Origin of the sequence: Actinoplanes xinjiangensis (assembly GCF_003148685.1) — a bacterium.
GTDB lineage: Bacteria > Actinomycetota > Actinomycetes > Mycobacteriales > Micromonosporaceae > Actinoplanes > Actinoplanes xinjiangensis.
Map to the genome: position 1 here is coordinate 1 of NZ_QGGR01000044.1, position 56,398 is coordinate 56,398.

Annotated in this window: 55 protein-coding genes and 2 riboswitches; of the genes, 21 read left to right on the forward strand and 34 right to left on the reverse strand. The window is 70.5% G+C overall.

Annotated features, from left to right (window positions below; translation table 11 throughout):
- Window positions 1-1,275: 1,275 nt before the first annotated feature.
- Window positions 1,276-1,698 carry an ATP-binding protein gene (locus BC793_RS45575; RefSeq protein WP_109602893.1) on the reverse strand — a complete coding sequence of 141 codons (423 nt, stop codon included), beginning with the start codon at window positions 1,696-1,698 and terminating at the stop codon, window positions 1,276-1,278.
- A 306-nt stretch (window positions 1,699-2,004) separates the two neighbouring features.
- On the opposite strand from BC793_RS45575, the gene BC793_RS45580 reads away from it, so the two are divergent.
- Both BC793_RS45580 and BC793_RS45585 read left to right on the forward strand, forming a co-directional pair.
- The gene (locus BC793_RS45580) at window positions 2,005-2,817 is read left to right on the forward strand and encodes an RNA polymerase sigma factor SigF (RefSeq protein WP_109602894.1); all 813 of its coding nucleotides are present in this window, start codon (window positions 2,005-2,007) and stop codon (window positions 2,815-2,817) included.
- 112 nt (window positions 2,818-2,929) lie between these two features.
- A complete protein-coding gene (locus BC793_RS45585) occupies window positions 2,930-3,640 on the forward strand; it encodes a DedA family protein (protein WP_109602895.1) in 711 nt (236 codons plus the stop codon).
- 68 nt (window positions 3,641-3,708) lie between these two features.
- On the opposite strand, the gene BC793_RS45590 is transcribed toward BC793_RS45585, so the two are convergent.
- The 10 genes from BC793_RS45590 to BC793_RS45635 form a co-directional block, all read right to left on the reverse strand.
- The gene (locus BC793_RS45590) at window positions 3,709-4,692 is read right to left on the reverse strand and encodes a hypothetical protein (RefSeq protein ID WP_109602896.1); all 984 of its coding nucleotides are present in this window, start codon (window positions 4,690-4,692) and stop codon (window positions 3,709-3,711) included.
- 130 nt (window positions 4,693-4,822) lie between these two features.
- Window positions 4,823-5,929: an NHL repeat-containing protein gene (locus tag BC793_RS45595; protein WP_109602897.1), complete on the reverse strand. Its 1,107-nt coding sequence runs from the start codon at window positions 5,927-5,929 to the stop codon at window positions 4,823-4,825.
- Window positions 5,930-5,935: 6 nt separating this feature from the next.
- Window positions 5,936-7,855, reverse strand: coding sequence for an alkaline phosphatase family protein (locus tag BC793_RS45600; RefSeq protein ID WP_239170708.1), 1,920 nt, complete (start codon window positions 7,853-7,855; stop codon window positions 5,936-5,938).
- A 33-nt stretch (window positions 7,856-7,888) separates the two neighbouring features.
- Complete coding sequence (locus BC793_RS45605) at window positions 7,889-8,614, reverse strand: LamG-like jellyroll fold domain-containing protein (RefSeq protein WP_109602899.1); 726 nt, start codon at window positions 8,612-8,614, stop codon at window positions 7,889-7,891.
- 42 nt (window positions 8,615-8,656) lie between these two features.
- The gene (locus BC793_RS45610; RefSeq protein ID WP_109602900.1) at window positions 8,657-9,385 is read right to left on the reverse strand and encodes a tetratricopeptide repeat protein; all 729 of its coding nucleotides are present in this window, start codon (window positions 9,383-9,385) and stop codon (window positions 8,657-8,659) included.
- Between the two features lie 289 nt (window positions 9,386-9,674).
- On the reverse strand, window positions 9,675-10,910 hold the full coding sequence (locus BC793_RS45615) for a tetratricopeptide repeat protein (RefSeq protein ID WP_109602901.1): 1,236 nt from the start codon (window positions 10,908-10,910) through the stop codon (window positions 9,675-9,677).
- Entirely contained in the window at window positions 10,907-11,818 is a 912-nt protein-coding gene (locus BC793_RS45620) for a cyclase family protein (RefSeq protein ID WP_109602902.1), read from the reverse strand. Before BC793_RS45620 ends, BC793_RS45615 begins: the two co-directional genes overlap by 4 nt.
- A gap of 12 nt (window positions 11,819-11,830) precedes the next feature.
- Window positions 11,831-12,418: a TMEM165/GDT1 family protein gene (locus tag BC793_RS45625; protein WP_109602903.1), complete on the reverse strand. Its 588-nt coding sequence runs from the start codon at window positions 12,416-12,418 to the stop codon at window positions 11,831-11,833.
- 244 nt (window positions 12,419-12,662) lie between these two features.
- On the reverse strand, window positions 12,663-14,231 hold the full coding sequence (locus tag BC793_RS45630; RefSeq protein ID WP_109602904.1) for an alpha/beta hydrolase: 1,569 nt from the start codon (window positions 14,229-14,231) through the stop codon (window positions 12,663-12,665).
- A gap of 155 nt (window positions 14,232-14,386) precedes the next feature.
- The gene (locus BC793_RS45635; RefSeq protein WP_239170709.1) at window positions 14,387-14,788 is read right to left on the reverse strand and encodes a MarR family winged helix-turn-helix transcriptional regulator; all 402 of its coding nucleotides are present in this window, start codon (window positions 14,786-14,788) and stop codon (window positions 14,387-14,389) included.
- 95 nt (window positions 14,789-14,883) lie between these two features.
- Here BC793_RS45635 and BC793_RS45640 point away from each other — a divergent pair, with 95 nt between their 5' ends.
- A complete protein-coding gene (locus BC793_RS45640; protein WP_109602906.1) occupies window positions 14,884-15,384 on the forward strand; it encodes a hypothetical protein in 501 nt (166 codons plus the stop codon).
- On the opposite strand, the gene BC793_RS45650 is transcribed toward BC793_RS45640, so the two are convergent.
- Complete coding sequence (locus tag BC793_RS45650) at window positions 15,356-17,098, reverse strand: APC family permease (protein ID WP_203896636.1); 1,743 nt, start codon at window positions 17,096-17,098, stop codon at window positions 15,356-15,358. The two genes, BC793_RS45640 and BC793_RS45650, sit on opposite strands and share 29 nt — an antisense overlap.
- 139 nt (window positions 17,099-17,237) lie before the next feature.
- On the opposite strand from BC793_RS45650, the gene BC793_RS45655 reads away from it, so the two are divergent.
- The 4 genes from BC793_RS45655 to pseI are packed head-to-tail and all read left to right on the forward strand — an operon-like array spanning window position 17,238 to window position 22,079.
- Window positions 17,238-19,490, forward strand: coding sequence for a putative bifunctional diguanylate cyclase/phosphodiesterase (locus BC793_RS45655; protein WP_239170710.1), 2,253 nt, complete (start codon window positions 17,238-17,240; stop codon window positions 19,488-19,490).
- A gap of 60 nt (window positions 19,491-19,550) precedes the next feature.
- Window positions 19,551-20,612: a glycosyltransferase family 2 protein gene (locus tag BC793_RS45660; RefSeq protein WP_109602909.1), complete on the forward strand. Its 1,062-nt coding sequence runs from the start codon at window positions 19,551-19,553 to the stop codon at window positions 20,610-20,612.
- 4 nt (window positions 20,613-20,616) lie between these two features.
- Window positions 20,617-21,066 (forward strand): GNAT family N-acetyltransferase, encoded by a 450-nt coding sequence (locus BC793_RS45665; protein WP_109602910.1) that lies wholly within the window; start codon window positions 20,617-20,619, stop codon window positions 21,064-21,066.
- The gene (pseI, locus tag BC793_RS45670; RefSeq protein ID WP_109602911.1) at window positions 21,063-22,079 is read left to right on the forward strand and encodes a pseudaminic acid synthase; all 1,017 of its coding nucleotides are present in this window, start codon (window positions 21,063-21,065) and stop codon (window positions 22,077-22,079) included. The genes BC793_RS45665 and pseI overlap by 4 nt, the downstream gene beginning before the upstream one ends.
- 8 nt (window positions 22,080-22,087) lie before the next feature.
- On the opposite strand, the gene BC793_RS45675 is transcribed toward pseI, so the two are convergent.
- Both BC793_RS45675 and BC793_RS45680 read right to left on the reverse strand, forming a co-directional pair.
- The gene (locus BC793_RS45675) at window positions 22,088-23,788 is read right to left on the reverse strand and encodes a class I SAM-dependent methyltransferase (RefSeq protein ID WP_109602912.1); all 1,701 of its coding nucleotides are present in this window, start codon (window positions 23,786-23,788) and stop codon (window positions 22,088-22,090) included.
- Window positions 23,788-24,615 (reverse strand): hypothetical protein, encoded by an 828-nt coding sequence (locus BC793_RS45680; RefSeq protein WP_109602942.1) that lies wholly within the window; start codon window positions 24,613-24,615, stop codon window positions 23,788-23,790. The genes BC793_RS45675 and BC793_RS45680 overlap by 1 nt, the downstream gene beginning before the upstream one ends.
- 293 nt (window positions 24,616-24,908) lie before the next feature.
- Between BC793_RS45680 and BC793_RS45685 the strand changes: the two genes are divergently transcribed.
- Both BC793_RS45685 and BC793_RS45690 read left to right on the forward strand, forming a co-directional pair.
- Window positions 24,909-25,253, forward strand: coding sequence for a FluC/FEX family fluoride channel (locus tag BC793_RS45685; protein WP_109602913.1), 345 nt, complete (start codon window positions 24,909-24,911; stop codon window positions 25,251-25,253).
- Window positions 25,250-25,609 (forward strand): fluoride efflux transporter FluC, encoded by a 360-nt coding sequence (locus BC793_RS45690; protein WP_109602914.1) that lies wholly within the window; start codon window positions 25,250-25,252, stop codon window positions 25,607-25,609. Before BC793_RS45685 ends, BC793_RS45690 begins: the two co-directional genes overlap by 4 nt.
- Here BC793_RS45690 and BC793_RS45695 read toward each other — a convergent pair.
- From BC793_RS45695 to BC793_RS45720, 6 genes are all read right to left on the reverse strand, one after another.
- The gene (locus BC793_RS45695) at window positions 25,602-27,803 is read right to left on the reverse strand and encodes an MMPL family transporter (protein ID WP_109602915.1); all 2,202 of its coding nucleotides are present in this window, start codon (window positions 27,801-27,803) and stop codon (window positions 25,602-25,604) included. The two genes, BC793_RS45690 and BC793_RS45695, sit on opposite strands and share 8 nt — an antisense overlap.
- 71 nt (window positions 27,804-27,874) lie before the next feature.
- Complete coding sequence (locus tag BC793_RS45700) at window positions 27,875-28,519, reverse strand: response regulator (protein ID WP_109602916.1); 645 nt, start codon at window positions 28,517-28,519, stop codon at window positions 27,875-27,877.
- Window positions 28,520-28,548: 29 nt separating this feature from the next.
- Window positions 28,549-29,853 carry a sensor histidine kinase gene (locus BC793_RS45705; RefSeq protein ID WP_239170711.1) on the reverse strand — a complete coding sequence of 435 codons (1,305 nt, stop codon included), beginning with the start codon at window positions 29,851-29,853 and terminating at the stop codon, window positions 28,549-28,551.
- A 97-nt stretch (window positions 29,854-29,950) separates the two neighbouring features.
- Window positions 29,951-30,367 carry a GtrA family protein gene (locus BC793_RS45710; protein ID WP_109602918.1) on the reverse strand — a complete coding sequence of 139 codons (417 nt, stop codon included), beginning with the start codon at window positions 30,365-30,367 and terminating at the stop codon, window positions 29,951-29,953.
- Window positions 30,364-31,068 (reverse strand): glycosyltransferase family 2 protein, encoded by a 705-nt coding sequence (locus tag BC793_RS45715; protein WP_109602919.1) that lies wholly within the window; start codon window positions 31,066-31,068, stop codon window positions 30,364-30,366. Before BC793_RS45715 ends, BC793_RS45710 begins: the two co-directional genes overlap by 4 nt.
- Window positions 31,065-31,430, reverse strand: coding sequence for a DUF2304 domain-containing protein (locus tag BC793_RS45720; protein WP_109602920.1), 366 nt, complete (start codon window positions 31,428-31,430; stop codon window positions 31,065-31,067). Before BC793_RS45720 ends, BC793_RS45715 begins: the two co-directional genes overlap by 4 nt.
- Before the next feature lie 229 nt (window positions 31,431-31,659).
- Between BC793_RS45720 and BC793_RS45725 the strand changes: the two genes are divergently transcribed.
- The gene (locus BC793_RS45725; protein WP_109602921.1) at window positions 31,660-33,390 is read left to right on the forward strand and encodes a hypothetical protein; all 1,731 of its coding nucleotides are present in this window, start codon (window positions 31,660-31,662) and stop codon (window positions 33,388-33,390) included.
- 48 nt (window positions 33,391-33,438) lie between these two features.
- Here the strand turns inward: BC793_RS45725 and BC793_RS45730 are convergent, their stop codons facing one another.
- From BC793_RS45730 to BC793_RS45750, 5 genes are read right to left on the reverse strand one after another with little or no spacing between them, the layout of a single operon-like run.
- Window positions 33,439-34,635: an acyl-CoA reductase gene (locus BC793_RS45730; RefSeq protein WP_109602922.1), complete on the reverse strand. Its 1,197-nt coding sequence runs from the start codon at window positions 34,633-34,635 to the stop codon at window positions 33,439-33,441.
- Complete coding sequence (locus BC793_RS45735; protein ID WP_109602923.1) at window positions 34,632-35,669, reverse strand: LuxE/PaaK family acyltransferase; 1,038 nt, start codon at window positions 35,667-35,669, stop codon at window positions 34,632-34,634. The genes BC793_RS45730 and BC793_RS45735 overlap by 4 nt, the downstream gene beginning before the upstream one ends.
- Window positions 35,666-36,880, reverse strand: coding sequence for an AMP-binding protein (locus BC793_RS45740; RefSeq protein ID WP_109602924.1), 1,215 nt, complete (start codon window positions 36,878-36,880; stop codon window positions 35,666-35,668). Before BC793_RS45740 ends, BC793_RS45735 begins: the two co-directional genes overlap by 4 nt.
- Entirely contained in the window at window positions 36,877-37,608 is a 732-nt protein-coding gene (locus BC793_RS45745) for an SDR family NAD(P)-dependent oxidoreductase (protein ID WP_109602925.1), read from the reverse strand. The genes BC793_RS45740 and BC793_RS45745 overlap by 4 nt, the downstream gene beginning before the upstream one ends.
- The gene (locus BC793_RS45750; RefSeq protein WP_109602926.1) at window positions 37,605-37,847 is read right to left on the reverse strand and encodes an acyl carrier protein; all 243 of its coding nucleotides are present in this window, start codon (window positions 37,845-37,847) and stop codon (window positions 37,605-37,607) included. The genes BC793_RS45745 and BC793_RS45750 overlap by 4 nt, the downstream gene beginning before the upstream one ends.
- Before the next feature lie 182 nt (window positions 37,848-38,029).
- Between BC793_RS45750 and pseB the strand changes: the two genes are divergently transcribed.
- From pseB to BC793_RS45780, 6 genes are read left to right on the forward strand one after another with little or no spacing between them, the layout of a single operon-like run.
- Complete coding sequence (gene pseB, locus BC793_RS45755) at window positions 38,030-39,010, forward strand: UDP-N-acetylglucosamine 4,6-dehydratase (inverting) (RefSeq protein ID WP_109602927.1); 981 nt, start codon at window positions 38,030-38,032, stop codon at window positions 39,008-39,010.
- The gene (locus BC793_RS45760; protein ID WP_109602928.1) at window positions 39,010-40,134 is read left to right on the forward strand and encodes a DegT/DnrJ/EryC1/StrS family aminotransferase; all 1,125 of its coding nucleotides are present in this window, start codon (window positions 39,010-39,012) and stop codon (window positions 40,132-40,134) included. The genes pseB and BC793_RS45760 overlap by 1 nt, the downstream gene beginning before the upstream one ends.
- 3 nt (window positions 40,135-40,137) lie before the next feature.
- Entirely contained in the window at window positions 40,138-40,947 is an 810-nt protein-coding gene (locus tag BC793_RS45765; protein ID WP_109602929.1) for a hypothetical protein, read from the forward strand.
- The gene (locus tag BC793_RS50890; protein ID WP_203896639.1) at window positions 40,944-42,527 is read left to right on the forward strand and encodes a class I SAM-dependent methyltransferase; all 1,584 of its coding nucleotides are present in this window, start codon (window positions 40,944-40,946) and stop codon (window positions 42,525-42,527) included. Before BC793_RS45765 ends, BC793_RS50890 begins: the two co-directional genes overlap by 4 nt.
- Window positions 42,521-43,249 carry a cytidylyltransferase domain-containing protein gene (locus BC793_RS45775; RefSeq protein WP_109602943.1) on the forward strand — a complete coding sequence of 243 codons (729 nt, stop codon included), beginning with the start codon at window positions 42,521-42,523 and terminating at the stop codon, window positions 43,247-43,249. The genes BC793_RS50890 and BC793_RS45775 overlap by 7 nt, the downstream gene beginning before the upstream one ends.
- Entirely contained in the window at window positions 43,246-44,244 is a 999-nt protein-coding gene (locus tag BC793_RS45780) for a PseG/SpsG family protein (protein ID WP_109602930.1), read from the forward strand. Before BC793_RS45775 ends, BC793_RS45780 begins: the two co-directional genes overlap by 4 nt.
- Here BC793_RS45780 and BC793_RS45785 read toward each other — a convergent pair.
- Complete coding sequence (locus BC793_RS45785) at window positions 44,231-45,244, reverse strand: NADPH:quinone reductase (RefSeq protein WP_109602931.1); 1,014 nt, start codon at window positions 45,242-45,244, stop codon at window positions 44,231-44,233. The genes BC793_RS45780 and BC793_RS45785 overlap by 14 nt on opposite strands.
- A gap of 105 nt (window positions 45,245-45,349) precedes the next feature.
- Here BC793_RS45785 and BC793_RS45790 point away from each other — a divergent pair, with 105 nt between their 5' ends.
- Entirely contained in the window at window positions 45,350-45,823 is a 474-nt protein-coding gene (locus BC793_RS45790) for a response regulator transcription factor (RefSeq protein WP_109602932.1), read from the forward strand.
- An 11-nt stretch (window positions 45,824-45,834) separates the two neighbouring features.
- On the opposite strand, the gene BC793_RS45795 is transcribed toward BC793_RS45790, so the two are convergent.
- From BC793_RS45795 to BC793_RS45810, 4 genes are all read right to left on the reverse strand, one after another.
- A complete protein-coding gene (locus BC793_RS45795; RefSeq protein WP_109602944.1) occupies window positions 45,835-46,857 on the reverse strand; it encodes a S66 family peptidase in 1,023 nt (340 codons plus the stop codon).
- Window positions 46,858-46,897: 40 nt separating this feature from the next.
- Window positions 46,898-47,623, reverse strand: a complete 726-nt coding sequence (locus BC793_RS45800) for a zf-HC2 domain-containing protein (RefSeq protein ID WP_109602933.1) — start codon at window positions 47,621-47,623, stop codon at window positions 46,898-46,900.
- Entirely contained in the window at window positions 47,620-48,141 is a 522-nt protein-coding gene (locus BC793_RS45805; RefSeq protein ID WP_093620254.1) for a sigma-70 family RNA polymerase sigma factor, read from the reverse strand. Before BC793_RS45805 ends, BC793_RS45800 begins: the two co-directional genes overlap by 4 nt.
- A 148-nt stretch (window positions 48,142-48,289) precedes the next feature.
- On the reverse strand, window positions 48,290-49,390 hold the full coding sequence (locus BC793_RS45810; RefSeq protein WP_239170712.1) for a neprosin family prolyl endopeptidase: 1,101 nt from the start codon (window positions 49,388-49,390) through the stop codon (window positions 48,290-48,292).
- A gap of 344 nt (window positions 49,391-49,734) precedes the next feature.
- On the opposite strand from BC793_RS45810, the gene BC793_RS45815 reads away from it, so the two are divergent.
- Entirely contained in the window at window positions 49,735-50,190 is a 456-nt protein-coding gene (locus tag BC793_RS45815; protein ID WP_109602935.1) for a cysteine dioxygenase, read from the forward strand.
- A gap of 4 nt (window positions 50,191-50,194) precedes the next feature.
- Here the strand turns inward: BC793_RS45815 and BC793_RS45820 are convergent, their stop codons facing one another.
- The 3 genes from BC793_RS45820 to BC793_RS45830 all read right to left on the reverse strand — a co-directional run bounded on the left by BC793_RS45820 (window position 50,195) and on the right by BC793_RS45830 (window position 51,857).
- Entirely contained in the window at window positions 50,195-50,758 is a 564-nt protein-coding gene (locus tag BC793_RS45820; protein WP_109602936.1) for a fibronectin type III domain-containing protein, read from the reverse strand.
- Window positions 50,759-50,809: 51 nt separating this feature from the next.
- Window positions 50,810-51,175: an Atu4866 domain-containing protein gene (locus BC793_RS45825; RefSeq protein ID WP_109602937.1), complete on the reverse strand. Its 366-nt coding sequence runs from the start codon at window positions 51,173-51,175 to the stop codon at window positions 50,810-50,812.
- Between the two features lie 118 nt (window positions 51,176-51,293).
- A complete protein-coding gene (locus tag BC793_RS45830; RefSeq protein WP_109602938.1) occupies window positions 51,294-51,857 on the reverse strand; it encodes a TetR/AcrR family transcriptional regulator in 564 nt (187 codons plus the stop codon).
- A gap of 223 nt (window positions 51,858-52,080) precedes the next feature.
- On the opposite strand from BC793_RS45830, the gene BC793_RS45835 reads away from it, so the two are divergent.
- On the forward strand, window positions 52,081-52,977 hold the full coding sequence (locus tag BC793_RS45835) for an ABC transporter permease (RefSeq protein WP_109602939.1): 897 nt from the start codon (window positions 52,081-52,083) through the stop codon (window positions 52,975-52,977).
- Entirely contained in the window at window positions 52,970-53,740 is a 771-nt protein-coding gene (locus BC793_RS45840) for an ABC transporter ATP-binding protein (protein ID WP_109602940.1), read from the forward strand. The genes BC793_RS45835 and BC793_RS45840 overlap by 8 nt, the downstream gene beginning before the upstream one ends.
- Before the next feature lie 24 nt (window positions 53,741-53,764).
- On the opposite strand, the gene BC793_RS45845 is transcribed toward BC793_RS45840, so the two are convergent.
- Window positions 53,765-54,799, reverse strand: a complete 1,035-nt coding sequence (locus BC793_RS45845; protein WP_109602941.1) for a coiled-coil domain-containing protein — start codon at window positions 54,797-54,799, stop codon at window positions 53,765-53,767.
- A riboswitch (cyclic di-AMP (ydaO/yuaA leader) is annotated at window positions 54,798-54,933 on the reverse strand. Its footprint overlaps the gene before it by 2 nt.
- A 207-nt stretch (window positions 54,934-55,140) precedes the next feature.
- Window positions 55,141-55,272, forward strand: a riboswitch (cyclic di-AMP (ydaO/yuaA leader).
- Window positions 55,273-55,278: 6 nt separating this feature from the next.
- Between BC793_RS45845 and BC793_RS45850 the strand changes: the two genes are divergently transcribed.
- Window positions 55,279-56,307 carry a coiled-coil domain-containing protein gene (locus tag BC793_RS45850; RefSeq protein WP_109602945.1) on the forward strand — a complete coding sequence of 343 codons (1,029 nt, stop codon included), beginning with the start codon at window positions 55,279-55,281 and terminating at the stop codon, window positions 56,305-56,307.
- The last annotated feature ends 91 nt before the right edge of the window (window positions 56,308-56,398 follow it).

Below are 56,398 nucleotides of genomic sequence, written 5' to 3' on the forward strand. Positions count from 1 at the left end.
GTTCGTCCTGAGCCAGGATCAAACTCTCCAACAAAATCTTTGGAAAAGCGTCCCGGCAACAAACAAATGTTGCCAAAGGAATCTCCAACCCATCCAATAAAGGACAGGCCGGGGTATTGCCATAATTGGCACTGGCTTATCAAGCACCCTGTTGAGTTCTCAAAGAACAACCGCACACCATCAAAACACTCCGCATCCGCGGCCCGTTTCCCCGGGGCACTCGCTCAACTTTACCCGCCGTTTCCGCCGTGTCAAATCCGCGTTTCGCAACCGGATTTGCCAAAACAGAAACTGTTCCAGGTACCCGCGAAGAGTACACGATCTCTCGTGCCACTCGATCTTGGGGGTTTGGCAGGACGGCCGGTGCGGATCTCGCTGTGAAGCTCGTTCCGCTTGCCTCGCCCGTTTCCCTGCCGGCTCGGAGAACATTACCCGGTCCCCCTCGCGACGCCAAATCGACCCCCCGACGTGATCACACCCGTGTTGCGCGTGGGGCTTGTGCGCCAAAAGAGGTCAATGACGTTCCGAAGTGGAGCCGATACGGAATGACCATCCGGCGCGGGAGTCACGGCGGTATCGCGGCGACACAACAGCCACCGACAAGGCGGTCCGGACTCGCCGGCGCGGAGCGAAGCCGAGGGCGGAGGAGAGGACCGCGGGGGATGAAGGAGACGGAGTCAGGCAAGGCGGCGAAGGAGGACCGCGAGAAGTGAGCCAGCAGAGTCAAACAAGAGCAGGAGGCGGAGCAAGCGCAAGATCCGGCGTTGCAGAGCGTGTAGAGCGCGCGAGCCAGTAGGCGCGGGAGCCGGGAGACATGGAAGGCGCTGGAGGGCGCTGAAGTCCGGGGAGATGAGGGACCGCGGGAACACGGGAGATACGGCAACGCAGGAGATACAGCGAGAGGTTCGAGGGCTGGGAGGCGCGGGAGCTGGGAGATTCGGGGCCTGCGAGTCCGGAGAGGCGCGGGAACCCGGAAGACCGGTAGACGCTGAAGATCGGGAGGCGCGGAAGACCAGGAGACGCGAAGACCAGGAGGCACGTGACAGGGGGACCACGAGACCCAGACCTCCGGGACGAGCGAAACGCGGAACCGGCAGACCGGCAGACCGGCGGACCGGCGGACCGGGAGACCGGGAGACCGGGAGAGCGGGAGAGCGGGAGACCGGGAGACCGGGAGACCGGGAGACCGGGAGACCGGGAGACCGGGAGAAGACGGAGGCGGTGAAGGCGGGAGGGATGGAGACGGGCGGAGTGGCTGCTTCTGTGGAAGCGCCGCTAATCCCGTACGAAATCGAATCTCGCCCAGATGTGTTTGGTCTTGGCCGTCCGGTACCAGCCCAGATCGCTGGCGAAGGTCTGTGCGAGGCGAAGGCCGAGCCCGCCGTGACCGATCGGCCGGTCCTCGTCGAAGAGGGGTTCGCCGGCGACGTCGTGGTCGGCGACGTCGAGGATGAGCGCGCCCGGTTCCCGGAGCAGGCGGATGTGGGCCGGCGGCCACCCGTGGCGGAGAGCGTTGGTGGCGAGCTCGGTCGCGACGACGGTGATCCGGTCCCGGCCGTCCTCGTCGTCGAGTGGGGTGCCGGCGACCGCCTGTCGTAGTCCGGCTCGCAGGTGTCGCAGACCGCCGACGCTGTCGAGGCTCCAGTGGCGCAACTCGGTCGCTGCCGGGTGTGGGACCGGGGCGGGCGGCGACGTCATGTCGCCTATCTTGCCCACTTCCGAGGGAGATGCAGAGGGCCGATCTTTGGCCGATGCGGACCGCCAGGCCGACTCAAACCGCAAGGTGAGCCCAGATTCTGGTGCTTAATGTCTGCTTTGTCACGGTAAATGCATCATACTTTCGGCTAGTGTTCTCTAGGCCTGTCGTATAGAGTCTGCGTAACCGAACGGCCAACTGTGCTCCGGACAGGATGTTCGACCTGTCCCACGGATATGGATGCCCGACCGACCGGGTCCCAAACCAGGGACCGGCTCTCCGGGAAGGTGTCAGGGAAGGACCACGACATGACCGTCACCGAGACCACGACCGCGGTGTCGCCGTCAACCACGGCGAGCGCTCAGGCTCCGGCCGACAGCGCCGCCGAGCTGCTCTCCGCGATGGCCGCGATGCCGGCCGGCCACCCGTCCCGCGCCGCTCTCCGCGACCGGGCGATCGAGGCCTGGCTGCCGCTCGCCCGCCACCTCGCCCACCGCTACTCCGGCCGCGGCGAACCCACCGACGACCTCGTGCAGACCGCCACCGTCGGCCTCATCAAAGCCGTCGACAAGTTCGACCCCGAACGCGGCGTCGACTTCGCCGGCTACGCCATCCCCACCATCATCGGCGAGATCAAGCGCCACTTCCGCGACCGCACCTGGTCGGTCCGCGTCCCCCGCCGCCTCCAGGAACTCCGCCTCGCCATCACCGAGGCCAACGCCACCCTCACCCACTCCCTCGGCCGCTCCCCCCAGGTCGCCGACATCGCCGTCCACCTCGGCATCACCGAGGAAGAGGTGCTCGAAGGCCTGGAAGGCGCGCGTGCCTACAACGCGACGTCGCTGTCCACGCCGATCAGCGCGGACGGCACGACGGAGCTGGGCGAGACGCTCGGTGGCGAGGACCACGAGTTCGAGGTCGCGGAGACCCGCGTCGCCCTCGGCCCCGCCCTGGCGACCCTCGACGAGCGCGAGCAGAAGATTCTGACGCTGCGCTTCTACGGCAACCTCACCCAGAGCCAGATCGCCGACCAGATCGGCATCTCCCAGATGCACGTCTCCCGCCTGCTCACCAAGGCGCTGACCAAGCTGCGTGGCCAGCTGGCCGCGGACGTCATCTGACCTCTGCAGGATGACGGCGTCGCTCCCCGGAGCGGCGCCGTCGTCATTTGCGGTGACGGCGAATGAAAGGTCCGCGCGGCTGTCGCTGACAGCTGCCGCTAACGTGTAACGGATGCCACCTTCAGCCGAGCTTCCCGGGTTCCTGCACACAGTGGCGCCGATTCTGGATCGCTGGGGTTATCTGGCGATCGGCGGCATCATCGTGGTCGAGAGCTTCGGCGTGCCCGCGCCCGGTCAGACGATCATGGCGGCGGCGTCGGTCTACGCCGGCTATGGGCGGATGAACATCTGGGCCGTCGCGGCGATCTGCTTCGTGACGGCCGTCATCGGCGACAACATCGGCTACTGGATCGGGCTGCGCGGCGGCCGCAAGATCGTCAACCGGTGGGGGAAGTACATCCTCGTCACGCCGGCCCGGCTGGCCAAGGCCGAGCAGTTCTTCGCCCGGCGGGGCAACCGGATCATCGTGATCGCCCGGTTCATCGACGGGTTGCGGCAGCTCAACGGCGTGATCGCCGGGATCACCCGGATGCCGTGGAAGACGTTCCTGCTCTACAACGCGATCGGTGCGGCGCTCTGGGTCGGGTTCTGGTGCACGCTGGCCTACCAGCTGGGCGCCAACCTCGGGCCGATCATGGGCCGGATCCATCAGTACCAGTGGCCGGTCATCGGGGTGCTGGTGCTGGCGGTCACGACCTACGTGATCCTGCACGTGCGGCACATCCGGCGGCGCCGGGCCCGGACCGCGGCGGAGATCCGGCAGGCCGAGGAACAGGCCGGACAACCCGGCCCGACCGAGGCCAAAGAGCAGACCCAAGCCTGAGCATGACGACGGTTCCCGCCGCCCACAGCGGGAACCGTCTTCGTCTTTCTCGGCGAACAAGGTCTTCGTCAGGTGCTCGCCTTCGACGGCTGGGCCGTCGGTGGCTCGCCGGTCGGGGCCTGACCGGCGGGGGCCTGTCCGATGCCGGGGTCCGCGGGAACGGTGACGGCGCTGTCCCCGCCGAATGCGGCCATCAGGCCCGCGCCGACACCTCCACCGGCCAGGGCGGCGGCGGCCAGGGCGGCCGCCATCCTCAATCGAGGACTTCTCCGGGCACGGCCGGCGGTCCGGTCCGGGTTCACCACTTTTTCTTCGGTACGGGCGGAGGCCGCGACCGAGTCGGCTTTCGCATGCCAGGCCGTGACGGGCGCCGCATTACCGGTCGTGGCCGACGGCCCGTTCCACAAGGTGGCCGATGGTTCTACCGGCGCGGCATTCCAGGCGGTGGACGGAGCGTTCCACGAAGCGGTAGGCGGGTCGGTGTTCCAGGACGGCGGCACCGAATCGGGGAACGGGCTGTCATGCCATTCGGCCGGAATTCGATCCGGCACCGGGCTGCCGTTCCACGCGGTCTGCTCGCCCTCGACGTGACCGTCCCGGTGGCTCGGCACCGGGTCGGCATAGCCGCCGCTCCAGGACGCCGGTTCCGGGTCCGATTGGCTGCCGCGGTAGCCGGCGCCGCTCATCGTGGTGTCGCCGTTCCAGGAGACGCCCGGGCCGGTTTCCGGCTGCCGGCCGGCCCATCCGGGCGTGGACCCCGAATCGGAACGGAGCGGGAATCCACCGGGCTGCTCCCAGGCTGCGGGCGGGCCGCCCGGGACCGTGGGCGCGGGAAGCCAGGCGGCGGGCGCGGCGCCCGGTTCGCCGGTGAGGCCGGACGGGTGGTGGCCACGGTAGGCGCCGGACGGTGACCAGTCGGTGGGTACGGAGGCGGGTTCCGGCACCTCCGGCGGCCAGGAGCCGGGCTCACCGTGGGCGCTTCGCGGACGTGCCACGGCCGGCCGGCCCTGGGAGTGCCGCCGGCCCGGTGCGGACGGATCGTGCTGACTCATCGGCGCTCTCCTCGATCCGGGTTGCTTGCTGACGAGAAGAGTGCCGAGCACTGCTATGTGCCCGCTGTGCGGCCGATAGGCGCCGCTTATCAGGGTCGTGGCGTTCGGGCGTACCAGATGGTCGTGATTTTCAGAAACGGGCGAAGCGTGGCCGGACCAGGCCGCCGATCATGGTGAAGTCGCCGCCGGCGTCGAGGGCGCCGGTCGGCCCGGTGTTCAGGACGCGGACGCCGATCACGCCGTTGGCCTGGGGATTCCAGTCGGTGAGGCGGCCGCCGCCGGTGACCGCGGCGAGTTTGACGCGAGGCACCGAGCCGTCGAGGCAGCGGCCCTGTGCGCCGTTGCGGGCGGTCAGGCAGACGCGGTCGAAGTGCCCGCCGACATAGGCGGTGCCGTCGATGGTGGTGATCGCGGTCGCGTCCCCGTCGAAGACGCGCTGCCAGCGGGTGGCGCCCTTGAGGGTGTAGGCGGCGGCGCGCCCACCTTGGCCGCCGCCGGCCGTGTAGACCCCGGCGCCGTCGATCGTCACGGCGTTGACCTCGGCGACCGCCCGGGGCCGGAACCGGCGGTCGAGCGCCCCGGTGACGGCGTGCACCGCGGCGAGGTGCGGATGGCCCTTCGCCGAGGCGACCTTCTTGAAGGCGCCCCCGAGGAACACCCGGTCGCCGGCGACGGCGAGGGCGTGCACCCGGTCGTCGGTGGAGGCGCGCCAGGTCCGGTCGAGCTTGCCGGTGCGCAGCGAGAAGGCGGCCACGTTGCGGGCTTTCCGGCCGTTCACCGCGGTGAAGCTGCCGCCCAGATAGAGGCGGCCGTTGCCGATCGCCAGCGTGTACGGGGTACCGGCGATGTCCGGCCGGAAAGCGGTGACGGTGTCCTCGGTGGGGCTGAGCCGGGCGATCGAGTCCCGTTTCGCACCGGCGATCCGGTGGAAGCCGCCGGCCGCGTAGATCGCCCCCGGGGTGGCGGCGAGCGCCGCGACCGGCCCGTCGGCGGCCGGTGCCCAGCTGAGCAGAGCCCCGGTACGCCCGTCGAACGCCGCCAGCCGCTCCCGTGGATAGCTGCGGCCACCCCAGCTGGCCTTGGTGAACGCCCCGCCGACGTAGACCGTCGTGCCCAGGTAGGCGACCGCCTGGACGGTTCCGTTGAAGGTCGGCGCCACCCGGGGGTCCGATTCGACGGCCCGCGCGGGCGTGGCCGGGGAGAGCACGAAGAGGACTACGAGGAGGAGAAACCGCACATCGGGTCAACTCTCCCGGAGTGGGGAAAGTTCCGTCTCCAGATCGGGCACCGGCACCACGTCGGGCTTTCGCAGGCCGAGCATGACCAGCCAGTCGACGAGCTGGCGGTGCACCGCGTCCGGGCCGTCGAGGTCGTACGTGACCGGCCACGACGCCGGGTGCACCAGCATGGCCTCGGTCTGCCAGCCACCGAGGCCCCCGTGTGAGCCGACCAGTTCCTCGAAGGCGGACACCTCCTGGGTCTCCGGATCCACCGAGCTGATCACCACGAGGTCGCCGACGTGTGCGGCGCTCTGGTGGCGCAGCAGGTCGGCGCGGGCAAGGGGGCCGTACGGTGCGAGCGGGTCCAGGCCGACGACGGCGCCGTCCCTTAGCCGGTGGGAGCCGCCGGAGCCGTACGCCATCGGCCCGTCCTCGCCCTGTGCCACCACGATCCCGATGCCCGGGTGGGCGGCCAGCCCGCTGATCAGGCGCGGGTAGGCGTGCTCGATCGCGTCCTGCCGCAGCCGGTGCGGGAACCGGGTCAGATACAGCATCGACAGGTTGCCGGAGGAGACCACCAGCACCTGATCGGCGAGCCGGCCGACCAGTTCCTCCAGGGTCTCGCCGTGCCGTTGACGGAACGTGGAGCCCTGGCTCTGCCCGTGGTCGGAGAGCACCACGAGGTGGTACCGGCGGGCCGCCTCCGGCGCGAGACGTTCCAGCACGCCGAGCATCCGGTCCAGGCTCTCCAGCTGCCGCATCGACTCCGGGCGCGCCGGGCCGGCGTGGTGCGCCACCTCGTCGTAGTCGACCAGGTCGCAGTAGATCGCCGGGACTCCGCGGGCCATCTGCTCGGCGACGAGCGAGATGTTGACGTCCCGCAGCAGCATCGAGGCCGGGCGCAGCGCCAGGAACGCGCCGGAGCGGCTCACCCGCGGGCGCAGATTGCGGCGACGCTGGAGGCGGGCCTGGTACAGCTCGGTGACGACCTCGGCGCCGCCCAGGACCAGGGCGCGGGTGAAGCCGTACGGGCTGGCCATGAACGCCGCCCAGCCGCGGGCGGTGCGGCCGGGCAGCGCCGCGTGGCTGATCGTCAGCAGGCTCGTGGTGGCGTCGCCGCTGAACGCGTTGCTGATGCTCACCCCGCCGTCGCGGAGCAGGCCGTGGCCGTCGGTCAGGCGGGACTCGATGATCGCGGCGTCCCGGGGGCGGTTGGAGACCATCAACCTGCCGGTCTCCTTCTCGTACCAGCGGAAGCCGGGGATCTGCCGGGAGGCGCCGTGCAGGATGCCGGCCTGTGACGCGGGGGTGGTCGACGGCAGGCCGGTGTGCCAGCCGCGTGCCGTGTGGCTGCCGGTCCGCAGCCAGTGGCCCAGCGTCGGCAGGTTCCCGGCCCGGATCGCCCAGCGCAGCACCGGCTCGGCGACCCCGTCCAGCTGCATGATCAGCAGGCCCGGCTCGGTGCCGGCCGGTGGACGGTGGAAACTGATCAGCCGGCCGGCCGCTCGGCGGCGCACCCCGCGCATCAGGCGGCGGGCCTCCCGGACGAACGTGTCGTCGCTGCCGGCGTCGGCCATCCAGTCGAGCAGCGCGGCCACGATCACCGCCAGGATCGCGGCGGTGACCAGGGTCGGCAGCCCGCTGATCCGATTGCCCGGGTCGAGCCGCAGCGCCACCACCATGACCGTGATCTGCGTCGCCACGCCGAGCAGCATCGCCGCCCAGCCGCCGAGCACCGTGATGCCGACCAGCAGCAACGGGCGCAGAACCGCCCCGACCACGGCGACGAGGACGACCAGGCCGAGCGTGTCGACGATGTCGGAGGCGGCCACGCCGGGCATCAGCCACAGGGTGAGAGTCAGCACCACGAAGGTGGTCAGGGCACTGCGCACCATCGCGCCGGCCCGTCTGAGCAGGGCATGCACTCCGACGCGGATGGCCACCTCCCGACGATCGCACATCCGGACAGACGACGCTCAGCGGGTGATCCGTACCCAGACGTTGTCGAGCGTTCCGTTGAACTGGTCGTTGTCGCGGTAGGCGCCCTTGGCACCGATGCTCAGCGGCAGATCGTTGGAGACGTACAGGTCGGCAGGGACCGGGGTACGGCCGCGCAGCACCCCGTCGACGTAGATCTCCAGGCGGGTCCCGGTCCGCTGACATCGCACCCGGTGCCAGACGCCGTCGGCGGTCGTCACCGAGCTGCGGACCATCCGGATGGCCGGCCGGTACGCGTCGACGAGCACACAGCTGGGGTGGCCGGCCGTACCGTCGATCTGGAGTTTGTACTGGCTGCTCGTGTTCGAGTAGCCCTTCTGGACCACGTTCTGGCCGGTGCTGGTCTGACCGGGCGCGAGCAGCACATCGGCGCCGAAGGCGATGTCCCGGTCGCCGGGGTTGAGGTCGGCGGAGTCGCCGCTCTGGAGGGCGACGTGGGGGCAGACCTGCCGGGTGCATTTGCCGGGGAAGGCCAGCGCGGTGCCCGGCCCGTGCGCGACCGCGCGGACCCGGCCGCCCTGGTAGGAGAGAATTCGCAGGGTGTGCCCGTTGCCGGACTCGTCGACGATGCTGCCGGACCGCCCGTTGAAGCCGTAGTGGGCGGTCATCTCGGGCACCGTCGGCGGGTCGCCCGCCCGGGCCGGCGCGGTCGCGGCGACGACGGGTACGAGCGCGAGAACCGCTGCGGACATCCGTGATTGCATGTCCGAATTATTACTTGTGAGGTATTCTGCCGGTGTCCGGGTTCAGGGGCGGAACTCCTCCGGGCGAACCGGTTTTCCCTGGTCCTTGCGCCCGAACAGCCGCCAGCCCCGCTTCTTCTTCTCCGGCACCGGCTGCGCCGCCCCGTTCAGCACGTCCAGCCGATGCCGGGCCACCGGGTTCTCCGGCTCCAACCGCAACGACGTCTCCAGCGCCTGCCGGGCCTGGTCCACATGGCCGAGCGCGGCCAGCGTCACCCCGTGCGTGAAGTAGTAGTGCGCCTCGTTCGGGTCCAGCCCCACCGCGGTCCGGGCGGCCTGCTCGGCGTCACCCAGCTGCCGGTCCGCGGCCAGCAGCGCCCACGCCACCCGGTCGTGCCACAGCGGATTCTTCGGCTCGACGATCACCGCCCGGTAGGCCATGCTCATCGCCTCCTCGTGCCGCCCCAACAGGGTCAGCGCGCGACTCGCGATCGCCAGTGGCCGCGGATCCTCCGGCGCCAGCTCGACGGCCCGGTTCGCCGCGTCCAGCGCCGGCTCCACCTGGTCCAGCGCCAGCCGGATCCGGGCCATCAGAATCCAGCCCGGCGCCAGATCGGGCCGGCCGGCCAGCACCGGATGCAGCAACTCGGCGGCCTTCTCCGGCTGCATGTGCTCGAAGAGGGCGGCGGCCCGCGCCACCCCCAGATCGCTCGGATCAGCGAACGCCCTGGCCGGCGCGTCACTGACGGAAGGGCTCACGGTCATGCCCGGGGAGGGCGCCAGTTCGGTCATCGGTCCGCTCCGGGGATACGGGTGTGGATCACGAGGTTCACATCGGCGGAAACCGACGATTTCTGAGCTCCCCCGCCCACCGACGGCGATCGCCTCCCGCTCAGACCCTTCTTTCGGTACGACCCACGCCGGCCCCGAGCCTGTCCCCGCGACGCAGACCCCGCCTCCCGACCGCAAGGCGCCTCACGGGCGTAGCCCTCCCTCACCAGCCGACCCCCACCGCTGGCTGGAGGTGGGGGTGCGTCGCGGGGACAGGCTCGGGGCTGGGGTACGGCGTACCTGGGAAGGGTTAGAGCGGGGGTCGGGCGGCCCGGCGGCGGAAGATCACGGTGAGGCAGACGGCGGTGGCGGCGAAGGCGCAGGCGGCCGCCGGGAGGCGCCAGGTGGGGTCGAGCGCCTCGGTGGTGATCACGCCCACACCGACGGCGGCGCAGACCCCGGCTATCAGCAACAGGGAGTGGCTGGCCAGGCCGCGGACGGGTTCGCCGGGTTCGTCGACCGGTGCGGTCAGCAGGCGTACGGCGAAGCCGGCGAACGTGGCGGTGGCCAGCAACGCGGGCAGCCAGCCGGCCGGTGCGGCCAGGGCGATCAGCAGCGTGAGCATCGCGGTCGCCGCCGCGGCCAGGGCTATCCGCTGGCGGCCGTGGGTGAGCAGGTCGCGCAGGTAGGAACGCAGGGCCGGGTCGAGGTGGGAGAGGAAGTAGCCGGCGTAGCCGGCGGGGACCAGGGTGGCGAGTGCGGCGAAGAGGCGGGCCAGGCCGGGGGACGATTCGGCGGTACGCCAGCCCAGGTAGGCCAGCAGGACCAGGATGATCGCGGTCCAGACCAGGAACTGGCGTAGCGCGACGTCCAGCAGGAAGCGGCTGGCCTCCTGTTTCGGGTCGGCGCGCAGGGCTCCGACCAGCCCGGACGCGCCACGGGCCAGGCGGCCGAGGGCGAACGGGTGGTGGTGGACGACGTCCAGGGCGGCCAGCTCGTGGCGGGCGACCGCGCTGTCCGGGGCCAGGGCGAGGGCGTCGCGGAGGGCCTGGCGGGCGCGGTCGGTGAGGTTGAGCTGCTTCATCACCATGGCGTAGGTGATCCGGAAGTCGGCCTCGTCCGGGTCGAGCCGGATCGCTTCGCGGGCGGCGTGTTCGGCCTCGACGGCGCGCCGGCCGTCCTCCAGCAGGGCCCAGGCCACCCGGTGATGCCGGTACGGGTTCTCCGGCTGACGCAGCGCCGCCTCCCGGGCCGTGGCGATCGCCTCGTCGTGCCGGCCCAGTCGGGTGTGCACCCGGCTGAGCGCGGCCAGTGCGTCCGGCCATTCGGGGGCGTGTTCGACGGCACGGCGGGCCAGTTCGTCGGCGAGTTCCGGCTGTTTCAGGGCCAGCTGGGCGTGGGTCATCAGGACCAGTGCGGTGACGTGGTCGGGTTCGGCGGCGAGGACCGGGCCGAGGAGTTCGGCGGCGGCGGCCGGCTCGCCCCGGCTCAGCTGGATCCGGGCCAGTTCCAGGTTGCGGCTGGTGCCGGTGGCCCCGGTCGTCATGCTTCTGGCTCCTCGGCCGGAACGGTGGCGAAGGCGCGGACCGGGAAGGCGCTGAATCCGGCGACCCGCGGCGGGGTGGCGGTGAAGCGGGCACCGAGCGGCGGCAATTCGCGGAGGTTGGTGAGGTGCTCGACGACCGGGATGCCGGCCGCCAGGAGCAGGGTGTGTGCCGGGCGTTCGCCGGCCGCGTCCGGGGAGACGTCGTCGATGTTGACCGCGTCGATGCCGACGAGGGCGGCACCCCGGTCGACGAGCAGTTGCGCGGCCCCCGCGGTGAGGTAGGGCGCGTCGACGCCGTAGTCGGGAGTGCCCCAGCGCCGGTCGCCGCCGGTGTGCAGGAGTACGGCCCGGCCCGCGACGGTGACGTGGGCGAGCATCTCGGCGGTGACGCCGCGTTCGCCGCCGACCGCCCGGACCACCACGGCGGGCAGTCCGGCGAGCTGTTCCAGAGGCAGGCCGGCCAGGTCGGCGCCGTCGGCGTAGCGGTGGTACGGGCTGTCCAGGTAGGTGCCGGTGTTGCCGAGCATGCTGATCCGGTCGATGGCGAACTCGGTGCCGGGCGCGTACACGCCGCGGGACGCGAGGCGGGTCAGGTGCGGGGTGATCTCCGGGCCGGGCAGGCCGGGCGCGGTGACCATCCCGGCCGTGATCACGTGGCTGAGCTCGACGAACCGGACCCTCTCGGCCTGGGTGTCGGCGGCCGGCGGGTGCGGTTCGGCGATGATCCGGACGTCGCTGACGGCGGCGCGCTCCACCCGTTGCGGGGCGAGCGCGGCGACGAGCAGGGCGGTGATCTCGGATTCGGTGACGTCGGCGTGCGGGATGTTCAGGCGGAAGCCCCGCGCCCGCAGTTCGCCCCCGCCGTCGAGGGTGACTTCGGCGTCGAACTCGGCCCGGTAGTCCAGCACGGCGGCTCCTTCTTATCGAAGTTCGATCACACCTTCGGCGATCAACCAGATGCCGAAGATAGCGAAGAGTGCGGCAGCTCCGTACTTGATGACCTTTTCCGGTAGATGTCTACCCAGGTATCGACCCACGAGAATGGCGAGGGCGTCGGCGGCGACCATGCCGACCGTCGAGCCGATCCAGACGCCGAACCAGCCGTGCTGGGTGGCCAGGGTGATGGTCGCGAGCATGGTCTTGTCGCCGAGTTCGGCCAGGAAGAACGCGCCGCCGACGGCGAGGATCGCCGAGCCGGTGGAGCGCTCGGCCTTGACCTTCTCGTCGTCGGTCAGGGAGTCGCCGCGCAGCGTCCAGGCGCCGAAGCCGAGGAACGCGATACCGGCGATCAGGGAGATCCAGCCGGTGGGGATGGCGGCGCCGAGCCCGTACCCGATGCCGACGGAGACCAGGTGGACCAGGGCGGTGGCCACGGTGATGCCGATCAGCACCGGCATCGTCTTGAACCGGGTGGCGAACGTCATCGCCATGAGCTGCGATTTGTCGCCGAGTTCGGCGACGAAGATGACCGCGAAGCTGATCGCCAGCGCGGTGAGGAAACCTTCCACAAGAAACTCCCGGTGCAACCATGACCGGGTTCTGGCGCAGGGCGACCTCGACCCGGCCATAACGAGTACGGCCTGATCGAAGGTCTCGCTCGCCTCGTGACGAGGCCGCGCGGCCGGAACCCGGAGAAACCGGGGTCAGTATGTCGACCGCGACATTGGGAGCTACTCCCCTTCGCGGGATCGAGCTTAGCTCACGTGCTGATCAACGGCCCGGTGGTGTGCACCACCGGGCCGTGGCCGCGGGCTACCGCACGATGTCGCGCTGGAGGAGAAGGCGCGAGCTTCGCTCGTTCTTCGCGGTGACCGACAGCGGGGTCGGCTTGGCGGTCGGCTCGCACTGCTTGTCGGAGCGGTCCGCCTTGACCCGGCCGGGCAGCGCGCCGGTGGCCAGGTAGTCGGCGATCGTGTTGTCGACGCAGGCGTTGCCGAACAGCGACCCGGCGTGGGTCGTGCCGCCGATGCCCTCGAGCAGCACCGACCGCGGGAAGCGGCGGCGGGTCTCCAGGGCCCCGGAGTACGGGGTGGCCGCGTCGAGGGTCTCGTTGATCAGCAGGATCGGCGGGGCCTTGCCGCCGTCCACCTCGACGGGGTTCCGGGCGTCGCCCGCCCAGTGCCGGCAGGGCGCGTTGTACCAGGCGTTGCCCCACGTCTCGAACGGGGCCTTCCGGTGCACCCGCCAGTTGTCGCGCGACCACTTCTTCCAGGCGGTCGGCCACGGGGCGTCGGTGCACTGGACGGCCAGGTAGACCGCGTAGCTGTTGTCGGCGTCCCCGGTCTGCTCGTGGTTGTCGTCGAAGAGCCGCTTGAGCGGTGCCGGGTCCTTACGGTTGACCCACGCCGAGAAGGCGCGCGCGGTCTCCTCCCAGCCGAAGACGTAGTAGCCCGGCTGGAGGAACACGTCGGTCAGCTCGGCCGGCCCGATCGACCCGGCCGGCTTCTTCGTCAGCGCCTCGAGCTGCCGGTAGTAGAGCTTCTCCACGTCCGCGGCGGTACGGCCGAGGTGGTACACCGCGTCGTACTTGGCGATCCAGGCGAAGTAGATCTTGATCGCCTTGTCGAAGGCGATGTCCTGGTCGAGGTTCGACTGGTACCAGACCCGGCCCGGGTCGACGACGCCGTCGAGGACCATCCGGTGGACCCGTTCCGGGTTGCGGGTGGCGTAGACCTGGCCGAGATAGCTGCCGTACGAGAAGCCGTAGAAGCTGATCTTCTCGGCGCCCAGGGCCTCGCGGATCCGGTCGATGTCGCGGACCGTGTCCTCGGTGCGCATGTGGTCGAGCAGGGTGCCGCCGGCCTTGGCGCAGGCGGCGGCGTACGCCGTGGTCCGGGCGTGCCAGGCCTTCTCGATCTCCGGAGTGCTCGGCACGTACGGCGGCCGGTTGTACCCGGTGTATCCACTGTCACAGGAGAGCTTCGGCTTGCTGGCCCCCACCCCACGCGGGTCGAAGCCGATCCAGTCGTAGGCGGCACCGGACTGTTTCGGCACGTGCTGGCCGAGGGTGGCCAGCCCGCGACCGGAGCCGCCGGGTCCGCCCGGGTTGACCAGGATGGGGCCCTGCCGTTTGTCCGCGGGCCCGGTGGCCTTGATCCGTGAGAGCGCGAGCTGGATCTTCGCCCCCTCCGGCTTCGCGTAGTCGAGTGGCACGGAGAGATATCCGCACTCGGCACCGTGCGACTTCAGCGAACCCTCGTCGCAGGCGCTCCAGGCGATCGGCACCGGTACGCCGCGCGCCGGCGCGGCCTGTGCCCCGGTCACCGCGGCACCGGCCGTACAGAGCGCCACCGCGGTCGCGGCTGCCCAGATTCTTCTCATACCAAGCCCCTTGTGTTCCGTTTGAGCCCATATCGTCAAGGGCTTAACGGGGCGTATCACCCGTCCACGCCGGACCGCCACTCCATAAGGTACTTTTTACGCATTAACTACTAATTACTCCCAGTACGGACAGGAGACCGTCCTGGAATCGTCGTTCACAACAGGTCACTCAGCCGGTCGAGGGCGGACGCCGCGGTCAGGACGATCGCCCGGTCCTCGGCGGACAACTGCCGGAGCGCCCGCGCGATCGCCTCGGCTCGGGCGGCCCGGCGGCGGGCCACCGCGGACCGGCCGGCGTCGGTGACGCGGACCAGCACGGCCCGCCCGTCGGCCGGGTCCTTGCCGCGGGCGACCAGGCCGTCGCGTTCCAGCCGGCCGATCAACTGGGTCATCGCGGGCTGGGTGACGCCCTCGGGGCCACACAGGTCACTGAGGCGCTGCGGCCCGAGCCGCTCCAGCCGGGCGAGGGTCGAGGCGGCGGTGGGGCCGAGTTCGTCACGCGGCTTGATCCGGCGCAGACCGGTGGCGAGGCGTTCGAAAGTCGGCGCGATGTCCACGGACCGAATTCATATCACGTGCTTATGTAATCCACTCGGACGCGCGAGCCCGGAATCCCTGCCGGGAGCCGTCTGATTTGCGACCATTGCGAACCATGGACGAGTTCTGGCTCCACCCACGGCTGGGGACGGCAACTCGGGACGGCCAGCAGCCGCGGCACTATCTGCGGGCGCTGCGGCATGCCGTACGGACCCTGGACGCCGACCCGCGCTGGCAGCAGTGGTGGCAGGGCTCCGGTTACCGCGGTTGCGAACTCGGCATCGTCACCGAAGGCCGGCTCGACCACCTGCGCCCCAGCGCCGACATCCGCCGCGTCGACGACCAACTGCGGGCCAACTTCACCTGCGCGCTCCCGCCGGCCGGGACCGGTCACGACGAATTGGCCCGGCGGGCCTCCACGGAGGTGCGCACGATGTTCGAGGTGATCCGGGAGGCGATGGCCCTGCCCGACCTGCCGCCCACCCCCACGCCGTCCGCCCCGCCCGAGGGCGCCGGCGAGGGCCCGGTCACCGCCCGGAGCCTGCCGTCGATCCCCCGCGAGCTGGAGCCGCAGGGCTATCTGACGCTCACTCAGGTCCAGGACTTCTTTGGCTGATCCGCTCGGGGCGATGCGCCCCGGGGTCGCGCTGACGGGGAATAGCCGGGGCCGTCGGCTCGGCGTGCGAGGCGGCCTGGCCCGGGACTGCCGAAGTCGCTGGGGCCACCGAAGCCCCCGCCGCCGCCGAAGCTCCCGAGGCCGCCAAAGCCCCCGGGGTCGCCGAAGCCCCCGCCGCCGCTGAAGTCCCCGGGGTCGCCGAAGCCCCCGGGGTCGCCGAAGCCGCTAGGGGCGCCGGTGCCGCCGAGGTGATCGGGGCCCCCGGGGTGATGACGACCGGGGTGCCGGCCAGGCCGATGCCGGCGTAGAAGACCGGACGGAAGCGGCGCAGCAGCAGGGCGTGCGCGACGGCCAGCAGCACGCATGCCGCGAGAGCCGCCGGGATCGCCTTGACCAGCGGATATCCGGCCGGCAGGTCGAGCAGGGCGGGCAGATCCCGGAACGCCAGGAGGACCAAACTGGCCAAGGACACGGTGGACAGGACGGGCGCGACGAACCGGCCCCACGGCCCCTCCGGCCCGGGGACACGGTTCAGGTGCAGCAGGGCGGCCACGGCCACGAGCAGCACCAGGATCAGGATGCCGAATGCCCCGCCGGCGATCAGCCAGCGCGCGGTGCGCGGACCGGGATCGGCTCCGGCGGCATGAGCGCCGGCCAGGGCGGCGCCCGCGATCAGCGACTGGGTCACCGAGGCGGCGCGGGGTGCGGCGGTCCGGCGCCGGGTCCTTCCGAGTACGGCCGGGAGCACCCGTTCCCGGCCGAGCGCGTAGAGGTAGCGCGCGATGGCCGTGTGCAGCGCGAGGATCGCCGCCAGCACACCGGCGAACAGCATCACCCGGCCCAGGGTGACCGCCCACGGGGCGAGCCGCTCGCCGGCCAGGTCGAAGAGCAGCTCCGGGCCCCGGGCGGCGGCCGCGGCGACCCGGTCCGGCCCCGCGGCGACGATCAGCGACCAGGAGAAACCGCCGAGCAGGAGGGTGACCAGCAGCACCGTTGAGTATCCGCCGAACCCGGCGCTGCGCCGCGGCTGGAAGCCCTCCTCCGCGTGGGTGGCGGAGGACTCGAACCCGGCGAAGGCGAGCGCCGCGACGGCCAGCAGCAGCCCGAGAGCGGGCCGGTCCAGGACGGCCGGGTCGTCGATCCGGATCGAGCCGGCGGTGATTCGGCCACCGGCCGGCTGCATGACGCCGGCCGCGCCGATGCCGGCCAGTACGGCCACCTGGGCGACCGCGAACAGCCCGATCACCGCGGCGGTCACCTCGATGCGCATCGTCCCGCAGAGCGCGACGATCGCCCAGCAGCCGGCGGCCACCGCCCACCACGGCGCGGTCAGGCCCAGCAGGCTGCTCAACAGCGGGGCGGCGGCGTGGCCGGCCAGTGCGTAGAGACCGAACTGGATCGCGTGGTAGCCGGTGATCGCGAGCCAGGCGGCGGCCAGTCCACCGGGCCGGCCGAGGCCGTGGGCGACCTGCGAGTACGCCGCGCCGGCGCTCGGGAACCGCCGGATCATCGCGGCCTGACCGGCACAGAAGAGCAGAAGGACCAGCCCGGCCACGGCGAACGACCAGGGCACGAGCGGGCCGGCGCCGTCGGCGAGAGCGGCCGGGACGACGGTGACCAGGGTGACGACGGGGGCGGTCGCGGCCACGCCGTGGAAGGCGATGGACGCGGCGCCCACCCGGCCGGCTGCCAGACCCGCCTCGGATGTCTCCACGGATCCATTCAGTCGTAACCCATCGATTTTGACAACCGTACGTATCGGCGCACTGACCGTTCGTGACCAGGTTGGCACTAACCCCGAAGAACCTGCGCATTTCCCTCAGCTGGGCGCTCCGCAGGCCGACTGCAACCACGTGCTCGCCACCCAGCAACTGACGGAGTTCCTCGCCGTCGTAGCCGACCGTCCCGACGAGGCTGCCGCCCAGCATGCCGCCGTCGAATGCGCGTCGCGTGCCCTTGGAGCCGATCTCGCGGTGCTGACCGTCGACGGCGGGATAGCCGCCGCGATCGGTCTCCCGGCGGACGAGATCCCGGTCTACGCGCTCACCGCCGGCTACCACGTCGGCCGGCCGGCGACGCTGCGCATCGGGGAGACGGTCTACTCGCTCGTGGTGGCCCCGCTGGGCGGTGCGTCCTCCGGGATGCTGGTGCTCGGCCGCCGGTCCGGTGACTTCACCGACGAGGAGGTGTGCCTGCTCCGTGGCATGGCCCGGGTCCTGGAGCTGAGCCTGCAGGCCCTCCACCTGGTCGAGTCGGAGCGGCGCCAGGCCGAGGAGAACCACCGTCTGATCGACTCGTTGCAGCGCCGTCAGCGGCTCTTCGACGAACTGAGCACGGTGCAGCGGGCGATCGCCCGGCGCGAGCCGCTGCGCCGGATCCTGGACCGGGTCACCGCCGGCGTCGCCGAGCTGCTGAACGTCGACATCGCCGGCCTGACCGTGCTGGAGGGCGACGAGCCGGGCCGGATGAGCCTGATCTCCGGGGCCGGCATCCCGGACGAGGTGCTGGCCCGGATGCAGCGGATCCCGGTCACCTCCCTCGGGGTCGCCGGGCTCGCGATCATGGGCGACGAGCTGGTCGCCGTGGACGACTACGCCGACTCGCCGATCGCCGTACCCGACATCGTGGCGACCCGGATGAGAAGCGTGATGGCGGTACCGGTGCACGAGAACGGCGTCGTGGTCGGTGCCATGTTCGCCGGCTCGCACACCGAGCCGCGGGCCTGGGACAAGGCGTCGCAGGAGATGCTGCTGGCCTTCGCCGAGCACGCCGGGCTGGCCGTCGCCGACGCACGGACCCTGCGCGAGATGAACGCGTCGTTCCACGACGCCCTGACCGGGCTGGCCAGCCGCTCGCTGTTCGTCACCCGGATGGAGAACACCCTCGCGGCGGACCGTCCCGGTGGGGTCGCGGCGCTGCTGATCGGCCTGGACCGGTTCAAGATGATCAACGACTCGCTCGGGCACACCGCCGGCGACCGGCTGCTGGCCCTGGTCGCCGACCGGCTCCGGGACTGCCTGCGTACCGACGACACCGCGGCCCGGCTGGGCGGGGACGAGTTCGCCGTACTGCTGCCGGAGACCGGTTCGATGGAGGCCGCCATGCCGGTGGCTCGCCGCATCGTGTCGGCGATGCGTGACCCGTTCGATCTGGACGGCCGCGAGACGTACGTGACCTGCAGCATCGGGCTGGCCTTCAGCGGGCCCGGCGAACTCGACGCCCAGGAGATGCTGGTCCGCTCCGACCTGGCCCTGTTCGAGGCCAAGAAGAAGGGCAAGGACCAGTACGCGGTCTTCGAGCCCTCGATGCGCGAGTCGTTCCAGAGGCACCTCGAGATGGAGGCCGATCTGCGCCGGGCCGTGCTGCGGCACGAGTTCCAGCTGCGGTTCCAGCCGATCGTACGGCTGGCCACCGGCGAGATCTCCGGCCTGGAGGCGCTGGTCCGGTGGCAGCACCCGGAACGCGGGATGATCCCGCCGCTGGACTTCATCCCGCTGGCCGAGGAGACCGGGATGATCGTCCCGATCGGCGAGTGGGTGCTGCGCGAGGCGTGCCGCCAGGCCGCCCGGTGGAACGCCAAGCGCAACGAGGCGCAGTGGCTGACGGTGAGCGTCAACCTGTCGGCGGTGCAGCTGGACCGGGCCGACCTGCCGGACGTGGTGAACACCGCACTGACCGACAGCGGGCTGCCGGCGCACCGCCTGGTCATCGAGCTGACCGAGTCCCTGCTGGTGGACCACCGCCAGGAGACACTGGAGCGCCTGCACGCGATCAAGGCCCTGGGCGTACGGCTGGCGATCGACGACTTCGGCACCGGCTACTCGTCGCTGGCCTACCTGCGCCGGTTCCCGGTCGACATCATCAAGATCGACAAGTCGTTCGTGGACGACGTCGGTGACGTGCCGGCCGCCGCGGCCCTGACACTCGGCATCATCCAGCTCGGCCAGGCCCTGCAGTTGTCGACGGTCGCCGAGGGCATCGAGGACGCCGGGCAGCTCAGTGAACTGGCCGACGGCAACTGCGAGCTGGGCCAGGGCTACTACTTCGCCGAACCGCTGACCACCGACGCGATGCAGGAGCTGCTGTTCCCGGCCGACAAGCAGTAGACCGGCCCACGACGACTGCGGTTCCCTTCGGGTTCACGTACGGGGTCGACGGTGGTCCGCATGGACGTTCTGCTGACCGTCGTGGTGCCGGTGTACGGGGTCGAGGGCTATCTCCACCAGTGCCTCGACTCGATCCGTGCCGGACTGACCCCGGAGGAGAACGCGTCGGTCGAGGTCATCGCGGTCGACGACGCCTCGCCGGACACCTGTGGCGCGATGCTGGACGCGTACGCCGCCCGTCACGGTGGCCTGCGCGTCCTGCACCTGAGTGACAACGTCGGTCTCGGCCCGGCCCGTAACGCCGGTCTGGCGGAGGCCCGTGGCCGGTACGTCTGGTTCGTCGACAGCGACGACCTGCTGCCGGCCGGCTCGGTCCGTGCGGTCCTGGACCGGCTCCGGGCGACCGAACCGGACGTGCTGCTCATCGACCATCTGCGGATGCACGACGACGGCCGGCTGCAGACCGACGCGAGTTCGGTGCTGCTGGACGGTGCGCCCGACCTGAGCCGGCTGATCGGCCTGCAGCACACCGCGTGGAACCGGATCCTGCGCCGGGAGTTCCTCGACAAGCACGACCTGCGGTTCCCGGCCGGCTGGTACGAGGACGTGCCGTTCAGCAACCCGGTCCTGATCGCCGCCGAGCATCTCGACGTGCTGAACCGGGTCTGCTACCACTACCGCATCGGCCGGGCCGGCGCGATCACCGCGACCCGCAGTGACCGGCACTTCGAGGCGTTCGGCCAGTGGGACCGCTTCTACGCCTGGCTGGACGGTGCCGGCGCCGCTCCCGCGCTGCGCGTGCGCGTCTTCACCCTGATGATCAGCCACCTGCTCGTCGTCGCCGGCAACGAGAACCGGATGCACCCGAGCCGTCGTCGCGCGTTCTTCAGGGAGATCGCCGCGCTGTACCGGCGGCACCGCCCGGCCGGCTATCTGCCACCGGCCGGCGCCGCGGGGCTCAAGCACCGCCTGGTCGCGGCGAACAGCTACACCCTGTACGCGGCCCTGCGTGCCGGCTACCGGGTGGCCGGCCTGCGCCGTCGGGGCACCCAACGGACACCTGCGGTTTCCCGGGACATCCCCTCGCCGCCACAGCGGGTCAAGACCACCTCCATACCTTGACGGCGTGCTCCGACCCGCCCGCGACTCAGACCGTGACCTGGTCCTCCCCTGGCGCAACCACCCGTCGGTGCGTGCCGTCAGCCTGACCACGCACGAGATCCAGCCCCACGAACACGCCGCCTGGTGGGCCCGGCGCAGCGGCGACGTCCTGATCTACGAGGAGGACGGCGTCCCGGCCGGAGTGGTCGTCTTCAGTGGTTCCACCTGGTCGTTCTACCTCGACGTCGAGGGGCTCGGCCGGCGCCTCCTGCCCGCGTGGATGCGGCTGGAGAAGGAGGCCGTCGAGCACGCTTTCGGCCCGCTCGGCCTCGACACCCTCGGCGGCGAGACGCTCGCCGACAACCACCAGGTCCTCGCGCTGCACCGGCGGTTCGGGTTCCGCGAGACACGCAGATACGAACGGCTCGTCGACGGGGTGCCGAAGACGGTCGTCTGGACGGAGAGAAGCAGATGAGCAGCAGGAAGCCGTACATCGTCGCGGAGATGTCGGGTAACCACAACGGTTCGCTGGACCGGGCGCTGGCCCTGGTCGACGCCGCGGCCGACGCCGGTGCCGACGCCATCAAGATCCAGACGTACACCGCGGACACGATGACCGTGGACGTGAAGCACCCGCGGTTCCAGATCTCCGCCGGGCACGACCTGTGGGGCGGCGACTACCTCTTTCAGCTCTTCGAGCGGGCGCACACCCCGTGGGACTGGCACGGCCCGATCTTCGACCGGGCCCGGGAGCGGGGCATCACGCCGTTCTCCAGCCCGTTCGACCGGACCGCTGTCGAGCTGCTGGAGAAGCTGGACGCACCGATGTACAAGATCGCGTCCTCGGAGATCACCGACCTGCCACTGATCCGGCTGGCCGCCTCGACCGGCAAGCCGATGATCATCTCCACCGGCATGGCCACGCTCCGCGAGATCACCGCCGCGGTCGAGGCCGCCCAGGGTGCCGGCGCCACCGACGTCACCGTGCTGAGCTGCACCGCCTCGTACCCGGCCCCGCCGGAGGAGACCAACCTGCGACGTATCCCGGTGCTGGCCGAGGCGCTGCGGCTCCCGATCGGCCTGAGCGACCACACCATGGGCATCGGGGTGCCGATCGCCGCCGTCGCCTACGGGGCGGTCCTGATCGAGAAGCACTTCACCCTCGACCGGGCCGACGGCGGCGTGGACTCCGCCTTCTCACTCGACCAGGCCGAGCTGAAGCTGCTGGTCACCGAGTCGGAGCGGGCCTGGCAGGCACTCGGCACCACGGCGATCGGGCCGACCGACGCGGAGCGGGAGAGCCTGCGGTTCCGGCGTTCGCTCTACGTCGTCACCGACGTGCGAGCCGGCGACCCGGTCACCGGGGAGAACGTGCGCTCGATCCGGCCGACGGGCGGGCTCGAACCCGACCTGATCGGCACCGTGCTGGGGCGCACCTTCACCTCCGACGCCGCCAAGGGCACCCCGCTGACCTGGGATCTGATCTAGAAGAGCGGTTACTTCCGGACCATCTTGTACGCCCGTTTCGCCAGCATCAGCCCGCGACCGCCCCACCCGCGCCGGAGGAGTTGCAGCTCCCAGTCCATCCGGCTGAGTTGGGCGTCGCGGGACTGGATGATCCGCTCGGTCCACTCCATCATCGCCAGCAGGTGACTCGCCTGGTACCGCTGCCGCCAGAGCGCCTCGGCGAGCTGGTGGTAGCCGGCCACGTCGACCGGCGCGGAACCGGGCTGCACCGACCGCAGGGCGAGCCGGTGCGCCTGCCGCCCGGCACGGTCCAGACCGAACTCGGCTCCGTCGATCGTCACCTGGAGGTCCACCGCGGCCCGGAGTTCCTCGTCGGCGAGGCTGCGGCCGGCCATCCCGACCAGGATCGCGGCCAGGTCGGCGGCGCTCGCGGTGATCGGCCACGGATGCGGGCGGCCCCCGGTGGTCAGCCGGACCGCGAACTGCCACAGCGCCCGGACCAGCACGATCTGCGCGGGCAGGGCGGTGGCCGGCTCCCAGCGGGCGGACAGCACCGTCGGCCCGTCCCCGGTCACCGCGATGTCGGAGAGGTCGGCGAGCGCCTCCGGGCCGCTGATCGGGCCGGTGCCGAGCCAGGACTCGTACCCGGTGATCTCCTGCCGCAGACCGCGCACGTCGGCGGCCGCGCACAGCTCCAGCAGCCGCGCCTCCAACCGGTAGCCGGCGACCGGCCGGACCACCCGGACCCGGCGCAGGCCTTCGACCTCTCGCGACGATGCGGCCGGTGACAGCGTCACGGGACCGTCCGCGCCGACGGCGTAGACGCCGTTCACGTCGGCGGCCAGCACGTCCGGCAGGGCCGGGGGCAGGCCCGCGGCTCCGGGGGTGGAGGCGATGACCAGCCACCCACCGGCGACCGTGTCCTCGGCACCGGCCCGCAGCGCACGGCTGACCAGCTCGCGCGGATCGGCGAGCACCGGGCGGCCCCGGAAGGCGGTGGTGTAGGCCTGCGCGAGGACGGTCTCCAGCCACGGCCGTAGCGGCGACGCGACATCGCCGAGCGTCTCACCCCCGATGAGTACGGCCGGAGCGGACGGCTCCGGGAAGGCGGCGTAGGTGGTGGCGGTGGTCAGGCCGAATCCGGCGAGCCGGCTGGTCAGCTGGGCACGCGACGCCGGGTCGGCGGTGGCCGCGGACCACGCGGCATCGTCGCGGAACCGGGCGCCCGGGTCGAGGCGGACCGTGTGGTGGGCGCCGAGCTGGTTGTCGTGCATCAGGACGAGGGTGCCGTCCGGGCGGACCGCCCCGGCGAGGCGCCGCAGCAGATCGTCGGCGGAGAGCTGGTCGCCCTCGGCGGAGTTCAGGCGCTGGAGTCCGTCGACGGCGACCACCAGGTCGTACCCGGACGTCAGGTCGATCTTGCCGAAGGTCCCGGACCGGACGGTGATCGTGGGATGGGCACGGGCGGCGGCCTCCGCGTCGGTGCCGGAGCGCAGCACCCAGGTCACGTCCGCGCCACCGGCTGCCAGAGCGGCTACCAGCCCGGCGGGGTGTGGGCCGGCGACCAGCACGCTGCGGCCCGGGCCGCCCAGCTCGACGATCAGGTGGTCGAGCAGTGGACTGTCACGTCCGGGCCGATCGCTCCAGGCGAACATCTCGCCCCCGGAGCGGGTCAGGTTGGTCAGCGGCGCGGCGGTGGGCGCCTCGGCCGGGTCCGGACGGTTCGGCATCACACGTACCCCTCTTTCGGCCAGCCCAGCAGCTTGCGCAGCTCGTCGGGGCGGGCCAGTTCGTCGGCGCCCAGCTGGATCCGGGCGAGGCGGTGGCAGGTCGCGAAGTCGGTCTCCCGGCCGTAGAGCTCCGGCCACTGGCGGTGCAGGCGGGGTTCGCCGCCGAAGGTCATGTCGGCGTTGTCCAGGACCATCGGATCGCCGTAGACGGCCGCCTCCCGCCCGGCGAGCAGGCCGTACCAGATGGCGCTGCACAGCCGGTTGGAGACGACCCGGCGGTGCCGGCGCAGCTCGGTGAGCTGGTCGTCGAGGAAGCCGCGGTGGTGGTCGCGCCACCAGAAACCGCGGTAGCCGTGGCAGATGACCCGGAACCCGGCCCGCTGGTAGAGCTGCCGCACGGGACGCATGCGGTATTCGTTCCAGTACAGGCAGGCGGTGATCGGGCCGGTCTCGCTCGCCTGGACCTCGTCGATCAGGCGCTGGTGGTCGCCGTGCACCTGCTGCCCCTCCCAGCCGTGGAAGGGGTAGAAGATGGTCCCCTCGCCCGGTTCGGTGGACGGCGGCGTCATCTCGACCAGGTAGGCGAACGGGGCACCGACCACGGCCACGTTGCGCCGGCCCTGCGACCAGGAACGGCGCCGGGTCTCGCCGGACCAGACCAGCAGGCGGGCGCCGGGGACGTACGGCGTGCCGGGTGCCAGCCCGTCCCCGATGTTCCAGCCGTGCTGGAGATATCCGTGGATGCGGGGCGGATGCAACGGCTCCGGCATCCCGCAGTAGCGGGCCAGGATGTGCGAGTGGCCGTAGTGGTGGTTGGCGTGGTGCATCGTCTTCCGCTCCGTCCGCGTGCGGAGCCGCACGTTATCAGCCTTTCCTACGGCAAACCGGGTTGTTTTGTACCCTTATGAAGGCAATGCCGCCACCACACCATCGGGAAGTCACCACCTCGACAACCAGAATTCAGGCGCGCGCCTCACCCCGGCCGACGAGCACTTCTCAAGATCATGTTCTACAGTGGACGGACAGGACCGCTCTCCAGCAGGGGCGCCTGGACCCGGCCGGGGTGGACGCCGCCACGTCCCCCCGGCCGGCCGCCCAGCAGTGGGCTAACGTCCCGGTGATGGATCTCGACGTGCATCCCGCCGACCTGGCCGCCGTCGCCGCCGGTGGCGTGCTCGGCGCCCTGGCCCGCTTCGGCATCGCGACCGCCTGGCCGCACGGGTCCGGCGGCTTCCCCTGGTCCACCTGGGTGATCAACGTGTCCGGTTGTTTCCTGATCGGGGTCCTCTACACCCGGATCCGGGGCCGGATTCCACGCCTGCTGCTCGGCACCGGGTTCCTCGGCGGCTACACCACCTTCTCCACCGCGATCGCCGAGGTCTCCCGGGCCGGGTTCGTCTATCCGGCCGCCACTCTGATCGGCGCCGTCGTGGCGGTCGCGGCCGGAACCGCCGTGGCCCGATGACCGCGCTGCTCGTGGTCCTCGGTGCGGCGATCGGCGCGCCACTGCGGTTCCTGACCGACCGGGTGATGCAGGCCCGGTTCGGCACCGCCTTCCCCTGGGGCACGCTCACCGTCAACGTGGCCGGCTCGTTCGTCCTCGGGCTGGTCCTCGGGCTGCCGGTCGGCCCCGGCACGGTGGCGCTGCTCGGCACCGGCTTCTGCGGGGCGCTCACCACGTACTCGACGTTCAGCTGGGAGATCCTGGCCCTGTCCCGGCGCGGCGAGCTCCTGACCGCCACCGGGTACGCGGTGCTCAGCATCATCGCCGGAATGGGCGCCGCCGTGACCGGCGGCGCCCTGGGGCGACTGATCAGCTGATCGGGGTCAGCTCCCGCTCGTCCCTACGTTCCGGGGTGACCTGCTCGGGCACCTCGTGCGCGACCTCCGGCAGCCAGCCCAGCCACTTCGGCAGCCACCAGTTCGCCCGGCCGAGCAACGCCATCACCGACGGCAGCAGCACCGCCCGGATGATCGTGGCGTCCAGCAGGACCGCCGCGGCCAGACCGACACCCAGCTCCTTGGTGGCGGTCAGCGGCAGCGTGGCGAAGAGCGCGAACACCGCGACCATCACCACGGCGGCGCTGGTGATCACGCCGGCGGTCCGGCCGATGCCCTCACGGACCGCGTCCCGGGTCGACAGGCCCCGGTCGTGGCCCTCACGGATCCGGCTGACCACGAAGACGTGGTAGTCCATCGAGAGCCCGAACAGGATCACGAAGAGGAACATCGGGATCCAGTTGGTGATGCCCCCGCCGGAGACGAAGCCGAGCTGCTCCTCGAAGTTGCCGTACTGGAAGACGAAGACCAGCATGCCGTAGCAGGCCGCGACCGACAGCAGGTTCAGCACCAGCCCGGTGACCGCGACGACGACCGACCGGAACGACACCAGCAGCAGGATGAAGGCCAGCCCGAGAACGAAGGTGAACACCAGCGGCAGGGTCTTCGACAGCTGGTCGTTGTAGTCGACACCGCCCGCGGTCGACCCGGTGACCAGCGCCCTGGCGCCGCCGATCCGGCCGAAGGTGTCCGGCACGACCCGGTCACGCAGCAGGTTCAGCGCGTCGACGGCGACACTGTCGCTCTCCTTGCCGGCCAGGCCGACCGAGACCACCGCGACGTTCCCGGCCGGGTTGACATCGACGTCGACCGGCTCGACCAGCTTCCCGCCGCTGGCGGCGACCGCGGCCTTGAACGCGGTGAGCGTCCGCTCGAACTCGGCGGTCCGCACCGAGTCGTCCTGGACCACGATCTGGGCCGGCGTGGTCTTGCTCGGGAAGGCCTCGGCGCTGGCGAGGAACGCCTGCACCACCGGTGCGTCCGGCGAGATGTCCTGGATGCCCTGGCCACGGGTCTTCAGATCGAGGGCGGGAAAGGCGAGTGCGCCGAGCGCGGCGATGGCGATCATCGCGGAGACCAACGGCTTGGCGAGTACGACGTCGAGCAGCGCGTTCCAGACCCGGCCGTCACTGTTGCGCCGGTACAGCCCGGGGATCTTGATGGCGTCGACCCGGTCACCCAGCGCCGAGAGCAGCGCGGGCAGCACGGTCAGCGAGCCGAGCACGGCCGTGGCCACCACCAGGATGGTGCCGGCGGCGAAGCTGACGAAGACGACGTCCTGGGTGAAGAACATGCCGGCCATCGCGATCATGACGGTCAGCCCGGAGACCCAGATGGAACGGCCCGAGGTCTGTGCCGCGATCATCAGCGCCCGGTCCGGGTCGGCCCCCCGGCGGCGCTCGTCGCGCTCCCGGCGGATGTAGAACAGGCAGTAGTCGACACCCACGGCCAGACCGATCAGCAGCATGACGTGCGTGGTCTCGTCGACCGCGGGAGCGAACCGGCTCGCCGCGGCCATCAGGCCGATCGCGGCGACCACCGACATGATGGCCAGGATGACCGGCAGGAACGCGGCCACCACCGCGCCGAAGGCCACCAGCAGGATGCCCAGCGTCACCGGGATGGAGAGCATCCCCAGCCGGGTCAGCCCACCCTCCAGCTCCTCGGTGACCAGCTGGTCGGCGCTGGCCGAGCCGGCCTCGGCGATGTAGAGGTCCGGGTGGGCGCTCTGCACCTCGGCCACCGCGTCCAGGGCGGGACCGACCCGCTCCTCCGCGGTACCGGGATCACCGGTGATGTTGAAGGTGATCAGCGTCGACCGTCCGTCCGGCGAGTCGATCGGCTCGTTCACGCCGGTGACGTCCCGCACCGTTCCGAGAGCCCGGGTGACCTCCTCCGCAGCGGCCACCCGGTCCGTACCGGCCCGGTTCTGGATCAGCACCATCTCGCCGGCCGGCTCCTCGGGGAAACCGGCCGCCGCGACGATCCGGTCGGCGTCGCCGGAGTCCCCGTGGCCGGCCGTGCCCTCGTCCGCCTGCCGGGTGCCGATCTGCCCACTGAGCACCACCGTCGCTATGACGAAGCCGATCCATCCGAGGATCGCGAGCGTCCGATGGCGGGCGCTCCAGATCGCGACACGAGCCGCGATGCCTTTGACGTTTTCCCTGTTCTCCATGGGGAAGACGCTATGGAGTCCGCAGTGGCCGATCGATACGGCGGACACCCCGGTCCGAGGTAGGGCTAGCCCTACGGTTGCAGGTACGCCAGCACTGCCAGGACCCGCCGGTGCTGCTCCTCGTCCTGGTGCAGGCCGAGCTTGGTGAAGATGTTGCGGACGTGCTTCTCCACCGCGCCGTCGGTGACGACCATCTTGCGGGCGATCGCGGTGTTCGACATGCCCTCTGCCATCAGCACCAGCGCCTCGCGCTCGCGAGGGGTCAGGCTGCGCATCGGGTCGTCGCGGCGACGCCGGACCAGCAGCTGGGCCACCACCTCGGGGTCCAGCACGGTGCCGCCCTCGGCCACCCGGCGGAGCCCGTCGAGGAACTCGGCGACCAGCGACACCCGGTCCTTGAGCAGATAGCCGACCGCCCCACGGCGGTCGGCCAGCAGATCGTCGGCGTACGACACCTCGACGTATTGCGACAGCACCAGGATCGGGCTGCCCGGCACCGCGGCGCGGGCCTCGACCGCGGCGCGAAGCCCCTCGTCGGTGTGTGACGGAGGCATCCGGACGTCGACAATGGAGACGTCCGGACGATGTTCCTTGATCGATTGAACGAGAGAGGGCCCGTCCCCGACGGCCGAGACGACGGTGTGACCGTTCTCCTCGACGAGCCGGATCAGGCCCTCTCGCAACAGCACCGCATCGTCGGCAATGACCACCCGCATGCGCTCATGCTGTCAGATCCCCGTGGTTTCTAAAGGGGCAGTGCCGCCGTGAGCCTGGTCCCCTCGCCCTCCGGGCTGTCCACCGAGAGCACTCCCCCGGCCGCCCGCACCCGATCGTCCAGACCGGCCAGACCGTGTCCCTTGGCCAGGCTCGCCCCGCCGATCCCGTCGTCGGCGACCGTCACGATCAGGCCGGTGGCGATCCGCTGCACGCTGACCTGCACCTCGCTGGCGTGGCTGTGCTTGGCGACGTTGGTCAGCGCCTCGGCCACGATGAAGTAGGCGGTCGACTCGACGCCCGGCTCCAGCCGCTCCATCGGCGGAGTGTCGAGGTCGACCGGGACCGTGCACCGGCCGGCCAGTGCGGTGAGCGCCGCCTGTAGGCCCCGGTCCACCAGGATCGGCGGGGCGATACCGCGGGACAGGGCGCGCAACTCGTCCAGGGTCTCCCGGGTCTGGGTGAGCGCTTCGGCCACGATCGCGCGGGCCCGCTCCGGGTCGTCGGCGAACTGCTGCTCGGCCCGGCCCAGGTCCATGGCGAGGCGGACCAGCCGCTGCTGCGGACCGTCGTGGATGTCGCGTTCCAGCCTGCGCAGGGCCACCGCCTCGGCGGAGACCGCCGCCGCCTTCTGCAGCCGGGCGACGTCGCGTGCCTCCTCGGCGGCGAGCACCTGCTGGTGCAGCGTGAACATGCTGACCAGCATCCCGTGGGCGAACCAGGCCTCCATCAGGGCGGCGCCGCGGACCACCCAGGACAGGGTGCCGGCGAAGAACACCCCGATGGCGAAGTTGAGCAGGATCCGGGTGGCCGCGGTGTCCTGGAAGCCGAGCAGCTCGTGCAGTTCGTAGTTGTCCGGCGGGTGCGGCACCGTCCAGTCCCACAGCGGGTAGGTGAGACCGCCCAGGGCGAGCGCCCACCAGACGACGACGAAGCAGAAACCGATGATGTTCGGGATGAACCGGAAGACCGCGTGCGTCCAGTCGAGCCAGGTCTGCCCGTCGGACAGGGGGCCGAGGGTCCGGCGCAGGAAACCCTGGCCCCGGTTGCTCTTGTAGATCGGGTGCGGGCTGGGGCGCCGCAGCACCGGGCCGATCCGGGCCCGCTCGGTGATGGCGAACCCGCGGGCGAACATCAGCGTGCCGACCAGGATCGGCAGGCCGATCCAGATGATCGCGGTGCCGACACCCACCGCGAACCCGGTGATGGCGACGACCAGCGTGATCAGGCCGATCGGGAAGCCGAGCAGCACGTACTGCGTGTCGATCGCCAACTGGCGCAGGTAGCGACCGATCAGGCTCCGGGTGGCCACCGTGTCGGCATGTGTGGTCGTCATGCCATTGAACCTAGGCATCGGCGCGTACCGGTGCGATCCGGTGGGCCGCCCGCCTGAAGGTAGGGATAACCCGACCTTCCGTGGGCTCCCGCGTTCGTCAGGTGAAGATCCATCTCCGGGAGACGACGTAGTTGACCGTGGCCAGAACCGCCGTGATCAGCACCTTCGCCACCAGGTACATCACGCCCAGCAGGGTGAGCGCCCGGACCAGGAGCACGGTGACCAGCAGGTTCGCGGCGACCAACACGACATGGGCGGCGAGCTGGCGCCGGAGCCGTCCGGTCGAGGCGAAGGCCCACTGCCGGTTGAGGGCGAAGTTGACCACGAAGCCGGCGAGGAAGGCCAGCGCCGTGGCCGGCTCCAGCCGCAGGCCGAGCAGGCCGTGCAGCACGTAGAGCAGCCCCGCGTCCACGACCACGCTGGCGCCGCCGACGATCAGGAACCGGAAACCGCTGCCCCGGAACACACGGAGCACGGACCGGCCCGGACGGTCCACCCGGGCGTCGGCCGTCACCTGCGGACCAGGGCGAGCAGCAGCGCCAACCCGGAACGGAACAGGTAGACCATCGCCTTCGCCGGCGAGGCGCTCGGCGTCCCGCCCTGTCGCGGCCGCATCGAGACCGGGATCTGCCTGATCACGTACCCCGAGCGTTTCGCCTGCACGATCGTGTCGACGGTGTCACCGAGGTACTCGACCGGGAAGTTGCTCGAGTAGAAGACCATCAGCTCGCCACGGCACGCCCGGAAGCCGGAGGTGGTGTCGGTCAGGCGCGTCTTCGCGATCGCGGACAGCGCCATCGACAGCAGCCTCATCGCCCACTGCCGCGGGCCCCGGACGCGGTATTCGCCCTCGCCGGCGAACCGGGCACCGATCACCAGATCCGCCTCGGACAGCGCCTCGACCATGTCCCGGATGTACCGCGGATCGTGCTGGCCGTCGGCGTCCATCTGCACGGCGATGTCGTAACCGTGCTCGACGGCGTAGCGGTAGCCGAGCCGGCGCGCCCCGCCGACTCCCAGGTTGTAGGGCAGTCGGACCACCTTCGCGCCCGCCGACCGGGCCACCGCGGCGGTGGCGTCGCGCGAACAGTCGTCGACCACGAGAATGTCCGTGCCGGGAAATTCTCGGTGAATTTCTTTGATCACCGCGTCGATCGATTCCGCCTCGTTCCAGGCGGGCAGGATCGTCAGCAGGCGCCCATCCCCGGCGATCATGGCGTGGTCACCCTCTCCCGCGATTCCTGCAATTCGGCGACGTCCGCCCGGAGAAGGGCCACCTCTTCAGAGAGGCTGCGGGTCTCCTCTTCCAGCCGGCTGCTCTCCCAGGAGAGGTGCACGGACACCAGAAACAGGAAGACGACGCTCAAGAACAGGAACAGGCTCAGCCCGGACGCGATGCCGAGGACCGAGGTGAACCCGTCGAGCAGGGTCGGGACGAACGCCAGCGGCAGCACGGCGATGGCCACCAGCAGCCACAACGCCCCGTACTTCTCCCGTAGTTGTCGCCGCCGCAGCAGCTCGAAGATGACGACGAGCATGATCAGCCCGGTCGTCCCCGTTACGAATACCAGCCTCATCGAATTCCCCTGATGTCCCGATCGGGTGCGGGTCGAGAGTCGGTGATGAATGCAGCCCACCGGTGTGCAGTCGGCGAGTGCCGTGTGGACATGACATGTCCAAAGAATGTCGATACACGTTCTGCTCGATATGACGGCAGTGCTGATCTCCGGTTGCTGCTACCGTTTCGCCGATTGTTCCCCGGCGGCCGGTATCCGGCGCCCCGAGTAGGAAAGAAAAGCGACGCCCATGGCGACAGAGGTCATGCCGTATTCACCGCCGGAGGCGACGGCGACGAGAGCGGACCGCGGACGGGTCGTCATCGCGGTCCTCGCGCTGGGCTGGCTGGCGGGAGTGCTGTGGCGGCTCTGGCTCGGTAGCCCGATCACGCATCCCATCGCACACGCCGATGAGGACAGTTACATGAACGCGGCCCGGGCCATCGCCGGCGGGCCCGAGGGGTTCAGCTCGGAGACGCCACTGTTCCGCCGGATCGGGTATCCACTGCTCGTCTCGCCGGCCTTCGTGTTCGGGCCGGACTTCGCGACCTCGTACAAGATCGTGCATGTCATCAATGCGGTGATCAGTGCCCTCAGCCTGCCGCTGGCCTATCTGCTGGCCCGCCGGATGTTCGGGCTGACCACCGGGATCGCGCTGGCCGCGGCGTTCGTCGCGGGCACCGTGCCGGCCGGTGTCTTCTGGTCGCTGGTCGGCATGACCGACTCGGTCATGGCGCCGCTCATGCTCGGCTGGTTCCTGGCGATCCATTGGTGGGTCGGCGCACCCGCGCGCAGCGGACCGGCGATCACCGTGGGCGTGATGACCGGCGTGCTCTACCTGGTGCACATCCGCGGCACCATCCTGGTGGGCGTCTACTTCGCGTTCCTGGTCTTCCTGCTGATCCGCAAGCGGGTGGGCCGGCGTGCGGCCGGCCTGTCCCTGGTGCCGCTGATGCTCGCGGTCGTGCTGAACCAGGTGGTCATCCTGCTGATCGGCGACCGGGTCCATCTGCGGGGCGACATCGTCGGCGGCGGCACCATGGCGGTGTTCACCGAGATCCAGCGCCTCCAGGTCTTCATCGCCTCGTTCGGCACCAACCTCTGGTACCTGTGCGTGGTCACCGGCGGGCTGGCCGGCCTGGCCTGGGTGGCGACCACGGTCGAGATGTTCCGGCCCGCCCGTGACGCGGCGTTCCGGTGGACGGCCGGGCTCGCGCTCGTCAGCACCATCGGGGTCGGCCTCGGTGCGGCGGTGGTGCTGGCCGGCCTGGTGGACACCCAGTCGGACGCCCTCTACTCGCGCTACGTGCAGGTGTTCGTCCCGTTCTGGATCCTGTTCGGCTTCGCCGTCCTGGCCGATCGGCGGCTGCGCACCCTGGTCCGGTACGCGCTGGTCCCGGTGCTGGTCCTGGTGGTCGGCGGGCTGGTGATCGCCTACCGGCTGCGCTACGTCGCCGAGCGGGGGCACGAGCTGTCGTACGGCATGTTCGGCGGCCCGGACCTGATGACCATGACCGCGGGCTGGAGCGAGTTCCGTCCGTACGTCGGCACCGCCATCGGTCTGGCGGGCCTGGCCGTGCTGCTGGCCGCCACCCGGGTGCGCCGGCTGGTCATCCCGCTGATGGTGGTGGTGGTCCTGGTGAACGGCGTGACCATGGCGGTGATGCGCGACCGTCTCATCGAGCCGATCGGCAGCCGGTTCAGCCTGCCGGTGGACCTGGGTGAGCTCGGCGTCGGCCCCGATGACGCGATCTCCTACACCAGGCGCATCTCCAACGAGGCGTACTACGTCCTCTACCACGACGTGTACTGGACGGAGTTCACACCGGTCGGCGAGGACGACGTACCGCCGCCGCACATCGAGGTCATGATCGGTCGCTACCACCCGGGCGAGAAGCTGCACTGGGACGGCGCCGAACACGGTTTCACTCTGCTCCAGGCGAGCGACGAGGCGCACATCGCGGTCTGGCGCCGCGGCTAGTCCTCGATACGAGAAGGCCCCGGCCGTGTTCGGCCGGGGCCTTTTCCGTCAGGACTGGAGCGTGGTCAGCCTGGTGAACTCGGCAGGCAGGTCGTAGCCGTCCCAGAGGGCGCCGAAGGTGAGCGCCGAGCCGAACGGCACGATCCGGTCCACGCCGCGGCCGCCCAGCTCGACGGCGAAGGCGCGCAGCTCGGCGGGGGTGAACCCGAAGTGGCTGACCGTCTGGTCCTGCCGGGTCATCGCCGGCACCAGATCGAGCAGCGAATCCGCCTCGGCGAACGGGAAGGCGCCCGCGCCGATCCAGCGCCGGGGCGCCCGCTCGGCGCCGGCCAGCGTCACCGCGGTGAGCCGGTTGTCCGGGAAGTCCAGCGCGGTGGCGGCCCCGGTGGCGGCCAGTTCGTACGCGTTGACCCGCTTCTCCACCGCCATCGCCGGGTCGACCGTCCAGCCGCGCTGATCGACCACGTCGAGCAGCAGGTCGAGGAACTCGGCCCGGACCGCGGCCGTGTCCGTGCCACCACCGGCGCCGCCGACCAGGAAGACGGTCCGCGGCGAGGAGCAGGCGGCCTGGTCGAACCAGTAGGCGTCATTGGCGAACCCGACCACGGCGGTGCGGCGGGCGGCCGGGTCGGCGGCACGCCAGCCGGGCACCGACAGGACGGCCCACGACGTACGGTCGGGGAAGGTCAGATCACGCGCGGACGGCCGCAGCGGCAGCTTGCGGATGGTGTCGACCGCGCGGTCCCCGCCCCAGACGACCCGCAGGTCACACCAGCGACTGAGGGCCCCGGTCACCGCGTCGTCGTGACCGTAGGTGATCATCCGCTGGGTCCGGCCGATCACCGGGTCGGCGTCGGTCGCGTTGAGGGCGTCCAGGATCACCTCGGCCGCTCCGGCGGACCGTGACGAGATCCGGACCACGTTGTGGTTGCCGGCGAGCGCGGAGATCGCCCACGAGTAGACGAAGATCGTGTCCACGTTGGCCGGTGGCAGGTGGAAGACGTTGCCCCGGGGGAAGACCAGCGCGTCCTGCCGGGCGGTCATCCGCGCCACCGACCGTTTGAGCTCGGCCGGCCGCAGAAAGTACCCGAGTGATCCCAGCTCGGGGTGGCGCCGGGCGACCGCGGGCGCGAGCAGCTTCCGGGCCAGCCCGGCGAGGAAGTCGACGACCCGGGGGTCACCGACGGTCAGCCGGTCCTCCGAGGGGGCGACCGGGTCGCCCTCGACTCCGAAACGGAACCTCATGCCTCGGCGCTCCGATACGTGTCCGAACAGCCCCGGGCCTCGGCGCGGGGCAGCCGGCCGAGTACCGAGAAACGTTTGCCGGGCCAGTCCCCGTCGTCGACGCCGTGCACGACGCCGAGGTCCTCGGTGAGCAGCACGTGCCCGGGGTACGAGGTGGGCAGCGTGCTCACCACCTCGAGGAGGCCCGGTTTGCCGGGCGGGAGTTCCGCCCAGGTCTCCGGGTCGCGAACCACGACGTCCGCGAAATCCGGGCAGTACAGCGATCCACCCGCCGGTCCTTCAAGGAAGATCGTCCCGATCTGCTCGACCATGCCGTAGAAGTTGTGGATCCGGGTGAGGCCGACGGCCGCCAGGCGGTTGCGGAACTCCTCCGGGGAGACGGCCTGGTCGACCAGTTTCTTCCAGCCGCCGGAGTGGATCAGGATGCCGTTGCCCAGGTCCAGGCCGTGCTCACGGGCGATCTCGTAGAGGTGGAGCCAGACCAGGTAGGTGAACCCGAAGATCAGGAACGGTTGATCGCCGTGTTTCGCCAGGAAGCCGCGGATGCCGTCGAGGTCGACCGCGCCGTCGTCGTCGAGTGCCCAGACGTGGTCGCGGCCGAACGTCGCCATGCCGAGTACGCCGGCGCCGCGGGCGCTGAACGAGCGGCGGTCCTTCAGGATCGACTTCGTGTCGACGATCAGCATCGGCAGCCGCCTGGGGCCGAGCACGGTCTGCAGGGTGGCGCCGAGCTGCCGGGTCTGCGTGGCCGCTGCCGCCTTGTCCAGATAAATCCGGCTGACCTCGCCCGTCGTGCCGCTCGACGTCAGTACCTTGAACACCTCGTCGTCCGGGATGCTCTTCAGTTCCAGTGTCTTGAAGAGCCGAACCGGCAGCCACGGCAGGTCGGACATCTCCGAAATGGAGGGAACGCCGGAAGCCGCGAGGATCCGGTCATAAGGTGCGCAGTGCCGCCGGTGATGCGCGACGAGATCCACCAACTGCGGGAGCAACTGCTTCTCCCGGTCGGATTGGGACAGCGTGAAGACACTCACAACGACGCCTCCAGCGCCCGATAGTCGGTCTTGCCGTTCGGCAGCAGCGGCAGCGCCTCGATCATGCGCACGTCGACGCCGGTGAAGTGGGTGCCGAGCCATTCAGCGATCTTGCTGCGGAGCGCACGGACGTCACCGTCTTCGGTGAAGACGTGCAGTCTGTCGTCACCGGCCACGGCCGCGACCGGGAAGTGTCGCTCCACGTCGTCCAGGTTGATCCGGACACCGAAGACCTTGGCCATCCGCTTGAGCCGGCCGGTGATGAAGAGGAACCCGTCGTCGTCGAGACGGCCCAGGTCACCGGTGTGCAGCACACCGGCCAGGTCGTCGCCCCGGGCCAGGTCGGCGGCCGTCTCGGCGTACCCCATCATGACGTTGGGCCCGCGGTAGACGACCTCGCCGTCCTCGATGGCGAAGGTGCCGCCGGGCATCGCCCGGCCCACCGAGCCGAGCCGGTCGGCCAGCCGTTCCGGAGGCAGACAGGCCATCCGCGGCCCGGCCTCGGTCTGCCCGTACATCACGAACATCCGGCCGCCGACGGCGTCCATCCGGGCGGCGAAGTCGGCGACGAGGTCGGTCCGCAGACGGCCGCCGGCCTGCGTGAGCGTACGCACGGACGGGTACCGCGCCGGGTCGAAGCGGAGTCGCCGCGCCATCTCGTACTGCGACGGCACGAACGCCAGCGAGGTGACCCGGTGCTCGCCGACCGCGGCCCAGAACTCCTTCTGCATGATCCCGGTACGTTCCAGCACCACGGTCGCCCCGCGGAGCAGGTGCGAGTGCAGCACCGACAGCCCGTACGAATAGAAGAGCGGCAGGGTGGTGATCGCCACGTCGTCGCCGGTGACGCCGAGGCTCTCGGCCACCTGCCCGGCGTTGGCGAGCATCGCCGAGCGGGAGAGCCGCACCAGCTTCGGGTCGCCGGTGGAGCCGCTGGTGGTGAGCAGCAGCGCCAGGTCGGGGTGCACCTCGCCGGTGGTGTAGCGGGCGATCAGGGCCCGGTGGTCGAGATCCGGATCGAGGAGCAGGACCGGCTTCTCCAGGCGCCACGCCGCGAGATAGCGGGCCACCGCCGGGACCGTGGTGGGCATCGGCAGGAAGACGATCGGCTGTCCGGCGATCTCCGCGGCGGCCGCGTCGATCATCGCGGGTGTCAGCCGCTCCCCGGTGGCCGCGTCGACGACCCGCGCGGAGGGGTGGAGCAGGTTCACAGTGTCAGTCCCCCGTCGACCCCGAGGATCTGGCCGGTGACGAATCGCGCCTGCTCGGAGAGGAGGAAGACGATCACGTCCGCGACCTCCCCGGCGGTGCCGAGACGGCCCAGGGCGGTGTGCGCGATCCGCTCGGCGCGGCCGGCCTCGTCCAGGCTGTCGAGCATGTCGGTGGTGATGAAACCGGGCGCGACCGCGTTGACCCGGATGCCGCGCGGGCCGAGCTCCTTGGCCGCGGACCTGGTCAGCCCGGCCACGGCGGCCTTCGACGCGGCGTAGACGGCCTGTCCGGCGACACCCTGGTCGCCGGTGACCGAGGCGGTGAGGACCACCGCCGGGCTCTGCCCGCGGGCGAGCAGCCGGACCGCGTTCTGGAGGGTGTACGCCGCACCGGCCGCGTTGACCGCGAAGAGCCGCTCGACCGTGGCGTCCGGTGTCATGCCGAGCATCCCGGCCGCGTGCGTGCCGGCGTTGACCACCAGCGCGTCGAGCCGTTTGAACGTGTCGAAGGAGAGCCGGGCCAGGGCCCTGCTGGTCGCCGGGTCGGCGATGTCACCGGCCGCGTGCACGACGGTCACACCGAACTTGGCGGTGATCTCTCCGGCCGCCGCGGCGATCCGTTCCGGGTCGTGGCCGTGCAGCACCAGTCGGTGGCCCTGTTCGGCGAGCCGATCCGCGACGGCCCGCCCGATTCCGCGGGACGCCCCGGTGACCAGGGCGACCCTCACTTGACGTCCACCCCGTATTTACCGAGGATTCGCGCGGCCTCGGCAAAGCTGGACATATTGATGACATCGTCGGTGTCAATCATTACCGAGAATTCATCTTCAATAGCGGCGACAAGCGACATGTGGGCGAGGGAATCCCACTTCTCATGGTCCTGGTAGCGCAGGTCGTCCACGGGCTCGTCCGCCGGAAGATCGAGGGCGGTACGGAACGCCTCGCGTAGTCTCTGCAGCTCAGTCACGGTATTACTCCAGGGTGGGATGTTCAGAGGAGACCTACGATCCCGCAGCTTCCCGGTCGTCCCGACCAATCGCGGTTGAACTGGGAATGAACTGCTCGCAGCATTTCTCCGCGCTTCTGGAAATGCGTTCCGGGCTGGTTATGCTTCCGCCTCGTAACCCCCCAGAACCCCCGGAGAATCTCGTGTCTGAACTCGCCGGCTCCTCGATCCTTGTCACCGGCTCGACCGGTTCCTTCGGCAAGGCCTTCCTGAAGTACGCGCTGACGCACCTCGACCCGTCGCGGATCGTGGTGTTCTCCCGTGACGAGCTGAAGCAGTACGAGGTCCGCCAGATGTTCGGCGACGACCCGCGCCTGCGCTTCTTCATCGGCGACATCCGCGACGAGAAGCGGCTCGCCCGGGCCATGCACGGGATCGACTACGTGGTGCACGCGGCCGCTCTCAAACAGGTCGACACCGCCGAGTACAACCCGTCGGAGTTCGTCGCCACCAACATCAACGGCACCCAGAACGTCATCGACGCGGCCATCAACGCCGAGGTCAAGAAGGTCGTCGCACTCTCCACCGACAAGGCGTCCAGCCCGATCAACCTGTACGGCGCGACCAAGCTGGCCGCCGACAAGATCGTGATCGCCGGCAACCACTACGCCGCCACCCACCCGACCCGGCTGGCCGTCGTCCGCTACGGCAACGTGATGGGCTCGCGCGGCTCGGTGGTCCCGTTCTTCCGCAAGCTCGCCGAAGAGGGTAAGAGCCTGCCGATCACCGACAAGCGGATGACCCGGTTCTGGATCACCCTGGACCAGGCGGTCAAGTTCGTCGTCGACTCGTTCGACGTGATGCAGGGCGGCGAACTCTACGTCCCGCGGATTCCGAGCATGCGGATCATGGATCTGGTCGAGGCCGTCGCCCCCGGTGCCGTCACCCACGAGATGGGCATGCGCCCCGGCGAGAAGCTGCACGAGGAGATGATCGCCGCCGACGACAGCCGTCGCACCCTGCGGTTCAAGGACCGCTACGTGGTGCAGCCGGTCGTCGCGAGCTGGGGCTACGAGACCCCGCTCGGCGGTGAAGAGGTTCCGGACGGCTTCAACTACCGCTCGGACAACAACGATCTGTGGCTCTCGGTCGACGAGATGCGCGACCTGCTCACGGAGAAGTGATGCTGCCGTACGGACGACAGTCGATCGACGCCGGCGACGTAGAGGCGGTCGTCGCCGCTCTGGGCAGCGACTGGCTGACCACCGGCCCTCGGGTCGTGCGGTTCGAGGCCGACATCGAGGCGGTGACCGGCGCCCCCGCGGTCACCGTCACCAACGGGACCACCGCGCTGCACGCGGCCTACGCGGCGGCCGGCATCGGCCCCGGTGACGAGGTCGTCACCACGCCGATGACGTTCGTGGCCACCGCGTCGACCGCGGCCATGCTCGGTGCCCGGGTGGTCTTCGCCGACGTCGAGGACGAGACCGCGAACCTCGACCCGGCCGCCGTCGAGACGCTGGTCACCGAGCGGACCCGGGCGGTCACCGCGGTCGACTACGCCGGCCATCCCGCCGAGTACGACGCGCTCCGCAAGATCACCGAACGGGCCGGTGCGGTGCTGATCGGTGATGCGGCGCACGCGATCGGCTCGACGTACCACGACCGGCCGGTCGGCACGCTCGCCGACCTGACCACCTTCAGCTTCTTCCCGACGAAGAACCTCACCACGGCCGAGGGCGGCGCGGTCGCGTCCATCCGCCCGGATCTGCTGGAGCGGGCCCGTACCTTCCGGTCGGTCGGCATGGTGAAGGGCGCCGGGAAGCTGCGGCGGCCGGACGAGGGCGGCTGGTTCTACGAGGTGCACGAGTTCGGCCTCAACTACCGCCTGCCCGACGTGCTCTGCGCACTGGGCAGCTCGCAACTGCGCCGGCTCGCCGCCTTCAAGGCCCGGCGCGGGCACCTCACCGCCCGGTACGACGAGCTGCTCGCCGACGTCCCCGGACTGCGCCTGCCCACCCAGCGCGCCGGCGTCGACCCGATGCGCCACCTGTACCCGGTACGTGTCCTGGACGGGCGCCGCCGTGAGGTCTACGAGCGGATGCACGCGGCCGGGATCGGTGTGCAGGTCAACTACATCCCGGTCTACTGGCACCCGGTCTTCGAGGACCTCGGGTACCGCCGCGGCATGTGCCCGGTCGCCGAGACCTTCTACGCCGAGGAACTGTCGCTGCCTCTTTTCCCCGACCTGAGCGACTCCGACCAGGACCGCGTCGTCGACACGCTGCGCGGGATCCTCGGGAGCTAGCGGGTGCACCACGGGAACCACTTCTACGGGCACGCCCATGTGCTGGCCGGATACTGCGGGCTGGACCCGTCCGCCCCGCCACGGATCGACGGGTACCTCCAGCACGGGTGGAACGTCGTCGACGGGCTGGGTTCGGGTACCCCGTACGCCCCCGGCAGCGCGGTCTTCGTGTGGTCCGAGCGGACCCGCCGCCGTGCCTGGTCGATGGGCCGGCCCCTGGCCACCGTGATCGGCGCCCCCTTCCTGTACCTGCTGCGGTCCACACCGGACGACACCGCGGCGGACGTACGGGAGGGGACGATCTGGTATCCGTTCCACGGCTGGGAGGGACAGCAGGTCAGCGGTGACCACCACCGGCTGATCGACGAGATCATCGCGACCGAGACCGGGCCGATCACGTTCTGCCTGTACTGGAACGAGTACGAGGACCCGCGGATCCGGGCGCTCTACGAGCGGGTGGGACGGGTCGTCTGCCACGGCTACCGCGGGTATATGCGGGAGCGTACCCACGCCCGGTTCCTGCACGGGCAGCTCGCCGAGCTGCGCCGGCACCGCCGGGTGGCGTCCAACCGGCTGAGCACCGCGATCTTCTACGGCGCCGCGGCCGGTTGCCGGCCGGCGGTCTACGGCGACCCGATGTACCTCGACGGCGAGGACACCCCGACGGCCGAGCGCATCCGCCGGGAGTGGCCGGAGCTGCACGGCGCCGACCCCGATCCGGCGACGGCCCGGGAGATCGTGCTCGCCGAACTCGGTGACGGCTGGCTGGCCTCCCCGGCGGAGTTGCGGGCGATCCTGGGATGGGCCGCATGATCCGGATGATCGGCGGCGAGATGCCGGAGTACACCGAGGAGCATCCGCCGTCGGGTGGCCTCCTCCACCGGTACCTGCTCGGTCGCCTGCCCACCGGCATCCGGGTGCTGATCGCCGGCCCGCACGACATCGGCCTGATCAGCGCGCTGGCCGAGCGCCGCGACGTCACCTGCCTGGTCCGGTCGCAGCCGGACGCCGCGGCGATCCCGGACGTCACGGTGCTCTGCGGCACCCTGTCCAAGCTCACCGACGCCGACCGCTACGACGTGGTGATCGCCCTCGACGGTGTCGGCCGGCTCTGCTCGCCGGAGGACACCCCGCTCGACTGGACCGAGTCGGTACGCGTCCTGGCCCGCGCGCTGCGGCCCGGCGGCACCCTGCTGCTCACCGTCGAGAACGAGCTGGGTGTGCACCGGCTCGTCGACCCCGGCGCACCGACCCTGACCCGGGCCGGGGACGCGTGGCGCCCGCTCGGTGAGTTCGGTGACGCGCCCGGCCGCCCGGACCGGCTGGCCGCCGCACTCACCGCCGAGGGCCTGCCGGTCGCCGCGCTCGCCGCCGCCTGGCCGCTGCCACAGAGCCCGTCCCTGCTGGTCACTCCGGAGACTCTGCGATACGGGCCGCTGGACGCGCTGGCCGCCCTCGCTGCCGGGGCCGTCGCCACGGCGTACCCGGAGAAGATCGTCCTCACCGACCCCCGGCGGCTGGCCGCCGCCGCCGTGCGCCGCGGTATCGGAGCCGAACTGGCCCCGGCCTGGCTGGTCGTCGCCCAGCGCGCCACCCGCCCGGGTCAGGCCGCCGTCCCGCTCGCACCGGCGCTGATCGCCGGCCCGTCCGGAACGGTGACCGAGGTGATCGGCACCCCGGACGGCGGCTGGCTACGGCGGGTGGTTCGCGGCTGGTCGCCACCGCTGTCTCCCGTGCCGGGAGACAGCGGTGAGAGCCAGCCGGGTTTGCCGGCGACGGACCGGGCGGGCGCGCCGGCGGGCTCTTCGGTGACGGACCGGGCGGGCGGGCCGCTGCCGAGCGGGCGGCTGCTGGAGGAACGGCTGCTCACGGCGGCTCTCGAACACGACCTGCCGGTGCTGCGGCGGCTGCTCACCGGCTGGATGACCGCGCTGCCGATGGCCGCCGCCGACAACGTGCTGGTGGACGGCGACCGGTACGCCCTGCTGGACCCGGCCGTCCCGGACCGGCCGGACGCCCTGGCCCGGTTCGCCCACACGCTGCTCACCGGCGGATATCACCACCCGTGGCCCGGGGTCACCGACGTGGCCCGGCTGATCGCCGTGCTCGCCGGGGCCGCCGGACTCGACGCCGCCCCCGAGCCGCCCCGCGCCGACGCACCGGACGGCCTCCGCGAGCATCGGGCCCAGCTCGACGCGCTGCGGCAGCGGCTCGCCGACGCCGAGGACCGCTGCCGGTTCTTCGAGGCGGAGCTGGCGAAGCGGGAGGCCGAACTGGGCCGCGCCCGGACACAGATCGCCGCGTTCAGCGGCAACCTCGGCTATCGCGCCGCCAAGGCCGGGCTCGTCCTGGCCCGCGCCGCCCGCAACCGGATCCGAAAAGGACGATCATGAGCACTCTCGGCATCATTCAGGCCCGGATGGGCTCCACCCGGCTCCCCGGCAAGGTCCTGCGCCGGCTGGGCGGGCGGAGCGTCCTCGACCGGGTGGTCCGCGCCGCCCGGGCCAGCGGCGTCATCGACGACCTGGTGGTGGCCACCACGATCCTGCCGGACGACGACGCGGTCGAGGCGGAGTGTGCGGCGATCGGGGTCGACTGCCACCGCGGGCCGGTCGACGACGTGCTCACCCGGTTCCTCGGGGTGCTGGAGACCAGGACCGTCGACGACGTGCTCCGGTTCACCGCCGACTGCCCACTGCTCGACCCCCGGCTCGTCGGCCGGGCGTACCGGGTGTTCACGGCGGCCGGCGTCGACTACCTGACCACGTCGATCACCCGGACGCTGCCGCGCGGGCTGGACGTCGAGGTGATCCGGGCGTCGGTGCTCAAGGAGATCGACAAGCTGGCGTACGACCACCACCGCACCCACGTGACGTCGTACGTCTACACCCACCCCGCCGACTTCGACCTGATCGGGCTCACCGTGCAGCCGGACATGTCGTACCTGCGGCTCACCCTCGACACCGAGGACGACTGGCGACTGATCGAGGCGATCGTCGACCACTTCGGTGACGCACCGGTCGCGGTCCGGGAGATCGCCGACTGGCTCGGCGGGCAGCCGGAACTGGCCGAACTCAACGCGCACATCATGCAGAAAGACCTGGAGCAGGCGTGACCGGCGTCGGGATCCGGTGTGACGCCGGGGCGCTGACCGGGGTCGGGCATCTCGTGCGCTGCGTGGCGCTGGCCGAGGAGCTGACCGCCCGCGGCGTGGACGTGCACTTCCTCAGCGATCTCGGTGGGGTGGCGTGGGCGGAGGCGCAGCTCGAACAGCGCGGGCTGCCGTGGCATCCGGCGCCCTATGACGAGGTGGGTCTGGTCTCGGCGGTACGGCGGCTCGGGCTCGACGCACTGGTCGTGGACTCGTACACGCTGCCGCCGGCGCACACCAAGGCCGTCCGGGCGGCGGGGACCACCGTGCTGGCCATCGTGGACGGTGACCCGCGGGGGCAGGACGCGGACATCTACGTCGACCAGAACCTCGATGCCGTGCTCGAGGTCGGGAACGTCCGGCTGGCCGGCCTCGACCATGCGCTGCTGCGTTCGTCGGTGCGGCGGCTCCGGCCTCTTACGGCGCCGGTGAGCACGTCCGGCCGTACCCCCGAGGTTGTCGCGTTCTTCGGCGGGACCGACGCCTACCGTGCCGCGCCGCAGGTCGCGCGGCTGCTCGCGGACACCGCGGTGCCCTTCGAGGCGACCGTCGTCGCCGCCGACGCGAGCCTGCGCGCCGAATTGCTCGCGGTACCGGCCGGTGATGGGCAGCGGTTCGAGATCATCGACCCGACCGACCGCCTGCCCGAGCTGCTCGCCGGCGCCGACCTGGTGGTCAGCGCCAGCGGCACCTCGACGTGGGAGCTGCTCTGCCTCGGCCGGGCCGCCGCACTGGTCCAGGTCGTCGACAATCAGATCCAGGGGTACGAACGGACCGTCGCCCGTGGTTATGCGGCCGGCCTGGGCCGTCTCGGCGCGTTCGACGACGACGCCGTGACCACCCTGCGGCGGCTGCTGCTGAATCCGGGCGACCGGACCGCCCTCGCCGTCCGCGGATGGGCGGCGGTCGACGGCCGCGGCGTCGAGCGGGTGGCGGACGCCCTGCTCAGGGGCGCGTGACCTCGACGACGACCTTGCCGACGGCGTGGTTCTCGACGGCCTCGTGCGCCTCCGCGATCCGCTCCAGCGGGAAGCGCAGGATCGGTAGCCCGGCCTCCTCACCGACCCGGAACGCGCCCGCGGCGACCGCCTCGGCGACCGCCGCGACCGCGTTCGCCTTTTCCTCGGCGGTGGTCGTGTAGGTCAGCACGAAGTCGAGGGTCGCGTTCTTCAGCATCGCCGGGAAACTCGGAACGGTGAGCTGCCCGCCGACGTAGATCGCGATGTTGCCGCCGGGTGCGAGCACCTCCAGATCCGTGTCGAGGTTGTCGGTGTTCACCTCGACGATCAGGCGCGGGCCCGCCGGGCTGACCTCGCGTACCCGGGCCACGACGTCCTCCTCCCGGTAGTCGATCACCGTGTCGGCGCCGGCGGCCAGGGCCAGGACCGCCTTCTCCTTCGAGCTCACCGTGGTGATCACCGTGGCGCCGGCCCACTTGGCCAGCTGGATAGCCGCGTTACCGACCGCGCCCGCGCCCCCGGCGACCAGCACGGTCCAGCCGGCCAGGGCGCCGGGCGCCAGCCGGGACGGGCCGTTCGCCGCGACGGTCAGGCAGCGGTGCGCGGTCAGCGCCGGGATGCCCAGATCGGCGCCGGTCTCGAACGGGACGTCGTCGTTCATCCGCACCACCTGGTGCCGGGGCAGCACGACGTACTCCTGGGCGGTGCCGTCGGCCCGGCCGTATCCGGCGTCCCACACCCAGACCCGGTCGCCCGGCTCCAGACCGGTCACGCCGAAACCGAGAGCGTCCACCACCCCGGCGCCGTCCTGGTTCGGCACCCGGGGTGGTGCCACCCCGTCGGGCACGCCTCGACCGGCCCTGGTGCCGGTGTCGGTCGGGTTCACCGCGGAGAGGACGATCCGGACGCGCACCTCCCCGGCGCCGGCCGGCGGCAGCTCACGGTCGACGATCTGCAGTACGGAAGCGGGACCCGGCTCGGCGAATACGGCAGCACGCATACCCCCACCCTATTCGCGCTGCGTCGGTCCGCCCGTCGCGCTCAGTCGTTCTGTCGGGTTGCCGAACAGGAGTAGCGGCAGTCCGCCGATATCCGGGAGGTTCCCGTGCCCACCGTGTTGATCGCCGACGACGAGGTCGACCACCGAGAACTACTGACCTTCGCCCTGCACCGGCTCGGCTATGACGTGGTGACCGCCGCCGACTCGTCCGGCGCCCTCGCGCGGCTGGCCGGCGGCGGCGTCGACGCCGCTCTGATCGACGTGCGCATGCCGGGCGGCTCCGGCATCGAACTGTGCCGGCAGATCCGCAGCGCCCCGGAGACCGAACTGCTGCCGATCATGGTGATCAGCGCCGACGTGCACCGCCACCAGGTCATGACCGCGCTACACGCCGGCGCCGACGACTTCCTGGCCAAGCCGTTCAGCCGGGCCCAGCTCACCACCCGTCTCGAGGCGCTGCTGCGGACCCGGCCCAGCGCGGCCGCCCGCTCGGCCGCGGCGGCCCGGGCCGCCCTGCTCGCCACCCGGCACGCGATCGTCGAGGAGGCCCCGGCCGTCCCCTACCGGCACACCGCCTGATCACGGGGCTCTCAGTAGTCCGCGACGATCCGGCGGGCCGGGCCGTCGACGGTGATGCGGCCGCCGTAGGGCAGCACCCACTGCGGGGCGGTATGGCCGAAATCGACACCGAAGACCACCATCGCCTCCGGGTTGTACATCGCCATCGCGTTGAGTACGGCCGCCCGCTGCTCCTCGCGGTAGGCGGCACGCTGCTCCGGCGGGCGCGGGTCGAACAAGGCGGTGCCCTTCGCGGTCGCCACCAGCACCGCCGGGAACTGCCGCAGCAGCCCGCGCTCGCCCGCGTTGCGCACCATCGTGAACACCTCGTCGCCGGACGGCATCTCCTCCGACGTCTCCAGGAGCAGCACCGATCCGGCGTACCGCTCGGCCGGGTGGATCCAGCGGCCGGCCGCCAGGTTCGCGTGCAGGATCTCCAGGCAGCCGCCCCAGGTCGGCCCGGTCACCACCCGATCCGGCTGGTGCCAGAACCAGCCCGGGCTGGGCACCGACGGCGGTGACTGGGTGAGCGCCTCCGGGCGATCCCAGCCCAGCTCCTCCTCGCAGAACTCGGGGAGCGGGCGGATCTCCAGCTCGGTCTTCTCGAAGAGCGCGGCCCGCAGCGACGTCAGGTGCTCCGGGTCGATGCCGGCACCCCGGGCCAGGTGCACCATGGTGGAGCCGCCGTGGAACCCCGGGATCCCGTGGAACCACAGCCAGTTCAGCAGGTTCGTGTTGTCCGAGAAGCCGAGGAACGGTTTCGGGTCGGCGCGGAACACCTCGGGGTCGAGGTACGGCAGGAGGGTGATCTGGTCGTTGCCGCCGATCGTCGCGAACACCGCCCGGATGGACGGGTCGGCCCATGCCGCCATCAGGTCGGCGGCCCGGTCGGCCGGTGACGCGCCGTGCCGGCGGGTGGTCGGGAACTCCACCGGCTCCAGGCCGAGCACGTCGCGAATCCGGTGCAGCGCCAGCTCGTGCACGGCCGGGAAGAGGGCCGGAGCGGCGAACGAGGGCGAGACGACAGCGACGCGGTCACCGGGGCTGAGCTTCATGTCGTTCATTCAACCCGCCCCGGCAACCCGGTTTCCGCCGTCACACCGTCGCTGTGCCGAGCACCTTCCCGTCCCGGTCGGTGATCAGGATGGCATCGACGTCGGTCGCCTTCGTCGAGCTGGCGCCGATCAATTTCGCCTCCCCGTTCGGGGTGTCGCCCCAGACCGCGGCCTGCTCGGTCTGGCCACCCCGGTTGCGGACCAGGCAGAGGAACGGCCCGTTGCCGCTGATCCGGCTGACATCGAGCGACACCTCGACACCCCACGCCTTCGGGGTGAGCTTGGCGTCACCGGTCAGCCCGCTGCCGGGCGCCGGCTGGAACCGTGCGTTGATCAGCTGGACGCTGGCCGGAGGTTGGGCCTCCGGGCGGTCGCCCGGCGGGGTGGCGGTGTTGGTGAAGATCCCGTAGGTGACACCGGCCGCGGCGACCAGCGTGACCGCGGCGACGGCCAGCCACCGCACCCTATTGACCCGGGTCTCCTTGAACTTCTCCGCGCGCATCCGGCTGAGCAGCGTCTCGATGTTCTGCGAGCTCGGCCTGGCGGCCGGACTCACCGCGAGCGCCGCGCCGCCACCGAGATGCCGTGCGTCCGGCATCCGTTGCAGCATCTCCGGTACGGGTGACAGCCGGTCCAGTTCGGTCCGGCACTCGGCGCACTCGGCCAGGTGGGCGTCGAGCCGTTCGGTGTCCGTCTCGTCCAGCCCACCGAGGAGGTAGCCGCCCAGCAACCGGTGCAGAGTCTGGTGGTCGTCGAGGTCGCTCATCGCAGCATCCCCATCTCCTCGAAGACGGTACGCAGCGCGCGTACGGCGTAATACGCGCGCGATTTCACCGTGCCCTCCGGCACCGAAAGTCTTCGCGCCGCGTCCGCCACGCTCTGCCCCTCGTAATACATCTGCTGGATCACCGCCCGGTGTTCCGGCGACAGGCGCTCCAACGCCTCCGCCACCAGCCAGCCTTCCACCATCTGATCGACATTGTCTGCCGACGGCACCGAGTTGACCGCGTTCTCATCGGCGACCAGCTTCGGCCGGCGCTGTTCGGCGCGCCAGGCGTTGGTCACCACGTTGCGGGCGATGGTGAGCAGGTACGACCTGGTCCGGCCCGGTTCCGGGTCGAGGTGGTCGATGTGCTTCCAGGCTCGCAACAGCGTCTCCTGAACCAGGTCCTCCGCCTTGTGCCGGTCGTTCACATACCGGGAGACGAAGTTGATCAGGACGGCATAGTGTTCGGTATAGAGCGCGGTCATCAGTTGCTCGTCGGGGTTCACCCGTCGCTTCATCGGCGCCAGCTCTCCCCTCGGGTTCGGCCCGGCCACCCGGATGTACATCGTGGCATGTGGACCGGTTCAAGCGTGGCCCGGAAAACCGGAAAACGTCGATGCCCGGCCCCCTTTCGGGGACCGGGCATCAGTGGATGTCGGGGAGGAATCAGCAGAATCCGGGTCCGCCGTACCGGAACGTCCGGGCGCTCAATTTGTCCACCTTGTAAGGCTCATCGGCCGGCTCGGCATACTCGGGTTCGGAGCGCACGTAGGTGTCGACCGCCGGACCGGAGATCAACGAGATGCTGCCGATCCGGGCGGGGGCGCCGTCGGCCTTCGTCCCGAACTGGCCGTTGCCCATGTCGGTGCACGGTTTCGCGGTCGCCGAGGCCACCTCGCCGAAGACCTGTACCAGGGTGGTCTTGGAGAAGTCGACGGTCCACTCCTTGGCCGGGAAGTAGCCGATCCACTCGGAGTCGTAGGCGATCCACCAGGCCTGATCGTGGAACTCGATGCCGAACCGCTTCGTGGTGTCCATGGGAAGCGTGTCACCGGGCCGGACGTTCGCGCTGTACTGCACGAACCCGCAGCCGTTGTAGCACCGGGGCTTGCCGTCCACCCAGGAGAAGACGAACAGGTGCGGATCGGCGTCGCCGTTGACGACCCGGTCCACGGTCCAGCCGACCTCGACGGTCTGGCTGACGCCGTCCGTGATCGACTGCACGGCCAGTTCGGCCAGCGTGTGGTAGTCCTCCTCGGCCAGCGCCGGCTTGTTGATCGTGAGGTTGGCGTAGGCGCCCTGGGTGACGGCCCCTTGCGAGGCCACGTTGTAGTGGAAGACGGCCTTGGCGGCCGGCGCGGACTTCTTGGTCACGCCGGGCGGCGCCGGCGGCACCACATCGGTCGGCTCCGACTCCAGGACGCCCTCGGGGGTGGAGAAGCCCTTCGGCGCGTACGCCTCATCGGCCTGATCGCCGGTCGTGGTGGGTGCGGCGGCGTCGAAACCGGACGCCTTGAGCGCGCCGCTACTGGCGCCGTCCCGCCCGACCTCGATGGCTTCCGGCTCCTGGCCCCACGGCAGTCTGGCCGGCGGCGTCGACTCCGGCGCCGCTTCTTCCGCGTCCTCCGCCGGGACGGCGACCACCGCGGGAGACGGGCTCTCCGGGATCTCCTCCGCGCCCGCGTTGAGAGTCGAGACGACCCCGATGGTGCCGATCACGACTGCCGATATACCGGCGGCGAGCAGTCCGCGGCGAGACTTCAACACGTGTCCGTCCTCGTTGTCGGGACAACGGAGGGGGGCCTCCGGCGGCCGGTTCCCGGCGCGCTGGTCACCATATAGCCTTCATATTCGGCAGCGACCGTCTGAGCAGCGTATTTCGGCGGAACGGCTGATCGGCCTAGGCCGATTCGGTGACACATCGACCCATTTATCGTACGCACTGTGTCGCCCTGATTGCGGAACGAAGTTTTTCGCACCCTCTCCAGAAAGAGGCAAAGTTCAACAAGCTTCTTTCCGGCGACATCGACTTCCGGGGTTCGTCACACGCGGCGGCCGATCATGTGGTAAAACCTATCACGTCTATAGGTTTTATAGAGGAGGGCCGCCTCGTGACGCTCGATCACCTAGCCATCGCTCAGCGCTTCTCGGCGGCTGCCGCGGAGTGGGCCGTCGCACCCCGGTTCGATCCGGTCGAGCGCTGGTACCACCGGCTCGCGGCGGCCGACGACCACGAGGTGTGGCTGCTCACCTGGCTGCCCGGACAGGCCACCGAGATCCACGACCACGGCGGCTCGGCCGGGGCGTTCCACGTGCACGGCGGGACCCTCACCGAGGACACCGTGTCGGTACGCGGCGGCACGCCCCGGATCGTCTCGCGGGAACTGGGCGAAGGCGCCGGCCGCCGGTTCGGCAGCCACCACATCCACCGCATCGAGAACCGCTCCGGCAGCCCCGCGGTGAGCGTGCACGTCTACGGTCCTGCGCTGACCAGCATGACCAAGTACCGCCTCGGCCCGGCCCGCCTGGAGGTCCTGACCGTCGAGCGCGCCGGCGCCCAGTGGTGATCCGCTACCGCGGGTAGACCACGCCCGAGCGGCCGCTGTAGAGGTGCCGGGTGCCGTCCCGCTCGCGGCCGGTGTTCGGCGCGTCCAGCCAGACGATGTAGGGCGCGCCCGGGGTCAGCCCGGTGATCGTGGCACTGACCGCGCATCCCGTCCCGGCCGGCACGTCCTGCCACACCGGCTCCGGCTGCCGGCCCGCCACGACGCCCTGGAGCACGGCGGTGACCCGGTAGTTCGAGTCGTACTGGGTGGGCCACTCGACGGTCAGCGAGCCGGAGCCCGGCGTCACCTCGACCGGGATCATCACCGGCTCGGTCCGCGGCCAGAGCCTGGTGCAGCTCGGATCCGGGGACGGTGCGGAGAGCGACACCGCGGGAGTGGCGGTCGGCCGGCCGACGGTCTCCGCCGGGGACGGCGTGGCCCTCCCCTGATCGACCACGATCCACTGCCGGCCCTCACCGGCCGCCGCCGGCGACTCGCCGGCCTCGTCACCGCCGATCCCGAGCGCGGCACAGCCGCCCAGCGTCAGCGAAGCCGCCGCCAGCACGAGCGTGATCCTGGTGTGCCGCATTCATCCCCCCGGGTCGGTGTCCCCCACCCATCGGCGGGCCCGGGCGGCTCCTTAGACCCCGGCCGGGCGCAGACGGTGGCCGGCCATCTCCAGTTCGCCGTCGTGCACGTACACCGGCGTGTGGAGCCCGGAGTCGTCGCGCAGCACGACCGACTCGCCGTCGATCAGATAGGTGCCGCGGGCCGGGCGGCGCCGACCGGCCACCTCGCCCGCGTACGTGCCGTCCCGGCGGAGCCGGAGCTTCACCGCCCCGTCGGGGCTGCGCCAGGCACCGACCACGGCGGCGCCGGTGGACATCCGGGGAGGGGTGGCCAGGGGGCCGGCATCGGTGCCTCCGACGCCGCCCATGGCGATGGCGAGGATCGAGGCGGCGTCGAGCACGGTGAAGTCGACGCGGTGCTCACAGGAGGTCGTCATGGTGTCGGGGCTCCGGTTCGGTCGGGGTCGGCCTCTCCGGTCGGCACCGACCGCCCGCGCACCTGGATTTCCTGAGTTGCGATCGGGAGCGATCCGGTAGGCGGACGGGTGCCGCGGATCAGCCCATGGCGCGCAGCGCCGCCGTGACCGCCACCGTGAACTTCTCCAGGTAGTCGTCCTCGATCGGCTGCCGGGCCACGGCCAGGCGCCAGTAGAGCGGGCCGAGGATCAGGTCGACGGCCACCTCCGGGTCGGTGCCGGCGGGCAGCTCACCCCGGGCCACCGCCTGGCCGATCAGCTTCTCGCCGACCGCCTGCTGGTGGGTGCGCAGAGCGCGCTGGAGCGTCTCCGCGATCTGAGGGTTGCGAGCCGCCTCGGCCATCAGATCCGGGATGATCTGGGAGGCCATCCGGTGCCGGAGCGCCGTGCTGACGATCAGCAGGAGCAGCGACAGGTCCCCGGAGAAACTCCCGGTGTCGGGAAGTGGAACTTTTCGTTCCGCGACATCCGAGATTATCTCCATTACCATTTCGAGCTTGTTGCTCCATCTACGATAGATCGCCGTCTTGCCGACACCGGCACGACGGGCAACCGCTTCGATGGACAGCCGGCCGTAACCGACCTCTGCCAGCTCGTTCATGACCGCGTTGCGAATCGCCACGGTGATGTCGCCTCGGAGCACCGCCGCTCCGGCTGGTGCGCGCTTAATCGTCGCCACACGGTCACTATAGCGCTACGACGTAACGGTTGCGTTCCGCCGTTTGGTCAGCTACCGTCACAGCCGCGTCGATACGAACCCGTTCCATCGGCGCGGTCGAGGGCCTGTCATGCTGCATGCTGTGTCCTCGCACCAGGCATCGGATCCCGCCGCGCCCCAAGGGCCGACCAGATCGGAGCACCACCCCATGACAGAGACGGCGGTCGCCTCGGCCGACGCCGGCCTCTCCCTCAAGGAGCTGGCCCGGCGCAACGGTCTGAGCGCCTCCGGACGGCTTCCCAGCCTCCCGGAGTACACGCGGGACCTCTGGGCGTACCGGCATTTCATCCGGGCGCACTCCAGCGCGAAGATAACCTCGTCGCTGGGCAACACCAAGCTCGGCGCGGTGTGGCAGGTGCTCACACCGATCATCAACGCCGCCGTCTACTACGTGATCTTCGGCCTGGTGCTCGGTGGGCACGAGGAGATGCCGAACTTCATCGCGTACCTCTGCATCGGTGTCTTCGTCTTCCAGTTCACCCAGTCGACGGTCCAGACCGGCGCCAACGCGATCACCGGCAACCTCGGCATGATCCGGGCGCTGCACTTCCCGCGCGCCAGCCTGCCGCTGTCGGCCGCCGTGGTGGAGATCCGCAACTTCGTCGTGGCGCTGTTCGTCCTGATGGGCATCGTGCTGCTCACCGGTGAGCCGATCACCGTGCAGTGGCTGCTCCTGGCGCCCCTGCTGCTCCTGCAGTCGTTCTTCAACCTCGGCCTGGGCCTGTTCATGGCCCGCTACGGCTCCAAGGTCCGCGACGTCAAGCAGCTGATCCCCTTCGTCATGCGGTTCTGGCTGTACGGCTCGGCCGTGCTCTACCCGGTCACCAAGTTCCGGGACGTGCTGAGCGGCTGGAAGCTCGAGGTCGTCGAGGCCAACCCGCTGCTGGTCTTCATCGAGCTGGCACGTCACGCGCTGCTCGAGGAGGCGGTGCTCGCGAACACGCCCACCGTGCTGTGGATCCAGGCGACCGTCTGGAGCCTGGTCGTCGGCGTTCTCGGTTACCTGTACTTCTGGCGCGGAGAGAAGGGCTACGGCCGTGGCTGACAACGAGCGCATCCCCACTGTCATCGCCGACGATGCCCACATCGTCTACAAGATCCACCAGGCCGCTGCGGGCAGCTCCAGCCCGCTCGCCAGCTTCAAGCGCCTCACCACCCGCAGCAGGAACGCGAACGTCCGTGAGGTGCATGCGGTCCGCGGTGTGAGCTTCGTGGCCTACAAGGGCGAGGCGATCGGTCTGATCGGCACCAACGGCTCGGGCAAGTCGACCCTGCTGCGTGCGGTGGCCGGGCTCCTGCCGGTGTCCAGCGGCGCCATCTACGCGGCCGGTCAGCCCTCGCTGCTCGGTGTCAACGCGGCCCTGATGAACGAGCTGCCCGGAGAACGCAACGTCGAGCTGGGCTGCCTCGCGATGGGCATGTCGCCGGCCGAGGTGCAGGCGAAACGGGACGACATCATCGAGTTCTCCGGCATCAACGACAAGGGTGACTTCTCCTCGCTGCCGATGCGGACCTACTCCTCGGGCATGTCGGCCCGGCTGCGGTTCTCCATCGCGGCGGCGAAGAAGCACGACGTGCTCCTGATCGACGAGGCGCTGGCCACCGGTGACGCGAAATTCCGCAAGCGCAGTGAGGAGCGGGTCCGGGAGCTGCGCCGCCAGGCGGGCACGGTGTTCCTGGTCAGCCACAGCGAGCAGTCGATCCGGGACACCTGCGAGCGCTGCATCTGGCTGGAGGCCGGCGAGATCCGGGCCGACGGCGCGACCTCCGAGGTGATGAAGGAGTACGAGGCCTTCTCCCGCAGGTAGGCCCCGTACCCCTTCCGTGCCGCGCTAGTTGACCGACAGATGCACGTGGTTGGTGTGGTCGCTGGACGGGTCTCCGCCCGCCCCGCTGTACGACCTCCAGCCACTGCTCGGTAGCCAGATCCGGCGGTACCAGATCACGTAGAGCACGTTCAGATCGTCGGCGTTGTTGATGAAGTAGTTCGCCAGGTTGTCGCCGTAGGTCTTGTCGCCGCCCGTGGCGTCCCCGCCGAAAGTGCCCTTCTCGGAGGAGAAGTCACAGGCCCGGCCCTTGGGGTGCTCGCCGCTGTTCTGCTCGCGCCAGCACTTGGTGAACCGGGTGAACCCGTCGGCGCGGGCCTCGTTGTAGGCGTGCAGCAGGGTCGCGGTCACGCAACCGCCGGTCCCGGTCGGGTCGGTCTTGCTACAGCCGGTGCCGCCCGGGCCCGGCGCCGCGTCGGCACTGCCGCCGCCGTCGGACGCGGAACTGGCGTCGTCGCCCTGGTTCGCCGCCTTCAGAGCCGCCTCGGCCTGCTGCTTCTGCTTCGCCATCACGGTGACCTGCTTCTGCTGGTCCTTGATGGCGATGTCGATCGCGTCCTTGGCCTTCTTCCGGGTCTCCCGGGTGGTCTTCAGGTCCTCGATCGCCTTGTTCTGGTCGGCGGCCACGATCGCCAGGGTCTCGGCCCGGCCCAGGAAGCCCTCGGCCGAGTCGGAGCTGAGCAGGGCCGCCATCGGCCCGCCCCGGCCCGCGGTGTACGCCTGGGAGGCGAGCAGGTCCAGCCGGTCCTGCTGAGGTCCCAGATCGGCGTCCAGGCGCTTCAACTCGGCGGCCAGCTTGGTCTGCTGTTCCTTGGAGGTCTTGAGTTTGGCCTTCGCCTCGACGAACCCCTTGGAGGCCTTCTCCAGTTTGTCGATCAGTGACGCGGAGCCGCCCTCGCCATCGTCACCGGAGTCGCCGGGAGCGGCGAGCAACCGGGGGGCCGCGGTGGCCGGCGTCGGGGCGACGGCCAGTCCGCACGCGGTGATGAGCAGCGCCAGCAACGCCGCTAATCGCCGCGCAGTGTTCTGCTGCACAGGCATTTCCTTCCGTCGGCCGCCGGCCGGGTTAGCTGACGGGTTCGGGACGAAGGAAATCCCTACCGCTGTGGCGGATTCACCCCGAGGGAATATGGTTCCCCGGCTCGCCATTGACGGCGATTAGGCGGCGGCTCCCGTGCGGGAACCGCACCGACCATACCCACTCGATCGACAGATCGACAGTTCTCGCACGCCCCGCGATTGTCTCGACACGAGCGGTGACAGCAATTACAGAAAGTCGTTGCAAGGTAACACTTTTGGCGGTTCCCAGGGTCTGATCCACGGCGATATCTCGGGTAAACTGGCCGCCGGTCCTGCCAGGACGGCACCGCCCCCGAGTTGCCGGCAGGCCACCGCCCAATCGTCGAAAGGCGAGCCGGGGAACCAGGTCACTGGGGTGTATCCGCAGTTTGCGGTAGGGATTGCTTCCGTCCCGAACCCGTCAGCTAACTCGGTCGGCGGTGACACGGAAGGAACTGTTGATGACCGCAAGTCCCCGCCGGTGGCTGATACTTGCCCTGGCGCCGCTGGTGACCGCCGTGCTGGTGACGGCGCCCGCCTCTCCGGCCTCGGCCGAGCCCGGCGGCTCCTCGTCGACTGCTCAAGAGCAGGAACAGAACGGCGATTCGGATGCACTTCTCTCCGATGTGATCGAAAACACCAATCGCCGCTACGTGACCGCCAAGGCGGCCGTGGAGAAATCGGTGAAGGCCCAGACCCAGCTGGCCAACCAGATCAAGCAGGCCGAGGGCCGGCGCGACGCGCTGATCCCCGAGGTCGACAAGATCGCCAAAGAGCAGTACATGACGGGCAACCTCAGCTCGATCGGCTACCTGTTGCAGGCCAACTCCTCGGGTGACTTCCTGGAGAAGGCGGTCTCCCTTGAGGAGATCAACCGGCTGCACAACGCCAAGCTGCGCGAACTCAACGAGGCGCTCCGGACCATCAAGGAGAGCAAGGTCCGGCTCGACGCCGAGGTGAAGCAGCAGCAGCAGAACGCCGCCGTGATGAAGAAGCAGAAGGACCAGGCGACCGACGCGCTCGCCCTGGTCGGCGGCAAGGGAGTCACCGACGGCCTCGTGGTCGCCAACTCACCCGAGGCGGCGCCGGCACCCCGCAACTCCAACGGCGGGTTCTCGGCCGAGGGCTGCACCGAGAAGGACCCGACCACGAACGGGTGCGTCACCAAGCGCACGCTGCACATGTACAAGGAAGTCAAGAAGGCCGGCTTCAACAACTTCGTCGGTTGCCACCGTGACGGTGGTCCGTTCGAGCATCCCAAGGGCCGCGCCTGCGACTGGTCGCTCCAGAAATCCGGGTTCTCGTCGTTCGACACCGACAAGGAATTCAAGTACGGCAACAACCTGATGGCGTTCCTGGTCCGCAATGGCGAGGAGCTCGGCATCTACTACGTGATCTGGAACAAGAAGATCTGGTTCCCCGCGAACGGGTGGAGCAACTACCACGGGGTCAGTGATCACACCGACCACGTGCACGTATCCATGCTCTAGGTGGCTGGTGTTAAACGCGGGTTGATCAGAGTTTCTGATCAACCCGCGTCGGTCTTTGTGGGCTGCTGCGGGTGAGAGACAGCGGCGGCCG

Coding starts and splice junctions, on each gene's coding strand:
- BC793_RS45575 (WP_109602893.1), bottom strand. CDS start 1,698: ATGACGTCGCCGCCCGCCCCGGTCCCACACCCGGCAGCGACCGAGTTG.
- BC793_RS45580 (WP_109602894.1), top strand. CDS start 2,005: ATGACCGTCACCGAGACCACGACCGCGGTGTCGCCGTCAACCACGGCG.
- BC793_RS45585 (WP_109602895.1), top strand. CDS start 2,930: ATGCCACCTTCAGCCGAGCTTCCCGGGTTCCTGCACACAGTGGCGCCG.
- BC793_RS45590 (WP_109602896.1), bottom strand. CDS start 4,692: ATGAGTCAGCACGATCCGTCCGCACCGGGCCGGCGGCACTCCCAGGGC.
- BC793_RS45605 (WP_109602899.1), bottom strand. CDS start 8,614: ATGCAATCACGGATGTCCGCAGCGGTTCTCGCGCTCGTACCCGTCGTC.
- BC793_RS45610 (WP_109602900.1), bottom strand. CDS start 9,385: ATGACCGAACTGGCGCCCTCCCCGGGCATGACCGTGAGCCCTTCCGTC.
- BC793_RS45615 (WP_109602901.1), bottom strand. CDS start 10,910: ATGACGACCGGGGCCACCGGCACCAGCCGCAACCTGGAACTGGCCCGG.
- BC793_RS45630 (WP_109602904.1), bottom strand. CDS start 14,231: ATGAGAAGAATCTGGGCAGCCGCGACCGCGGTGGCGCTCTGTACGGCC.
- BC793_RS45640 (WP_109602906.1), top strand. CDS start 14,884: ATGGACGAGTTCTGGCTCCACCCACGGCTGGGGACGGCAACTCGGGAC.
- BC793_RS45660 (WP_109602909.1), top strand. CDS start 19,551: ATGGACGTTCTGCTGACCGTCGTGGTGCCGGTGTACGGGGTCGAGGGC.
- pseI (WP_109602911.1), top strand. CDS start 21,063: ATGAGCAGCAGGAAGCCGTACATCGTCGCGGAGATGTCGGGTAACCAC.
- BC793_RS45675 (WP_109602912.1), bottom strand. CDS start 23,788: ATGCCGAACCGTCCGGACCCGGCCGAGGCGCCCACCGCCGCGCCGCTG.
- BC793_RS45680 (WP_109602942.1), bottom strand. CDS start 24,615: ATGCACCACGCCAACCACCACTACGGCCACTCGCACATCCTGGCCCGC.
- BC793_RS45685 (WP_109602913.1), top strand. CDS start 24,909: ATGGATCTCGACGTGCATCCCGCCGACCTGGCCGCCGTCGCCGCCGGT.
- BC793_RS45690 (WP_109602914.1), top strand. CDS start 25,250: ATGACCGCGCTGCTCGTGGTCCTCGGTGCGGCGATCGGCGCGCCACTG.
- BC793_RS45695 (WP_109602915.1), bottom strand. CDS start 27,803: ATGGAGAACAGGGAAAACGTCAAAGGCATCGCGGCTCGTGTCGCGATC.
- BC793_RS45700 (WP_109602916.1), bottom strand. CDS start 28,519: ATGCGGGTGGTCATTGCCGACGATGCGGTGCTGTTGCGAGAGGGCCTG.
- BC793_RS45705 (WP_239170711.1), bottom strand. CDS start 29,853: ATGACGACCACACATGCCGACACGGTGGCCACCCGGAGCCTGATCGGT.
- BC793_RS45715 (WP_109602919.1), bottom strand. CDS start 31,068: ATGATCGCCGGGGATGGGCGCCTGCTGACGATCCTGCCCGCCTGGAAC.
- BC793_RS45720 (WP_109602920.1), bottom strand. CDS start 31,430: ATGAGGCTGGTATTCGTAACGGGGACGACCGGGCTGATCATGCTCGTC.
- BC793_RS45725 (WP_109602921.1), top strand. CDS start 31,660: ATGGCGACAGAGGTCATGCCGTATTCACCGCCGGAGGCGACGGCGACG.
- BC793_RS45730 (WP_109602922.1), bottom strand. CDS start 34,635: ATGAGGTTCCGTTTCGGAGTCGAGGGCGACCCGGTCGCCCCCTCGGAG.
- BC793_RS45760 (WP_109602928.1), top strand. CDS start 39,010: ATGCTGCCGTACGGACGACAGTCGATCGACGCCGGCGACGTAGAGGCG.
- BC793_RS50890 (WP_203896639.1), top strand. CDS start 40,944: ATGATCCGGATGATCGGCGGCGAGATGCCGGAGTACACCGAGGAGCAT.
- BC793_RS45785 (WP_109602931.1), bottom strand. CDS start 45,244: ATGCGTGCTGCCGTATTCGCCGAGCCGGGTCCCGCTTCCGTACTGCAG.
- BC793_RS45795 (WP_109602944.1), bottom strand. CDS start 46,857: ATGAAGCTCAGCCCCGGTGACCGCGTCGCTGTCGTCTCGCCCTCGTTC.
- BC793_RS45800 (WP_109602933.1), bottom strand. CDS start 47,623: ATGAGCGACCTCGACGACCACCAGACTCTGCACCGGTTGCTGGGCGGC.
- BC793_RS45805 (WP_093620254.1), bottom strand. CDS start 48,141: ATGAAGCGACGGGTGAACCCCGACGAGCAACTGATGACCGCGCTCTAT.
- BC793_RS45820 (WP_109602936.1), bottom strand. CDS start 50,758: ATGCGGCACACCAGGATCACGCTCGTGCTGGCGGCGGCTTCGCTGACG.
- BC793_RS45825 (WP_109602937.1), bottom strand. CDS start 51,175: ATGACGACCTCCTGTGAGCACCGCGTCGACTTCACCGTGCTCGACGCC.
- BC793_RS45835 (WP_109602939.1), top strand. CDS start 52,081: ATGACAGAGACGGCGGTCGCCTCGGCCGACGCCGGCCTCTCCCTCAAG.
- BC793_RS45845 (WP_109602941.1), bottom strand. CDS start 54,799: ATGCCTGTGCAGCAGAACACTGCGCGGCGATTAGCGGCGTTGCTGGCG.
- BC793_RS45850 (WP_109602945.1), top strand. CDS start 55,279: ATGACCGCAAGTCCCCGCCGGTGGCTGATACTTGCCCTGGCGCCGCTG.